The 56,093-nt window shown below is 60.5% G+C and carries 56 protein-coding genes and 1 pseudogene (1 of these 57 running past the window's edge); 22 read left to right on the top strand and 35 right to left on the bottom strand.

What is annotated here, in order from left to right; genetic code table 11:
* The 6 genes from ACF8K2_RS15770 to rpsB all read right to left on the bottom strand — a co-directional run.
* Positions 1-690: the 5' portion of a phosphatidate cytidylyltransferase gene (locus ACF8K2_RS15770; RefSeq protein ID WP_186555433.1), read on the bottom strand. It extends 126 nt beyond the left edge of the window; 690 of the gene's 816 nt are visible here — the first part of the coding sequence; it begins with the start codon at positions 688-690; its stop codon lies beyond the left edge, outside the window.
* Complete coding sequence (uppS, locus tag ACF8K2_RS15765; RefSeq protein ID WP_186555434.1) at positions 690-1,445, bottom strand: polyprenyl diphosphate synthase; 756 nt, start codon at positions 1,443-1,445, stop codon at positions 690-692. The genes ACF8K2_RS15770 and uppS overlap by 1 nt, the downstream gene beginning before the upstream one ends.
* Positions 1,446-1,461: 16 nt before the next feature.
* A complete protein-coding gene (frr, locus tag ACF8K2_RS15760) occupies positions 1,462-2,019 on the bottom strand; it encodes a ribosome recycling factor (RefSeq protein ID WP_186555435.1) in 558 nt (185 codons plus the stop codon).
* Positions 2,016-2,759 (bottom strand): UMP kinase, encoded by a 744-nt coding sequence (gene pyrH, locus ACF8K2_RS15755; RefSeq protein ID WP_084854362.1) that lies wholly within the window; start codon positions 2,757-2,759, stop codon positions 2,016-2,018. Before pyrH ends, frr begins: the two co-directional genes overlap by 4 nt.
* A gap of 181 nt (positions 2,760-2,940) precedes the next feature.
* A complete protein-coding gene (tsf, locus tag ACF8K2_RS15750; RefSeq protein ID WP_186555436.1) occupies positions 2,941-3,804 on the bottom strand; it encodes a translation elongation factor Ts in 864 nt (287 codons plus the stop codon).
* 186 nt (positions 3,805-3,990) lie between these two features.
* The gene (gene rpsB / locus ACF8K2_RS15745) at positions 3,991-4,728 is read right to left on the bottom strand and encodes a 30S ribosomal protein S2 (protein ID WP_186555437.1); all 738 of its coding nucleotides are present in this window, start codon (positions 4,726-4,728) and stop codon (positions 3,991-3,993) included.
* A gap of 346 nt (positions 4,729-5,074) precedes the next feature.
* Here rpsB and map point away from each other — a divergent pair, with 346 nt between their 5' ends.
* From map to dapC, 3 genes are read left to right on the top strand one after another with little or no spacing between them, the layout of a single operon-like run.
* Positions 5,075-5,857, top strand: coding sequence for a type I methionyl aminopeptidase (map, locus tag ACF8K2_RS15740; protein WP_186555438.1), 783 nt, complete (start codon positions 5,075-5,077; stop codon positions 5,855-5,857).
* Between the two features lie 21 nt (positions 5,858-5,878).
* Positions 5,879-8,581: a [protein-PII] uridylyltransferase gene (locus ACF8K2_RS15735; RefSeq protein WP_392465848.1), complete on the top strand. Its 2,703-nt coding sequence runs from the start codon at positions 5,879-5,881 to the stop codon at positions 8,579-8,581.
* Positions 8,582-8,603: 22 nt separating this feature from the next.
* Positions 8,604-9,800, top strand: a complete 1,197-nt coding sequence (gene dapC, locus ACF8K2_RS15730; protein ID WP_392465846.1) for a succinyldiaminopimelate transaminase — start codon at positions 8,604-8,606, stop codon at positions 9,798-9,800.
* Between the two features lie 42 nt (positions 9,801-9,842).
* On the opposite strand, the gene ACF8K2_RS15725 is transcribed toward dapC, so the two are convergent.
* The gene (locus ACF8K2_RS15725; protein ID WP_392465845.1) at positions 9,843-11,489 is read right to left on the bottom strand and encodes a Na+/H+ antiporter; all 1,647 of its coding nucleotides are present in this window, start codon (positions 11,487-11,489) and stop codon (positions 9,843-9,845) included.
* Between the two features lie 277 nt (positions 11,490-11,766).
* Here ACF8K2_RS15725 and ACF8K2_RS15720 point away from each other — a divergent pair, with 277 nt between their 5' ends.
* From ACF8K2_RS15720 to ACF8K2_RS15705, 4 genes are all read left to right on the top strand, one after another.
* Positions 11,767-12,114, top strand: coding sequence for an ArsC family reductase (locus ACF8K2_RS15720; protein ID WP_186555442.1), 348 nt, complete (start codon positions 11,767-11,769; stop codon positions 12,112-12,114).
* 40 nt (positions 12,115-12,154) lie between these two features.
* Positions 12,155-13,189, top strand: coding sequence for a 2,3,4,5-tetrahydropyridine-2,6-dicarboxylate N-succinyltransferase (gene dapD, locus ACF8K2_RS15715; protein ID WP_392465842.1), 1,035 nt, complete (start codon positions 12,155-12,157; stop codon positions 13,187-13,189).
* 79 nt (positions 13,190-13,268) lie between these two features.
* Positions 13,269-14,474, top strand: coding sequence for a cysteine desulfurase (locus ACF8K2_RS15710; RefSeq protein ID WP_392465840.1), 1,206 nt, complete (start codon positions 13,269-13,271; stop codon positions 14,472-14,474).
* Positions 14,471-14,881: a SufE family protein gene (locus ACF8K2_RS15705; RefSeq protein WP_392465837.1), complete on the top strand. Its 411-nt coding sequence runs from the start codon at positions 14,471-14,473 to the stop codon at positions 14,879-14,881. Before ACF8K2_RS15710 ends, ACF8K2_RS15705 begins: the two co-directional genes overlap by 4 nt.
* A 67-nt stretch (positions 14,882-14,948) precedes the next feature.
* Here ACF8K2_RS15705 and ACF8K2_RS15700 read toward each other — a convergent pair whose 3' ends face one another.
* Complete coding sequence (locus ACF8K2_RS15700; RefSeq protein ID WP_264236090.1) at positions 14,949-15,731, bottom strand: class I SAM-dependent methyltransferase; 783 nt, start codon at positions 15,729-15,731, stop codon at positions 14,949-14,951.
* Positions 15,732-15,825: 94 nt separating this feature from the next.
* On the opposite strand from ACF8K2_RS15700, the gene ACF8K2_RS15695 reads away from it, so the two are divergent.
* Positions 15,826-16,446 carry an energy transducer TonB gene (locus ACF8K2_RS15695; protein ID WP_392465835.1) on the top strand — a complete coding sequence of 207 codons (621 nt, stop codon included), beginning with the start codon at positions 15,826-15,828 and terminating at the stop codon, positions 16,444-16,446.
* A 2-nt stretch (positions 16,447-16,448) separates the two neighbouring features.
* Here ACF8K2_RS15695 and ACF8K2_RS15690 read toward each other — a convergent pair whose 3' ends face one another.
* The 7 genes from ACF8K2_RS15690 to ppc form a co-directional block, all read right to left on the bottom strand.
* Positions 16,449-17,138: an extensin family protein gene (locus tag ACF8K2_RS15690; RefSeq protein WP_392465833.1), complete on the bottom strand. Its 690-nt coding sequence runs from the start codon at positions 17,136-17,138 to the stop codon at positions 16,449-16,451.
* Positions 17,139-17,144: 6 nt separating this feature from the next.
* Positions 17,145-17,975, bottom strand: coding sequence for an oxaloacetate decarboxylase (locus ACF8K2_RS15685; RefSeq protein WP_392465832.1), 831 nt, complete (start codon positions 17,973-17,975; stop codon positions 17,145-17,147).
* Positions 17,976-18,004: 29 nt separating this feature from the next.
* Positions 18,005-18,874, bottom strand: coding sequence for a DUF72 domain-containing protein (locus tag ACF8K2_RS15680; RefSeq protein WP_392465830.1), 870 nt, complete (start codon positions 18,872-18,874; stop codon positions 18,005-18,007).
* A 3-nt stretch (positions 18,875-18,877) separates the two neighbouring features.
* Positions 18,878-19,165: a hypothetical protein gene (locus tag ACF8K2_RS15675; RefSeq protein WP_186555451.1), complete on the bottom strand. Its 288-nt coding sequence runs from the start codon at positions 19,163-19,165 to the stop codon at positions 18,878-18,880.
* A gap of 130 nt (positions 19,166-19,295) precedes the next feature.
* Complete coding sequence (gene tsaB, locus ACF8K2_RS15670; protein WP_392465828.1) at positions 19,296-19,970, bottom strand: tRNA (adenosine(37)-N6)-threonylcarbamoyltransferase complex dimerization subunit type 1 TsaB; 675 nt, start codon at positions 19,968-19,970, stop codon at positions 19,296-19,298.
* An 88-nt stretch (positions 19,971-20,058) separates the two neighbouring features.
* Positions 20,059-20,709 (bottom strand): adenylate kinase, encoded by a 651-nt coding sequence (gene adk, locus ACF8K2_RS15665; protein ID WP_186555453.1) that lies wholly within the window; start codon positions 20,707-20,709, stop codon positions 20,059-20,061.
* A gap of 258 nt (positions 20,710-20,967) precedes the next feature.
* A complete protein-coding gene (gene ppc / locus ACF8K2_RS15660) occupies positions 20,968-23,595 on the bottom strand; it encodes a phosphoenolpyruvate carboxylase (protein WP_392465826.1) in 2,628 nt (875 codons plus the stop codon).
* Between the two features lie 289 nt (positions 23,596-23,884).
* Here ppc and ACF8K2_RS15655 point away from each other — a divergent pair, with 289 nt between their 5' ends.
* Entirely contained in the window at positions 23,885-24,184 is a 300-nt protein-coding gene (locus tag ACF8K2_RS15655) for a hypothetical protein (protein WP_392465823.1), read from the top strand.
* A gap of 95 nt (positions 24,185-24,279) precedes the next feature.
* Entirely contained in the window at positions 24,280-24,591 is a 312-nt protein-coding gene (locus ACF8K2_RS15650; protein ID WP_392465821.1) for a hypothetical protein, read from the top strand.
* Positions 24,592-24,834: 243 nt separating this feature from the next.
* On the opposite strand, the gene ACF8K2_RS15645 is transcribed toward ACF8K2_RS15650, so the two are convergent.
* From ACF8K2_RS15645 to ACF8K2_RS15630, 4 genes are read right to left on the bottom strand one after another with little or no spacing between them, the layout of a single operon-like run.
* On the bottom strand, positions 24,835-25,779 hold the full coding sequence (locus ACF8K2_RS15645; protein WP_392465819.1) for a hypothetical protein: 945 nt from the start codon (positions 25,777-25,779) through the stop codon (positions 24,835-24,837).
* Positions 25,779-27,536 carry a hypothetical protein gene (locus ACF8K2_RS15640; RefSeq protein ID WP_392465817.1) on the bottom strand — a complete coding sequence of 586 codons (1,758 nt, stop codon included), beginning with the start codon at positions 27,534-27,536 and terminating at the stop codon, positions 25,779-25,781. The genes ACF8K2_RS15645 and ACF8K2_RS15640 overlap by 1 nt, the downstream gene beginning before the upstream one ends.
* The gene (locus ACF8K2_RS15635) at positions 27,536-28,777 is read right to left on the bottom strand and encodes a metallophosphoesterase family protein (RefSeq protein ID WP_392465815.1); all 1,242 of its coding nucleotides are present in this window, start codon (positions 28,775-28,777) and stop codon (positions 27,536-27,538) included. Before ACF8K2_RS15635 ends, ACF8K2_RS15640 begins: the two co-directional genes overlap by 1 nt.
* Positions 28,774-29,586 carry a DNA adenine methylase gene (locus ACF8K2_RS15630; protein WP_392465814.1) on the bottom strand — a complete coding sequence of 271 codons (813 nt, stop codon included), beginning with the start codon at positions 29,584-29,586 and terminating at the stop codon, positions 28,774-28,776. Before ACF8K2_RS15630 ends, ACF8K2_RS15635 begins: the two co-directional genes overlap by 4 nt.
* 177 nt (positions 29,587-29,763) lie before the next feature.
* On the opposite strand from ACF8K2_RS15630, the pseudogene ACF8K2_RS15625 reads away from it, so the two are divergent.
* The 5 genes and pseudogenes from ACF8K2_RS15625 to ACF8K2_RS15605 all read left to right on the top strand — a co-directional run.
* Positions 29,764-29,862: pseudogene (locus tag ACF8K2_RS15625) on the top strand (pilin assembly protein); the annotation flags it as partial.
* A gap of 285 nt (positions 29,863-30,147) precedes the next feature.
* Complete coding sequence (locus ACF8K2_RS15620; RefSeq protein ID WP_186555456.1) at positions 30,148-30,561, top strand: DUF4398 domain-containing protein; 414 nt, start codon at positions 30,148-30,150, stop codon at positions 30,559-30,561.
* Between the two features lie 50 nt (positions 30,562-30,611).
* A complete protein-coding gene (locus ACF8K2_RS15615; RefSeq protein WP_186555457.1) occupies positions 30,612-31,400 on the top strand; it encodes an OmpA family protein in 789 nt (262 codons plus the stop codon).
* A gap of 137 nt (positions 31,401-31,537) precedes the next feature.
* Positions 31,538-31,822: a type II toxin-antitoxin system Phd/YefM family antitoxin gene (locus ACF8K2_RS15610; protein ID WP_392465810.1), complete on the top strand. Its 285-nt coding sequence runs from the start codon at positions 31,538-31,540 to the stop codon at positions 31,820-31,822.
* Positions 31,776-32,093, top strand: coding sequence for a type II toxin-antitoxin system RelE/ParE family toxin (locus tag ACF8K2_RS15605; protein ID WP_392465807.1), 318 nt, complete (start codon positions 31,776-31,778; stop codon positions 32,091-32,093). Before ACF8K2_RS15610 ends, ACF8K2_RS15605 begins: the two co-directional genes overlap by 47 nt.
* 17 nt (positions 32,094-32,110) lie before the next feature.
* Here the strand turns inward: ACF8K2_RS15605 and ACF8K2_RS15600 are convergent, their stop codons facing one another.
* From ACF8K2_RS15600 to ACF8K2_RS15530, 15 genes are all read right to left on the bottom strand, one after another.
* Positions 32,111-32,437: a hypothetical protein gene (locus ACF8K2_RS15600; RefSeq protein ID WP_186555458.1), complete on the bottom strand. Its 327-nt coding sequence runs from the start codon at positions 32,435-32,437 to the stop codon at positions 32,111-32,113.
* Positions 32,434-33,357 (bottom strand): alpha/beta hydrolase, encoded by a 924-nt coding sequence (locus tag ACF8K2_RS15595; RefSeq protein WP_392465805.1) that lies wholly within the window; start codon positions 33,355-33,357, stop codon positions 32,434-32,436. The genes ACF8K2_RS15600 and ACF8K2_RS15595 overlap by 4 nt, the downstream gene beginning before the upstream one ends.
* Positions 33,329-34,606 (bottom strand): flavohemoglobin expression-modulating QEGLA motif protein, encoded by a 1,278-nt coding sequence (locus ACF8K2_RS15590; RefSeq protein ID WP_186555460.1) that lies wholly within the window; start codon positions 34,604-34,606, stop codon positions 33,329-33,331. Before ACF8K2_RS15590 ends, ACF8K2_RS15595 begins: the two co-directional genes overlap by 29 nt.
* Positions 34,607-34,628: 22 nt before the next feature.
* Positions 34,629-35,180: a hypothetical protein gene (locus tag ACF8K2_RS15585; RefSeq protein ID WP_186555461.1), complete on the bottom strand. Its 552-nt coding sequence runs from the start codon at positions 35,178-35,180 to the stop codon at positions 34,629-34,631.
* 29 nt (positions 35,181-35,209) lie between these two features.
* Positions 35,210-35,926 (bottom strand): TetR/AcrR family transcriptional regulator, encoded by a 717-nt coding sequence (locus ACF8K2_RS15580; protein WP_186555462.1) that lies wholly within the window; start codon positions 35,924-35,926, stop codon positions 35,210-35,212.
* A gap of 186 nt (positions 35,927-36,112) precedes the next feature.
* The gene (gene lysS, locus ACF8K2_RS15575) at positions 36,113-37,615 is read right to left on the bottom strand and encodes a lysine--tRNA ligase (protein WP_186555463.1); all 1,503 of its coding nucleotides are present in this window, start codon (positions 37,613-37,615) and stop codon (positions 36,113-36,115) included.
* 91 nt (positions 37,616-37,706) lie between these two features.
* Positions 37,707-38,802, bottom strand: a protein-coding gene (gene prfB, locus ACF8K2_RS15570; protein WP_368973152.1) for a peptide chain release factor 2 whose coding sequence is annotated in 2 segments (ribosomal slippage) — positions 37,707-38,729 and positions 38,731-38,802 — 1,095 coding nt in all. Because the reading frame shifts where the segments join, the coding sequence is not laid out codon by codon here.
* 147 nt (positions 38,803-38,949) lie between these two features.
* The gene (gene wspR, locus ACF8K2_RS15565; RefSeq protein ID WP_186555465.1) at positions 38,950-39,954 is read right to left on the bottom strand and encodes a Wsp signal transduction system regulator diguanylate cyclase WspR; all 1,005 of its coding nucleotides are present in this window, start codon (positions 39,952-39,954) and stop codon (positions 38,950-38,952) included.
* A gap of 51 nt (positions 39,955-40,005) precedes the next feature.
* Positions 40,006-41,019: a chemotaxis response regulator protein-glutamate methylesterase gene (locus ACF8K2_RS15560; protein WP_392465798.1), complete on the bottom strand. Its 1,014-nt coding sequence runs from the start codon at positions 41,017-41,019 to the stop codon at positions 40,006-40,008.
* On the bottom strand, positions 41,016-43,313 hold the full coding sequence (locus ACF8K2_RS15555) for a hybrid sensor histidine kinase/response regulator (RefSeq protein ID WP_392465796.1): 2,298 nt from the start codon (positions 43,311-43,313) through the stop codon (positions 41,016-41,018). The genes ACF8K2_RS15560 and ACF8K2_RS15555 overlap by 4 nt, the downstream gene beginning before the upstream one ends.
* On the bottom strand, positions 43,310-43,975 hold the full coding sequence (locus ACF8K2_RS15550) for a chemotaxis protein CheW (RefSeq protein ID WP_186555468.1): 666 nt from the start codon (positions 43,973-43,975) through the stop codon (positions 43,310-43,312). Before ACF8K2_RS15550 ends, ACF8K2_RS15555 begins: the two co-directional genes overlap by 4 nt.
* Complete coding sequence (locus ACF8K2_RS15545; protein WP_186555469.1) at positions 43,972-45,222, bottom strand: protein-glutamate O-methyltransferase CheR; 1,251 nt, start codon at positions 45,220-45,222, stop codon at positions 43,972-43,974. The genes ACF8K2_RS15550 and ACF8K2_RS15545 overlap by 4 nt, the downstream gene beginning before the upstream one ends.
* Positions 45,219-45,740 carry a chemotaxis protein CheW gene (locus ACF8K2_RS15540; RefSeq protein ID WP_392465790.1) on the bottom strand — a complete coding sequence of 174 codons (522 nt, stop codon included), beginning with the start codon at positions 45,738-45,740 and terminating at the stop codon, positions 45,219-45,221. Before ACF8K2_RS15540 ends, ACF8K2_RS15545 begins: the two co-directional genes overlap by 4 nt.
* A gap of 5 nt (positions 45,741-45,745) precedes the next feature.
* The gene (locus ACF8K2_RS15535; RefSeq protein ID WP_186555471.1) at positions 45,746-47,368 is read right to left on the bottom strand and encodes a methyl-accepting chemotaxis protein; all 1,623 of its coding nucleotides are present in this window, start codon (positions 47,366-47,368) and stop codon (positions 45,746-45,748) included.
* A gap of 129 nt (positions 47,369-47,497) precedes the next feature.
* Positions 47,498-48,193: a tellurite resistance TerB family protein gene (locus ACF8K2_RS15530; protein WP_392465786.1), complete on the bottom strand. Its 696-nt coding sequence runs from the start codon at positions 48,191-48,193 to the stop codon at positions 47,498-47,500.
* Positions 48,194-48,416: 223 nt separating this feature from the next.
* On the opposite strand from ACF8K2_RS15530, the gene ydcS reads away from it, so the two are divergent.
* From ydcS to ACF8K2_RS15495, 7 genes are all read left to right on the top strand, one after another.
* Positions 48,417-49,568, top strand: a complete 1,152-nt coding sequence (gene ydcS, locus ACF8K2_RS15525) for a putative ABC transporter substrate-binding protein YdcS (RefSeq protein ID WP_392465783.1) — start codon at positions 48,417-48,419, stop codon at positions 49,566-49,568.
* A gap of 92 nt (positions 49,569-49,660) precedes the next feature.
* Positions 49,661-50,701, top strand: coding sequence for an ABC transporter ATP-binding protein (locus tag ACF8K2_RS15520; protein ID WP_392465781.1), 1,041 nt, complete (start codon positions 49,661-49,663; stop codon positions 50,699-50,701).
* A 1-nt stretch (position 50,702) separates the two neighbouring features.
* Complete coding sequence (locus ACF8K2_RS15515; RefSeq protein ID WP_264236066.1) at positions 50,703-51,641, top strand: ABC transporter permease; 939 nt, start codon at positions 50,703-50,705, stop codon at positions 51,639-51,641.
* Complete coding sequence (locus ACF8K2_RS15510) at positions 51,631-52,437, top strand: ABC transporter permease (protein ID WP_392465777.1); 807 nt, start codon at positions 51,631-51,633, stop codon at positions 52,435-52,437. Before ACF8K2_RS15515 ends, ACF8K2_RS15510 begins: the two co-directional genes overlap by 11 nt.
* A gap of 17 nt (positions 52,438-52,454) precedes the next feature.
* On the top strand, positions 52,455-53,879 hold the full coding sequence (locus ACF8K2_RS15505) for a gamma-aminobutyraldehyde dehydrogenase (RefSeq protein WP_392465773.1): 1,425 nt from the start codon (positions 52,455-52,457) through the stop codon (positions 53,877-53,879).
* 128 nt (positions 53,880-54,007) lie between these two features.
* Complete coding sequence (locus ACF8K2_RS15500) at positions 54,008-54,262, top strand: type II toxin-antitoxin system HicA family toxin (protein WP_392465884.1); 255 nt, start codon at positions 54,008-54,010, stop codon at positions 54,260-54,262.
* Positions 54,259-54,591, top strand: coding sequence for a type II toxin-antitoxin system HicB family antitoxin (locus ACF8K2_RS15495; protein WP_392465771.1), 333 nt, complete (start codon positions 54,259-54,261; stop codon positions 54,589-54,591). The genes ACF8K2_RS15500 and ACF8K2_RS15495 overlap by 4 nt, the downstream gene beginning before the upstream one ends.
* A gap of 36 nt (positions 54,592-54,627) precedes the next feature.
* Here ACF8K2_RS15495 and ACF8K2_RS15490 read toward each other — a convergent pair whose 3' ends face one another.
* The gene (locus tag ACF8K2_RS15490) at positions 54,628-55,734 is read right to left on the bottom strand and encodes an NADH:flavin oxidoreductase/NADH oxidase (protein WP_312152149.1); all 1,107 of its coding nucleotides are present in this window, start codon (positions 55,732-55,734) and stop codon (positions 54,628-54,630) included.
* Positions 55,735-56,093: the final 359 nt, after the last annotated feature.

The raw sequence follows: 56,093 nt of genomic DNA, 5'->3' as shown, positions 1-56,093 counted from the left end.
TTCGCGGCGCTTGAACATGCTTTCGGTGAGGTCGCCGACCACCGAGGCCATGACTACCACCACGGCGCCCAGCAAGCCCAGCAGCAGCTGGCCGATGCTCCACTCGCGCACCAGGCCGACACCCAGCGCAATCAGCAGGCTGACGGTGAGGCCACCATAGACGCCCTCCCAGCTCTTGCCTGGACTGACCTGCGGGGCCAGCTTGCGCTTGCCAAAGGCACGACCGGAGAAATACGCGCCGATATCGGCGGCCCAGACCAGCACCATGACCGACAGGATCAGGCCGTTCCCCAGCGGCCAGTGCTTGAGCAACACCAGCCCCTGCCAAGCCGGCAGCAACACCAGCAGACCAATCAACAGACGGCAAGCGGCACTGCTCCACAGCTCGCTGCTACGCGGATACGTCAGTACCAGCCAGGTGGCCAACCCCCACCAGATCACCGAAGCGCCGAGCACCCAGGGCGCCAGGTCCGGCATCAGGTACAGCAGCATCAGCGCCCCGGCAACCACTGCGGCGTAGGCAATGCGCAGCGGCTGGGCCATCAGCCCAGCCAAGCGTGCCCATTCCCAGGCGCCAAGCGTTACTACGAAGCCGATGAAGAGGGCGAAATCCCCGCCATTGAGCAGGAAGAAGCCACCCAGCGCGATCGGCAGCAGGATCAGCGCGGTAATGATGCGTTGTTTAAGCATTAAGCACGAGCTCCAGCCTCGACCTGCTCGCTGGTCTTACCAAAGCGGCGCTGGCGCGAAGCGAAATCGGCCAGGGCGGTACGCATGGCCTCGTGTTTGAAGTCCGGCCAGAACAGGTCGGAGAAGTACAGCTCGGCATAGGCCAGCTGCCACAGCAGGAAATTGCTGATGCGGTGCTCGCCACCGGTACGGATACACAAGTCAGGCAACGGCAGATCACCCGTCGACAGGCAGGTCTGCAACAAGCCCGGGGTGATGTCGTCCGGGCGCAGATGACCGGCCTGGACCTCACGAGCCAACCGCTGGGCGGCCTGGGCGATGTCCCACTGACCACCGTAGTTGGCGGCGACCTGGAGAATGAAGCGATTACTCCCCGCAGTCGCAGCCTCGGCCTCACGCATGGCTGCTTGCAGTTCCGGATGGAAGCGCGAGCGATCACCAATGATGCGCAGGCTGATGTTGTTCTCGTTGAGGCGCCGAGCTTCGCGGCGCAAGGCCGTGAAGAACAGCTCCATCAACGCGCCGACTTCTTCCGCCGGACGCTGCCAGTTTTCACTGGAGAAGGCGAACAGGGTCAGCACCTCGACCCCAGCCTCGGCACAGACCTCAATCACCGCACGCACGGCATCGACGCCTGCTTTGTGACCGGCAACGCCGGGCAGCAGACGCTTCTTCGCCCAGCGATTGTTGCCGTCCATGATGATCGCAACGTGGCGCGGCACCGAGGACGGTGCCGCTTGCTTGGTCTTATCCATGAAGAAAACCCTGGCCTCAGACGGCCATCAGGTCCTTCTCCTTGGCCTTCACGGCAACTTCGATCTCGGCCACGAACTTGTCGGTCAGCTTCTGGATGTCATCAGCGGCGCGACGCTCTTCGTCTTCGCTGATTTCCTTTTCCTTGACCAGGTCCTTGAGCTGGCTCAGGGCGTCACGACGGATGTTACGCACAGCGATACGACCGTCTTCTGCCGCATCACGCGCCTGCTTGGTGAAGCCCTTACGGGTTTCTTCGGTCAGCGGCGGCATGTTGATCAGCAGCAGTTCGCCAAGGTTGGTCGGGTTCAGGTTCAGACCTGCACTGGCAATCGCCTTGTCGACCGCGCCGAGCATGTTGCGCTCGAAAGCGACGACCTGCAGGGTGCGCGAATCCTTGACGGTGATGTTGGCCACTTGCTTGATAGGGGTGTCGGCGCCGTAGTAAGGCACCATCACACCTTCCAGAATGCTCGGGTGGGCGACACCGGTGCGGATACGGCTGAACGCGTGCTGGAGCGACTCCAGCGACTTGGTCATGCGTTCCTGAGCATCTTTCTTGATTTCGTTGATCATGCTTGGCCTTCCTCGATCAAAGTACCTTCAGCGCCACCCACCACGATGTTCAGCAGGGCGCCAGGTTTGTTCATGTTGAATACCCGCAATGGCATCTTGTGGTCGCGGCACAGGCAGATTGCGGTCAGGTCCATCACACCAAGCTTGCGATCCAAGACCTCATCATAGGTGAGGTGATCGAACTTCTCGGCATGCGGATCCTTGAATGGATCGGCAGTGTACACACCGTCGACCTTGGTCGCCTTCAGCACCACGTCAGCATCGATTTCGATGGCACGCAGGCAGGCTGCGGAGTCGGTGGTGAAGAACGGGTTGCCGGTACCGGCGGAGAAAATTACCACATCCCCGGAGTTGAGGTGGCGAATAGCTTTGCGACGATCGTAATGATCGGTGACGCCAACCATGGAAATGGCCGACATGACCAGGGCCGGGATGTTCGAACGCTCGAGGGCGTCGCGCATGGCCAGGGCGTTCATCACGGTGGCAAGCATGCCCATGTGGTCGCCAGTAACGCGATCCATGCCGGCTGCGCTGAGTGCTGCACCGCGGAACAGGTTGCCGCCACCGATGACCAGGCCTACCTGGACACCGATACCGACCAACTGGCCCACTTCCAGGGCCATACGATCCAATACTTTCGGGTCGATCCCGAACTCTTCCGAGCCCATCAGGGCCTCGCCGCTAAGTTTGAGCAAAATGCGTTTATAGCGAGGTTGGCGACCACTCACCTGCTGAGCCATTGCGAGTCTCTCCTGCGGCGTCTTTAAGAAAATTCTGCGCGGGCTGGATACAGCCTGCTAACTGTAGCGTGGCGCTGCTTCAGCGCCAGCGGAGCCAGGTCGGATAAACCCGGCACCGGTTTGACAAAGAGGCTGCGCGCGTGAGCGGGCAGCCTCTTTGGGGCGACAGACGGAGTCTGTCTTACTGCTTGGCAGCAGCCAGCTGAGCGGCAACTTCTTCAGCGAAGTTGTCAACTGGCTTCTCGATGCCTTCGCCGACTTTGAAGTAGGTGAAGGAAACGATTTCAGCACCGGCTTTCTTGGCCAGTTCGCCGACCTTGATCTCCGGGTTCATGACGAAGGCTTGCTCTTTGAGCGAGGCTTCGGCTTTGAACTTGGTGATACGACCGTTGATCATGTTCTCAACGATGTTCTCAGGCTTGCCAGCGATTTTGTCGGCGTTCAGCTGCAGGAAGACAGCCTTCTCGCGCTCGATGGCCTCGTCGGAGATTTCCGACGAATCCAGGAACTCTGGGTTCGACGCGGCAACGTGCATGGCGATTTCTTTGGCCAGCTGGACGTCGCCGCCCTTCAGGACCACTGCCACACCGATCTTGTTACCGTGCAGGTAGGTACCGACCACGTCGCCTTCGACGCGCACCAGGCGACGAATGTTGACGTTCTCACCAACCTTGGCAACCAGGGCTTCGCGAGCAGCTTCGCGGGAAGCGATCAGCGGCGCAGCGTCGGTCAGTTTCTCGGCAAAGGCTTGCTCAACGCTTTCAGCGACGAAGTTCTTGAAGTCGTCTTGCAGAGCCAGGAAGTCGGTCTGCGAGTTCACTTCCAGCAGGACTGCGGACTTGTCGTCAGCCTTGATGGCGATGGCGCCTTCAGCGGCAACGTTGCCAGCCTTTTTAGCTGCCTTGATGGCACCCGAGGCGCGCATGTCGTCGATGGCTTTTTCGATGTCGCCGCCGGCCTTGGTCAGGGCCTTTTTGCAATCCATCATGCCTTCGCCGGTACGCTCACGCAGTTCTTTTACCAGCGCTGCAGTAATCTCTGCCATTTCAAAATCCTCTTGGAAAGTTTTTCAACCATTCCACCCGCTCGTCACGGGCGTTCAATTCTGTAAATCCACTGCCATCTCGCCTGCGAAACACATGATGCGGCGCTAATGCTGACAGGAGGATTTCAGGTGGCAAAAAGGGGGCCAAGCCCCCTTTTCGCGTGCTAAGTAGACGCCAGGCGTCAATTACTCAGCAGCTGGTGCCGCCGCTTCTTCAGCGTAGACTTCGGTGCCGCCAGCAACGTTGTTGCGGCCGCGGATGACAGCGTCAGCCATCGAAGTCATGTACAGCTCGATGGCGCGGATGGCGTCGTCGTTGCCTGGGATGATGTAATCAACACCTTCCGGGCTGCTGTTGGTATCGACAACGCCGATAACCGGGATGCCCAGCTTGTTAGCTTCGGTGATCGCGATGCGCTCGTGATCAACGTCGATAACGAACAGAGCGTCAGGCAGACCGCCCATATCCTTGATACCACCCAGGCTGCGGTCCAGCTTCTCCAGATCGCGCGAACGCATCAGAGCTTCTTTCTTGGTCAGCTTGGTGAAGGTACCATCTTCGGCCTGGGTTTCCAGGTCACGCAGACGCTTGATCGAAGCGCGGATGGTTTTGTAGTTGGTCAGCATGCCGCCCAACCAGCGGTGATCAACGTATGGCGAACCGCAACGAGCTGCTTGCTCGGCGACCAGTTTGCCGGCGGAACGCTTGGTGCCGACGAACAGGATCTTGTTCTTGCCCTGGGCCAGGCGCTCTACGAACGACAGAGCGTCGTTGAACATTGGCAGGGTTTTTTCCAGGTTGATGATGTGGATCTTGTTACGCGCGCCGAAAATGTATTTACCCATTTTCGGGTTCCAGTAACGGGTCTGGTGACCGAAGTGCACACCGGCCTTCAGCATATCGCGCATGTTGACTTGGGACATGATAGTTCCTTGATAAGTCGGGTTGGGCCTCCACGTATCCCAATGACCAACCCACGAGGCCGAAGCGTTCGGGGCACCCAGGTCATCGTGTCGACACGTGTGTGGGTTTAAGCTTGCCGGGACCTCCCGGAAAGCGGCGCATTTTATACCACAGACCGCGCACGAACGGAACCCGAATACTGTCTCGTCCGTCAGCGGCTTTTGCAGCCAGCGGCCAATCGCGCCAAAATGCCTCCAATAGACCGCAGCAACAGCGCCTTTATCCCGACAGATCGACGCCCTGCTCTGCTAGAATCCGGCCTTTCCCGTTTGTTCGCGCCCCATGGGGCGCCGTAGAGAGCCTGTAATGACCGTTACCATCAAGACCGCAGAAGACATCGAGAAGATGCGCATCGCCGGCCGCCTGGCCGCTGAAGTGCTGGAAATGATCGAAGAACACGTCAAGCCCGGTGTCACCACCGAAGAGCTCGACCGCCTGTGCCATGACTATATCGTCAACGTCCAACAGGCCATCCCGGCGCCGCTCAACTACAAGGGTTACCCCAAGTCGATCTGCACCTCGATCAACCACGTGGTCTGCCATGGCATCCCCAATGACAAGCCCTTGAAGAACGGCGACACGTTGAACATCGACGTCACCGTGATCAAGGACGGCTACCACGGCGACACCAGCCGCATGTTCCATGTCGGTACGGTACCGGTTTGGGCCGAGCGCCTGTCGCAAGTCACCCAGGAATGCATGTACAAGGCCATCGAGCTGGTCAAGCCAGGCTGCCGCCTGGGCGACATCGGCGAAGTGATCCAGAAACACGCCGAGAAGAACGGTTTCTCGGTGGTCCGCGAGTTCTGCGGCCACGGCATCGGCAAGGTGTTCCACGAAGAGCCGCAGATCCTGCACTACGGCCGCGCCGGTACCGGCATGGAGCTCAAGGAAGGCATGACCTTCACCATCGAGCCGATGATCAACCAGGGCAAGGCTGACACCAAGGTGCTGGGCGACGGCTGGACCGCCATCACCAAGGACCGCAAGCTCTCGGCGCAGTGGGAGCACACCCTGGTGGTGACGGCTACCGGTTACGAAATCTTCACCCTGCGCAAAGACGACACCATCCCCCGTACGTCGGCCTAATACCTTCAGGAAAGCGACTCGATGCCCCAGGTGGATCCCGAGCTGTTCGACCGCGGCCAGTTCCAGGCGGAACTGGCGCTCAAGGCAAGCCCCATCGCGGCCTTCAAGAAGGCCATCCGCCTGGCCCGCGAGGTGCTCGACAAGCGCTTTCGCGAAGGCCGCGACATCCGCCGGCTGATCGAGGACCGCGCCTGGTTCGTCGACAACATCCTGCAGCAGGCCTGGAACCAGTTCGAATGGCAGGACCCTAGCGGCATCGCCCTGATCGCCGTGGGCGGTTACGGACGCGGCGAACTGCACCCGTTCTCCGACATCGACCTGCTGATCCTGCTCGATGGCGCCGAACACGAGCAGTACCGCGAAGCCATCGAAGGTTTTCTGACCCTGCTCTGGGACATCGGCCTGGAAGTCGGCCAGAGCGTACGCAGCGTCGAGGAATGCGCCGAGCAGGCCCGCGCCGACCTGACGGTGATCACCAACCTGATGGAAAGCCGCACCATTGCCGGACCCGAGCCCTTGCGCCAACGCATGCTCGAGGTGACCAGCACCGCCACCATGTGGCCGAGCAAAGAGTTTTTCCTGGCCAAGCGCGCCGAGCTCAAGGCCCGCCACCACAAGTACAACGACACCGAGTACAACCTGGAGCCCAACGTCAAAGGCTCACCCGGCGGCCTGCGCGATATCCAGACCGTGCTCTGGGTCGCCCGTCGCCAGTACGGCACGCTCAACCTGCACGCCCTGGCTGGCGAAGGTTTCCTGCTGGAGAGCGAGAACGAACTGCTCGCCTCCTCCCAGGCCTTCCTCTGGCGGGTGCGCTACGCCCTGCACATGCTCGCCGGGCGCGCCGAAGACCGCCTGCTGTTCGACCACCAGCGCAGCATCGCCGCGTTGCTTGGCTTCAGCGATGACAACCCCAAGCGCGCCATCGAGCAGTTCATGCAGCAGTACTACCGGGTGGTGATGAGCATCAGCCAGCTGTGCGACCTGATCATCCAGCACTTCGAGGAAGTCATCCTCGCTGACGACGACAGTGGCACCACCCAACCGCTCAACGCTCGCTTTCGCCTGCACGATGGTTATATAGAAGCGGTCAGCCCCAACGTGTTCAAACGCACGCCGTTCGCCATGCTGGAGATCTTCGTGCTGATGGCCCAGCACCCGGAGATCAAGGGCGTGCGCGCCGACACCGTGCGCCTGTTGCGCGAGCATCGCCATCTGATCGATGACAACTTCCGCAACGATATCCGTAATACCAGCCTGTTCATCGAGCTGTTCAAGTGCGAGATCGGTATCCACCGCAACCTGCGCCGGATGAACCGCTACGGCATCCTCGGCCGCTACTTGCCGGAGTTCGGCCTGATCGTCGGGCAGATGCAGCATGACCTGTTCCACATCTATACGGTCGATGCGCACACCCTCAACCTGATCAAGCACCTGCGCAAGCTGCAGTACACCCCGGTGTCGGAGAAATTCCCGCTGGCCAGCAAGCTCATGGGCCGCCTGCCCAAACCCGAGCTGATCTACCTGGCCGGGCTCTACCATGACATCGGCAAGGGTCGCCAGGGCGATCATTCCGAACTCGGCGCGGTCGACGCCCAAGCCTTTGGCGAGCGCCACCAGCTGCCAACCTGGGATACCCGGCTGATCGTCTGGCTGGTACAGAACCACCTGGTAATGTCGACCACTGCCCAGCGCAAGGACCTGTCCGACCCGCAAGTGATCAACGACTTCGCCCTGCACGTGGGCGACGAGACGCGCCTGGACTACCTGTATGTGCTAACCGTGGCCGACATCAACGCCACCAACCCCAGCCTGTGGAACTCCTGGCGCGCCAGCCTGCTGCGCCAGCTCTATACCGAGACCAAGCGCGCGCTGCGCCGTGGCCTGGAAAACCCGCTGGACCGCGAAGAGCAGATCCGCCAGACGCAGAGCGCCGCGCTCGACATCCTGATCCGCGAAGGCACCGACCCGGACGACGTCGAGCAACTGTGGTCGCAACTGGGCGATGACTACTTTCTCAAGCACACCGCCGCCGACGTGGCCTGGCACAGCGATGCGATCCTGCAGCAGCCAGCCGATGGCGGCCCGTTGGTTCTGATCAAGGAGACCACCCAGCGTGAATTCGAGGGTGGCACGCAGATCTTCATCTATGCACCCGACCAGCACGACTTCTTCGCCGTGACCGTGGCGGCGATGTCCCAGCTCAACCTGAACATCCATGATGCGCGGATCATCACCTCGAGCAGCCAGTTCACCCTCGATACCTACATTGTCCTGGACAACGACGGCGGCTCGATCGGCGATAACCCGCAGCGGGTCAAGCAGATCCGCGAGGGCCTGACCGAGGCCCTGCGCAACCCCGAAGACTACCCGACCATCATCCAGCGCCGGGTGCCGCGCCAGCTCAAGCACTTCACCTTTGCGCCGCAGGTGACCATCCACAACGATGCCCAGCGTCCGGTGACCATCCTCGAGATCATCGCCCCTGATCGCCCAGGCCTGCTGGCGCGGATCGGGCGGATTTTCCTGGAGTTCGACCTGTCGCTGCAAAACGCCAAGATCGCCACCCTCGGCGAGCGCGTGGAAGACGTGTTCTTCATTACCGACGCCGACAACCAGCCGCTGTCCGATCCACAGCTGTGCAGCCGCCTGCAGGAAGCGATCATCCAGCAGTTGCAAAAAGGCCAGGCCAGCGATGCCAGCCCTACCCGCGTGACCTTCTAACGATTGACGAGACCTTGCGCCGATGAACCATGCCTTGACCCAGCTTCAGCCCTACCCGTTCGAGAAACTCCGCGCCCTGCTGGGCAGCGTGCAGCCGGCGGCGGACAAACGTGCCATCGCCCTGTCGATCGGCGAGCCGAAGCACGAATCGCCGGCGTTCGTCGCCAAGGCCCTGGCCGACAACCTCGACAAGCTGGCGGTGTACCCCAGCACCCTCGGCCTGCCGGCGCTGCGCCAGGCGATTGGCCAGTGGTGCGAACAGCGCTTCGGCGTGCCAGCCGGCTGGCTGGATGCCGACCGCCATATCCTGCCGGTCAACGGCACCCGGGAGGCGCTGTTCGCCTTCACCCAGGCAGTGGTCAACCGCGCCGATGACGGCCTGGTGATCAGCCCCAACCCGTTCTACCAGATCTACGAAGGCGCAGCCCTGCTTGCCGGTGCCACCCCGCACTACCTTCCGTGCCTGGAAGACAACGGCTTCAATCCGGATTTCGACGCAGTGCCGGCAGAGGTATGGCAGCGCTGCCAGATCCTGTTCCTGTGCTCCCCAGGCAACCCCACTGGCGCCCTGGTGCCGATGGACACCCTGAAAAAGCTGATTGCCCTGGCCGATGAGCACGACTTCGTGATTGCCGCCGACGAGTGCTACAGCGAGCTGTACTTCGACGAAGACGCGCCACCACCGGGCCTGCTGAGCGCCTGCGCCGAGCTTGGCCGTAGCGATTTCAAACGCTGCGTGGTGTTCCACAGCCTGTCCAAGCGCTCCAACCTGCCGGGCCTGCGCTCGGGCTTCGTCGCCGGTGACGCCGAGATCATCAAGCCATTCCTGCTGTACCGCACCTACCACGGCTGCGCCATGCCGGTGCAAACCCAGCTGGCCAGCGTCGCCGCCTGGCAGGATGAAGCCCACGTACGCGCCAACCGCGACCAATACCGGGCCAAGTACGACGCGGTGCTGGATATCCTCCAACCGGTAATGGACGTTCAGCGTCCGGACGGCAGCTTCTACCTGTGGGCCAAGGTGCCGGGCTGTGATGCCGAGTTCACCCGCGACCTGTTCCAAGCACAGCACGTGACCGTGGTGCCGGGTTCGTACCTGTCGCGAGAGGTGGATGGGGTCAACCCAGGTGCAGGCCGAGTGCGCATGGCGCTGGTTGCGCCGTTGGCTGAGTGCATCGAGGCGGCTGAGCGGATTCGGGACTTCCTGAGCAAGCACTGACTTCAGCAGCGAGCAAGGGGCCGCTTTGCGGCCCCCTTCGCCCTATTTGACCTGCCCCAGGTTCGCCTCACTCATATCCAGCTCACCCAGCACCTGGCGCACCACCTCATCGCCTACCAGATGCTGACGGTGCAGGTTGTACAATTCCAGACGCTGCGCCCGTAGTGCTTTCACCCGCAGGCGACGCTCCAGCAGGTCCATCTGCTCAGCCAGCGCGCGCGCTTCGGCAGTGTCGTTGTAGCTGTCCAGCTCATCCCGATACTCAGCCATCAAACGTGCCTTGAGCTCGGTGGCCAAAGTCGCCTGCGCGGCGTCCTGCGGCGCATTGGCGTCGATCACCTCTTCTGCTTCCAAGGCATGAATGGCCGCCTCGGCCGTGCGCCGCCAGGCTTCTTGTACTTCTTGCTGCAAACGCTCGTCCGGGCTTTTGGTCACACCGCGCAACAGGATCGGCAACGCAATACAGGCGCCGATCAACGACAGCAGGATTACCCCCGCCGCAATGAAGATGAGCAGGTCTCGCTCTGGAAACGCCTGGCCCGCCCCCATCAGCAGCGGTACCGACATCACGCCCGCCAGGGTCACCGCGCCGCGCACGCCACCGATCGTCAGCAACCAACACGACCGAGCGGTGGGCATCAGCACCAGCTCAGGCTTGCCACGCCAGCGGCGTATCACGCCAATCGCACGCCAGATGCTCTGCACCCAGATGAAACGCAACAGGATCAGCGCGGCGAAGATCGCCAGTACGTCGAGGCAGCGATAGGCCAGGGTCGGCCAGATGGTCGCCTCATGGCTGACCACAGCCTTGATGATGTCCGGCAACTGCAGGCCCAGCAGCAAGAAGATCAGCCCATTGAAGGCGAACTCCAGCAGCGACCAGACGCTACGGTTGAGCAGACGTGTGCTGGTCTGGCGTGGCAGCAGATCGAGCCAGCTTTGCATCATCCCCGCCGCCACCGCCGAAAGAATGCCCGACACGCCCAGGCGCTCGGCCAGTACATAGGCAGCGAACGGCAGCAAAAGCATGAACACCACGTGGGTGGCAGGGTCATCCCAGCCACGGGCGATCATCCAGGCACGCAGGCGACCGATCAGCCAGCTCAGCGCAACCCCCACCGCGAGGCCTCCCAGCGCCACCAGCACGAATGTGAAACTGGCCTCGGCCAACGAGAAGGCACCGGTAATCGCCGCCACCAGGGCGAACTTGAAGGTCACCAGGCCCGTGGCATCGTTCATCAGCGCCTCGCCCTGAAGCATGTGCATCAACGGCGTAGGCAAACGGTCCTGAGTAATCGCCGAGACTGCCACGGCATCGGTAGGCGACAGCACGGCGGCCAAGGCGAAGGCCACCGGCAGCGGGATGCTCGGCAACAACCAGTGAATGAAGTAGCCAGCACCGACCACGGTGAACAGCACCAAGCCCACCGCTAGCGCAACCACCGGGCCACGTATACGCCACAGCTCACGCTTGGGGATGCGCCAGCCATCGGCGAACAGCAGCGGCGGCAAGAACAGGAACAAGAACAACTCCGGCTCCAGCGCCACATGCAGGCCCAGGCTCGGCCAGGCCAGCAGTGCCCCGGCCGCGATCTGCACCAGCGGCAGAGGCAGCGGGATCATCCGCCCCACCAGCTTTGACACGCTTACCAGCGTCAGCAGGATAAGAACTGTATAGGCTGACTGCATCAGCAAGCTTCCTGTGTAATTCGAAAAACCCTGGCGGGGCAAAACATCGCCATTGAAACAATATGTTAGCGGCGTGCAGTAATAATGCACCGCTGCACCATAGTCGCAGGCGAGCGGAGAATATGTAACACAATGCTACCCGACATCAGGTGACACGCTTCGCCCCTGCGCGCTCGGCAGCCAGCCGTGGCGCCAGGCTCGTCGATGTCGCATAATCGCCCTCACCTTTTCTTCACGGAGTATCGGGACGCCTACCCCAAGGCGCCCCAGGCATTCAATGGCTTACACTCTCTACGGCATCAAAGCCTGCGACACCATGAAAAAAGCCCGTACCTGGCTCGAAGAAAAAGCCATCGGCTATCAATTTCACGACTACAAGACTCAAGGCATCGACCGCGACAGCCTGAATCGCTGGTGCGACGAGCACGGCTGGGAAGTCATCCTCAACCGTGCCGGTACCACCTTCCGCAAGCTCGACGATGCCAGCAAAGCCAACCTCGACCAGGCCAAGGCCGTCGAATTGATGCTGGCCCAGCCGTCGATGATCAAGCGCCCGGTGCTTGACCTCGGCGAGCGTACCCTGGTCGGTTTCAAGCCTGACCTGTACGCCGCAGCGCTGGCCTGAGTCCGCTCCGCTTCCACCCTATTTCGCAAGAGGTAATCGCATGTCCACTACTCTGTTCAGCCTGGCCTTCGGTGTCGGCACCCAGAACCGCCAGGGCACCTGGCTGGAAGTCTTCTACGCGCAACCACTGATCAACCCGAGTGCCGAGCTGGTCGCTGCGGTCGCGCCGATCCTCGGCTATGAAGGCGGCAACCAAGCCATCGCCTTCAGCAACGCCCAGGCCGGCCAGCTGGCCGATGCCCTCAAGGCCGTCGATGCCACCCAATACGCCCTGCTGACCCGCCTGGCTGAAAGCCACAAGCCGCTGGTCGCGACCCTGCTGGCCGAAGACAGCGCGCTGACTTCGACCCCAGAGGCCTATCTCAAGCTGCACCTGCTCTCGCACCGCCTGGTCAAGCCGCACGGCCTGAGCCTGGCTGGCGTGTTCCCGCTGCTGCCAAACGTTGCCTGGACCAACCAGGGCGCCGTCGACCTGGCCGAGCTTGCCGAACTGCAACTCGAAGCGCGCCTGAAGGGCGAGCTGCTGGAAGTGTTCTCGGTCGACAAGTTCCCGAAAATGACCGACTACGTGGTCCCGGCCGGCGTACGTATCGCCGATACCGCCCGTGTGCGCCTGGGCGCCTACATCGGCGAAGGCACCACCATCATGCACGAAGGCTTCGTCAACTTTAACGCCGGCACCGAAGGCCCAGGCATGATCGAAGGCCGCGTGTCCGCTGGCGTATTCGTCGGCAAGGGCTCGGACCTGGGCGGCGGTTGCTCGACCATGGGCACCCTCTCCGGTGGTGGCAACATCGTGATCAAGGTCGGCGAAGGCTGCCTGATCGGCGCCAACGCCGGTATCGGCATCCCGCTGGGCGATCGCAACACCGTTGAAGCTGGCCTGTACATCACTGCTGGCACCAAGGTGAACCTGCTCGACGAGAACAACCAACTGGTCAAAGTGGTCAAGGCCCGCGACCTGGCCGGCCAGACCGACCTGCTGTTCCGCCGCAACTCGCTGAACGGCGCAGTGGAGTGCAAGACCCACAAGTCGGCCATCGAGCTGAACGAGGCGCTGCACGCGCACAACTGAGAACCTCGCGGGGTTTGAAGTGATAAGATCGGGTCTGGCGTTAGCGCCAGGCCCGTTTTTATTTCCAGGTCCCTCGATCATGTTTCAGCCCTCCCCGTGGCGTGCCGACTTTCCCGCCATCGCCGCTCTAGAACGCCAGCACCAGACCTATCTGGACAGCGCCGCCACCACGCAAAAGCCCCAGGCCCTGCTCGATGCCCTGAGCCATTACTACGGCCATGGCGCGGCCAACGTTCATCGTGCCCAGCACCTGCCCGGCGCGCTGGCCACCCAAGCCTTCGAGACCAGCCGCGACAAGGTCGCCGCCTGGCTCAATGCCGCCGATTCGCGGCAGATCATCTTCACCCATGGCGCCACTTCAGCGCTGAACTTGCTGGCCTATGGCCTGGAACATGGCTTCAACGAGGGCGACGAGATCGCCATCAGCGCCCTGGAGCACCACGCCAACCTGCTGCCGTGGCAGCAACTGGCGCGCCGGCGCAACTTGCGCCTGGTCATCCTGCCGCTGGATGAGCAGGGCCACATCGACCTCAATCAAGCGCTGCAACTGATCGGCCCGCGCACCCGCCTGCTGGCAGTCAGCCAACTGTCCAACGTACTGGGCACCTGGCAAGCACTGCCCGCCCTGCTCGCCCACGCCCGCGCACAAGGCGCATTGACCGTGGTCGACGGCGCGCAGGGCGTGGTGCATGGCCGCCACGATGTGCAGCAACTCGAATGCGACTTCTACGTGTTCTCCAGCCATAAACTGTACGGACCTGAAGGCGTAGGCGTCCTTTATGGGCGCCCGCAGGCCTTGGAACAGCTGCTTCATTGGCAGTTTGGCGGAGAGATGGTGCAACTGGCCGACTATCACGGCGCCAGTTTTCGCCCGGCGCCGCTGGGCTTCGAGGCGGGAACGCCGCCCATTGCCGGGGTCATTGGCCTGGGTGCGACCCTCGACTACCTGGCCAGCCTCGACCCACACGCCGTACAGGCCCATGAAACCAGCCTGCATCAGCACCTGCTACGTGGCCTGGCCGATCGTGATGGCGTGCGTATCCTCGGCATGCCGCAAAGCGCCCTGGTGAGCTTTGTCGTCGACGGTGTGCACAACGCCGATATCGCTCACCTGCTGACCGAGCAGGGCATTGCCGTACGCGCCGGGCATCATTGCGCGATGCCGCTGCTCAAGGGGTTGGGGCTGGAAGGGGCAATTCGGGTATCGCTAGGCGTGTACAACGACAGTGACGACTTGCAGCGCTTCTTCGACGCGCTGGATCAGGGCCTGGAGTTGTTGCGATGAGCCTGTCGAGCGAGGCCAGCCAAGCGCTGCAGGCATTCCAGCAGGCTCGGGGGTGGGAACAACGAGCGCGCCTGCTGATGCAGTGGGGCGACCGACTGGCGCCGCTGGACGAGCGCGAAAAGATCGAGGACAACCGTGTCCATGGCTGTGAGAGCCTGGTGTGGCTGGTCGCCAACCAGCAAGGCGGACAATGGCAGTTCAAGGCCGCTAGCGATGCACGCTTGCTGAGGGGGCTGCTGGCCTTGCTGCTGGTCCGGGTACAGGGGCTCGATAACGCCGAGCTGGCGCAGCTTGAGCTGGGGGCCTGGTTCACCGAGCTTGGCCTTGAGCGCCAACTGTCGCCCTCGCGCAGCAATGGCCTGCATGCGGTACTGCAACGCATGGCTCAGTTGGCATCCGCCGCCTGAAGGTGTCTGGGCAACCGCCGACAAGGGCTGCAAGGCAGCCCCAGTGGCGGAATCTGCAAACGCTGCGCTAAGCCTTCAAGGCCTTCTTCGGATAGATGTCATAGCGACTCGATTTGCCCTCAAGGCTATGACTGGGCTTGGGCCCGTCGATAATCGGCGCCTTACGCGGCCGCTTGACCACGACCCGGTGCGAAGCCAACGCCAAGGCTGCCTCGAGCAACGCCGGCGCATCCAGGTCGTCACCGACCAAAGGCCGGAACACGCGCATTTCCTTCTTCACCAAGGCACTCTTGTCGCGGTGCGGGAACATCGGATCCAGGTAGATCACCTGTGGCGCCTCGCCCTGCCAGGTGCGCATGCGCTCGATGGCGTTGCCCACCAACAAGCGCATCCGCTCAACGATTGGCCCTACCTCGACATCTCCACGGCCGCGCGCCAGGCCATCTTCGAGTAACGCGGCAATCAGCGGCTGGCGCTCGATCAAGGTCATCTGGCAGCCAAGGCTGGCTAGCACGAAAGCATCTTTACCCAGCCCGGCAGTTGCATCCAGCACCTGCGGCCGCACGCCCTGAGCGATACCGACCGCCTTGGCGATCATCTGCCCATTGCCACCCCCGAACAAGCGCCGGTGCGCCGCCTGGCCCTCGACGAAGTCGACGCGCACCGGACCCGGTGCCTGCGGCCCCAGCTGCTGGATCTGCAAGCCGTCCACACCTACCTGCACGGCAAACTCCGCCGCCTCGTCAGCCAATGGCAACCCCAGCCGCTCAGCCCATACCGCCGCCTGCGCCTGGTACTCGGGCGCCAGCGCCTCGACCCTGATGCCTGTACCCTGCTCTTGCTCTACCATCCGATCCCGCATCCAAAATAATTAATGAAACGCCGGCCACGGCCGATACACGCAGTATCCGCTATTCTGCCAGAGCACAACACGCGCGACTGCCATGTCAGATACCCTTCCCATCGGCTTGACCTACCTGTCGCCTGTCGGCAACTACGGTCGACTGAATACCCAAGCCCTCGGCGGCGTCAGCCACCTGTGGCAGGATTTCTTCGCCCAGGCGTTGGCCGACCAGCAAGGGCAAGAGACCGACGCCGTCAGTCAAGCGCTGGTGCAGTACGACAACGAAAGCGGAGAACCGATCGGGGGCGCCCGTGCCCTGGCGTTGATCGATGCCCAACGTGCTTGCAGCGTGCAAGACACCGAGGTCAAGCCACCCGAGCCGCTGTTCCTGCCCAAGGCCGAACTTGAAGCCAACCTGCTCGAGCCTGCCCCGGAACCGTTCAGCGCCGCCGAGTTGATCGAGCAACAACGCGATCTCGATCTGAGCAACAGCTGGCTGCGTCCGGTGGTCATGAGCCAGGGCCATGCGCAAGCTGAACCTGGCGCTGCGCCTTCGCCGCGCCCGCTGCACCTGCCGATCGCCGAATTTGAAATGGACCTGCTGGACCCGGCGCCAGAACCGTTCGATGAGCCGACCCTGGCCCAGCAGCAGAATGAGCTGGAGTTCGACATTCACTGGGCACGCCCTGTCGTGCTGAACAACGTGCGCGTCCACGCTTGAGCTCAGCGGCAGATCTGCCAGAGCCCCATGTCGAGATGAAAGTGGTTGTGGTGCGCCGCGTTGTAGTCAGGCCCTAATACCGTACTGAAACTCTCGCAGGCCGCTTGCCGCACCTGCCTGAGAAACTCCGCCTTCTGCCCCCCAGCCTGCCAGTGCTGCGCCAACACGATGCGCTGGCCATCCTTGAGCCGAAAGGCGCTGATATCCAAGGCATTGGCCGTGGCATGCTGGCTCAGCCGACCTTGCTTGCGGTTGTAGACGTTGCGACAGGCGAAGCTGCCAAGGTGCTCAACCTGCACCACCGGCTGGCCAAACACCCGCTGCGCTGCCGGTTGCAAGCCATGCGCCTCGAACAGGGCATAGGCCACCGCCAGCGGGCAGGTGGCGAGAAAACTACTGCTCAAGCGCGCCTGACCGGCCTCCACCCGCCACACGTTCTGCAGCGGACATTGCGCCGTCGCTGCGCTGTCGGCCTGGGCTCGGTAGCGCAAGACCGAGGTTTGCAGCGCCTGCTGGCATAAGGCGGGGTCTGTGCGCAGACGCGACAGTTTATAAGGCGTGAGCAGGTTCGGCGGCTGGCGCACATCCAGCGCCGCCCACGGATTCCATTGCGCGGGTGGACGCCAGCCCAGGTACCAGGCCTGGCCCGCTGCGAGCAGCAGCACCAACAGCAGCCAGCCAAGCCAGCGCATCAGGGCTCAGCGTCGGAACAGATCGTTGAGCTGGGCGAACGGCAGCGCCTGCTCGGCGTAGCTGAAGGTGCCCTGATCGCGAATCTCCAGCGCCGCCCGCTGCAACGCGCCGAGTGCCGCCCGGGCCAGCGATGAGCCGACGCTGATACGTCGCACCCCCAAGTCTTGCAGTTGGTTGACGCTCAGCGGCACACCCGCCAAACCCATCAATACATTCACAGGTTTCGGAGCCAGCGCCTGGACCACCGCACGCACCTCATCGACACTGCGCAGCCCTGGGGCATACAGCACATCAGCGCCGGCTTCGGCATACGCCTGCAGGCGCAGGATGGTGTCATCCAGGTCCATGCGCCCATGCAGCAGGTTCTCGGCGCGGGCACACAGGGTGAACGCAAATGGCAGGCTGCGCGCCGCCTGTACCGCTGCGCGCACGCGCTCCACGGCCAGGCCGAGGTCATAAATGGGCGCTTCGCGGCGACCGCTGGCGTCCTCGATCGAACCGCCGACCAAGCCCACTTCAGCGGCGCGCAGAATGGTCTGGGCGCAATCTTCCGGCAGGTCGCCGAAACCATTTTCCAAATCCGCAGCCACCGGCAATGGTGTGGCATCGACAATCGAGCGGGCATTGGCCAGGGTTTCGTCCAGGCTCAGCTCAGCCTCGGCATCCGGCCGCCCCAGGCTGAAGGCCAACCCCGCACTGGTCGTGGCCAGCGCCTCGAAGCCCAGGCTGGCCAGCAGCCGGGCGGAGCCAGCATCCCAGGGGTTGGCAATGACAAAGGCGCCATCACGCTCATGCAGCGCCTTGAAGGCCTCCGCTCGCAGGGTTTGCACATCCATGGTTACAGCTCCGGAAGGTTGAGAAGTGGTCAGAGTAACCCTAGTTGTTCGACCTCAGGGGCACGTGGCAATTCAGCTAAAGGCGCAAGCCCCGGCAAGCGCTTGCTCAGCCGTTGATGAAAACGCTGGGCCAAGGCCGCTGCCAGGCGGTTATCCGAGGTATGCAGGAAAATGTACGGGCTACGCCCCTGTTCGATCCACTCAGCGACCTTGCCCACCCACGGCGTGAGGAAGTGCTCGTTCGCCTCAAGCTGCGGATGGCCAATGAACCGCACCTGTGGGTGCTGACTGAAGGCCGCAGGCCGCGCTGGCACGTTGGGTTTCTTCGACTGGGCATGCAGCACTGCCGGCTCGCGCGAGGTGCAGCTGAACAGGGCCCGCGGATCCAGGCAGATGCGCTCCACCCCACGCCCATGCAACAGGCGGTTCAGCGCCCGCTCCTCATCGCCACGGGCAAAGAACCGCAGATTACGCACCTCGACCGCCACTGGTACGCCAATGTGGTCAAGAAAGTGCGCAAGCTCAGCCAGGCGAGCAGCGCCGAACACCGCTGGCAGTTGCAGCCAATAGGGCGAAACCCGTGGGCCAAGAGGTGCTAGCAGGCGAGTGAAGTCGATCGCCGATTGCAGTTGCTCACGCAGGTCACCGGCATGGCTGACATCCCGCGGAAATTTGGCGGTAAAGCGAAAGTGCGCAGGCATGACCTGAGCCCAGCGCTCTACCGTGGAAGGCGCGGGACGGGCATAAAAGGTGGTATTGCCTTCGACCGCGTTGAATACCTGGCTATACAGGCCTAGAAATTCAGTGGCGCGGGCGTCAGCGGGATACAGGTAATCGCGCCAGGCGTTTTCGCTCCAGGACGGACAACCGAGAAAGTAAGGCAGAGGCGATGGATTCATCCATCAAATGTACAGATCCAGCCCCAGCACTTCCATATCCCAATCGGTGAAGCCGGCAGTGGCCAAGTAGCTGGCCAGAGCGGTCGCGGTGCGTCGATCGCGCGCGCGCGGGAAGATCAGATCCTGCTGGCGAGCTGGCAGACCCGCGCCGCCCCTGCGCGTCCTGGCCTCTTGCGGGACTTCGCTGTCTTCGATCAGCTCGGCATCTTCGACAGACTCATCACGCACCTGCGCCTTGCGCGGTGCGCGCTTGATCGGGTAGGACTGGGAAGAGAAGCCGTCGATACGCATGGAATGAACACTCAGGATCAATGATGGCAATTTAGCAGCACCAGAGATCCATCGCTAATGCCATTGTGATAACTGGACCACAGTTCCCACGAAAGGTTTAGCGCGAATGTAAATAGCCGACGAACTGCGGTTAACGAGGCGCCTTGGGCGTGGCCACGTTATCGCGCAGATAGACTGGCTGAGCCTGGTCGGCGGCAATCGCCTCACCGCGTGCCCAAGCGTATCCGGCCAAGCTGAGGATATCCAAGGCGGTGGGCAGCAGGCTGGCATCACTGTCGCTCACCTGCGCAGCCAGACGCGGCGCGTAACCCCAGCCAGTCCCCGCACCGAACCAATCACCGCCTGCCTCTGGCAAGGCCACACGCTCTGGCGGCAAGACGGCTTCGCGACCGAGCAGGCGCATCTCACCTTCGTTGGCCTGGTAGCAGCCCCAGTAGATCTCATCCATCCGCGCATCGATGGCCGCCGCAACGTGCCGCGTGCCACGCTCGCGCAAGGCCCGTTGCGCCAAGGCGGCCAGGTTCGATACCGGCAGCACCGGGCGCTCCAAGGCGAAGGCCAGGCCCTGCACCACACCAATGGCGATGCGCACCCCGGTGAACGCACCTGGGCCACGACCAAAGGCGATGGCATCCAGATCGCTCAGCGCTACGCCCGATTCAGCCAGGATCTGCTTGATCATCGGCAACAGCTTCTGCGCGTGTTGGCGGGGGATCACCTCATGGTGGCTGGTCACCTTGCCGTCATGCAGCAGCGCAACGGAACAGGCTTCGGTGGCGGTATCCAGGGCCAGCAGGGTGGTCATCGAACGGGTTTCCAGGGGCAAAGAGAAAAGAGCGCCAGTATAAACGACAACGGCCCGCAAGCGGGCCGTTGTCATGCATAGGCGTGGATCAGCTCAAGGCCGCCAGGACCTTGGCGGTGATCGCCTCAACCGAGCCGACACCTTCGATGTGGCTGTACTTCGGCTTGCCAGCGTTGGCGGCCGAGAGCTTCTGGTAGAAGTCCACCAGCGGCTTGGTCTGGCTGTGGTAGACCGACAGGCGATGGCGCACGGTTTCTTCCTTGTCGTCATCACGCTGGATCAGCTCTTCGCCAGTGACATCGTCCTTGCCTTCCACTTTCGGCGGGTTGTACTGAATGTGGTAGGTGCGGCCCGAGGCCAGGTGCACGCGGCGACCGGCCATACGGCCAACGATTTCTTCGTCGTCCACGGCAATCTCGACCACAGCGTCGATATCGACACCGGCGGCAACCATGGCTTCAGCCTGAGGGATGGTCCGTGGGAAGCCGTCGAACAGGCAGCCCTTGGCGCAATCAGGCTGGGCGATACGCTCCTTGACCAGACTGATGATCAGGTCGTCGGAGACCAACTGACCGGCGTCCATGACTTTTTTCAGTTCCAGACCCAGTGGGGTGCCGGCCTTGACGGCAGCACGCAGCATGTCACCGGTGGAAATCTGTGGAATGCCGAACTTCTCGGTGATGAACTTTGCCTGAGTACCTTTACCGGCCCCGGGAGCTCCCAGCAGAATTACGCGCATCTTGTGCTCCTCATATTTTTTTATGCAAATCAATGGATTCGGCGTCAGGGCCAATTCCGGAAAATCGGGTATCGACCAGAAAATCGGTCAAAAGGCTGCTCAAGATACACAGCACCCGGCGACCAGACAAGCGTCCCAAAGTTGCAGCAAAGCGCCACTTGCGACCTGCCGCCGCAGGGGTTGCGCCCAGCGCAACCTCCCTCCTCGCCCCAGGCCTGACCCGGCACTGGGCCAGACCCGCGGCTGGCCAGGCGCCGCTTAACCGGTGTTGCGCAGGCCGGCGGCAATCCCCGCCACAGTGACCAGCAAGGCCTGCTCTAACGGGCTGTCCAGAGCGGCTTGGCGGCTGCGCGAGCGCGCCAGCAGCTCGGCCTGGAGCCGATGCAGCGGGTCCAGGTAGGTGTTGCGCAGGCTGATGAATTCCAGCGTCTCAGGGCTGTGCGCCAGTAGCACCTGCTGCCCGGTCAGGCTCAGCACCACCTGGCAGGACTGCGACAATAGGTCGCGCAGCTGCGCACCCAACGGGAGCAAGTCGGGTTGCACTAGACGTTGGTCGTAGGCCTCGGCGATTTGTGCATCGGCCTTGGCCAGGACCATTTCCAGCATGTCGATCCGGGTGCGGAAGAACGGCCACTGCTCACGCATCTGCGCCAACAGTTCGCTCTGGCCACGGGCCAAGGCATTGCTCAGCGCGGTTTCCCAGCCTAGCCAGGCTGGCAGCATCAGCCGGGTTTGCGTCCAGCCGAAGATCCACGGAATGGCCCGCAGGCTTTCAATGCCACCCGCGCGGCGTTTGGCCGGGCGACTGCCCAATGGCAGGCGGCCCAGCTCCTGTTCAGGGGTCGACTGGCGGAAGTACTCGACGAAGTCGGGGTTCTCCCGCACCACATCGCGGTAGGCCTTGACCCCATCGGCGGCAAGCTGGTCCATCACCTCGCGCCAGGCAGGTTCCGGCGGCGGCGGCGGTAACAGGGTCGCCTCGAGCACGGCCGCTAGATAAAGGTTGAGGTTTTGTTCGGCGATGCCCGGCAGGCCGAACTTGAAGCGAATCATCTCACCCTGTTCGGTCGTACGGAAACGGCCCGCCACCGAGCCCGGGGGTTGCGACAAGATGGCCGCGTGCGCCGGGCCGCCTCCACGGCCAACGGTGCCACCGCGGCCATGGAACAACAGCAGCTCGACCTGGTGCTCGCGACAGATGCGCACCAGGTTCTCCTGAGCGCGGTACTGGGCCCAGGCCGCCGCCGTGGTGCCAGCGTCCTTGGCCGAATCGGAGTAACCGATCATCACCTCCTGCGGCCCACGCAGCCCGGCGCGGTAACCCGGCAAACCGAGCAGGCGCTGCATCACCGGCCCCGCGTTATCGAGGTCGGCCAGGGTCTCGAACAACGGCACCACACGCATCGGCCGGGTCAGGCCGGCTTCTTTGAGCAGCAACTGCACCGCCAGTACATCAGACGCCGCGCCCGCCATGGAGATGACGTAAGAGCCGAGTGAGGCGGCAGGCGCCGCGGCGATTTCCCGGCAGGTGTTGAGCACCTCGGCAGTGTCTGCCTGGGGCTTGAAGTGAGCAGGCAACAACGGCCGACGGTTGTTCAGCTCGGCCTGGAGAAACTCGATACGCTGCTCTTCGTTCCAGTCGGCGTAGCGGCCAAGACCTAGGTAGTCGGTGATTTCCGACAGGGCATCACGATGACGGGCAGCATCCTGGCGCACATCCAGGCGCACCAGGAACAGGCCAAACGTCACTGCCCGACGCAGGCAGTCAAGCAGCGGGCCATCGGCGATCACGCCCATGCCGCACTCATGCAGCGAGTGGTAGCACAGCTGCAGTGGCTCGATCAGCTCACGTGTATCGACCAGCACCTCGGCACTGGCCGGCTGGCTGCTGGTCAGTGATGCATGCGCCCAGGCGCGCGTTGCACGCAGGCGATCTCGCAGTTGCTTGAGCAGGCTGCGATAGGGCTCGGCGCTGTCACCGACCCGCTCGCGCAGAGGGTCGCTGGCTTGCTGCATCGACAACTCTGCGGCCAGGTAATCGATATCGCGCAGGAACAAATCGGCGGCCATCCAGCGCGCCAGCAACAACACTTCGCGGGTCACGCTGGCGGTGACATTGGGGTTGCCGTCGCGATCGCCGCCCATCCACGAGGCAAAACGAATCGGCGCCGCCTCCAGCGGCAGGCGCAGGCCGGTGGCCTCGAACAGCGCCTTGTCGACCTTGCGCAAGTGGCTGGGGATCGCCTGCCACAGCGAGTGCTCGATCACCGCAAAACCCCACTTGGCCTCTTCCACTGGGGTGGGTCGAGTGCGGCGGATCTCTTCGGTGTGCCAGGCTTCGGCGATCAACCGGCGCAGGCGCTCGCGAATCTGCTGGCGCTCGGCAGGGGTCAAGTCGCGGTGATCTAGCGCAGCCAACTGAGCGGCGATGGCATCGTATTTCTGGATCAGGGTCCGCCGGGCAACTTCGGTGGGATGAGCGGTGAGCACCAACTGGATGTCCAGCTTGGCCAGCTGGCGGGCCAGGGCGTCATGGCTGTGTCCCGCTTGCTTGAGGCGCGCCAGCAACTCGGGCAGTACCCGCGCCTCGAAAGGCTCTGGCTGGCCGGCTTCGCGGCGGTGAATCAGCTGATACTGCTCAGCGATGTTGGCCAGGTTGAGGAACTGGTTGAAGGCGCGCGCCACCGGCAGCAGCTCTTCGTCGGCCAAATCATTCAGGGTCGAGCTCAGCTGCTCGGCGCCGCCACGCCGATCAGCCTTGGCGCTGTGGCGAATGTCCTCGATCTTCTGCACAAACGCATCGCCGTGCTGCTGGCGAATGGTTTCGCCGAGCAACTCCCCCAACAGATGGACATCTTCACGCAAGCGAACATCGATATCGGTCATCAGGCCCTCTCTGTGGCGCGGTTGCTCCGCGCTCCGCTCAGGAAACTGCACGTAGCCAAGAGTGCCCATAGCGACCCGCTCAAGGCAAGCCTGCGGCGGGGTTAGCAACTAAAGTGAATGCAGGGCAGTCCACTAACTGCCCCTTTTGAGGCTTCACCATCGTAGGGGGCTGCTGCGCAGCCCATCGCCGGCAAGCCAGCTCCTACACAAACAGCGCAGACCTTGTAGGAGTTGGCTCGCCGGCGATGAGCCGCAGCGGCCCTGAAAACGACGTCCATACGAGGTCACCATGAAAATCCGCGAACTCGCCCAGCACTGGGAACAGAACGCCGCCGGCAGCTTGAGCCCCACCAGCCATGTGTTGCATCTGGACCTTGAGTCCGAAGCACGACTGGCCGCGCTGATCGACATGTACCCCAAACGCACCGCCGAAGAACTGCTCGGCGAACTGGTCGCCTGCGCCCTTGAAGAGCTGGAGGCCAGCTTCCCCTATGTCCAGGGCCGGCAGGTGATTGCCACCGATGAAGAGGGCGATCCGCTGTACGAGGAAAGCGAGCACGCAATAGGAAAAATACGAAAACCGGCCTAGGCCAAGTACTCCTTGGGTTTGCGGGGCCCAACCCGAATCATAAGCCGCTATGCCGATCTGATTTTGGAATCACTGCATATATAAAGAGGTGAACCATGGAAACCTTCAAAAAAATGCTCAGCCTGTGGGAAAGCAAATCGCAGGAAGCCGCTGACCGAGTGGAGTACACCCTGAGCCTCAGAAAGCATGATCTGGTAAAAATTAAGGCTTTCGCAGAGGCATATGGACTTGATGAAGCCACTATCACTGAGGGTCTTTTGCAGTCTGCTATAAAGGAAGCAGAGCGAGCTATTCCCTATGTGAAGGGATCACAGGTCATAAGGATCGAAGAGGGTGAAGAGGTGTATGCAGATGTTGGTAAGACACCTGCGTTTGTTGCTGCTGAAAAAGTGTTATCAAAAAAGTAGGTGAGGGGTTTCCGCGAAAAATCCACCTCTCAAGAAACCACTTTTTCTGGCCGCATGAGAGGTCAGTAGTCGCTTACGGCTTATGCCTTAGCATGACTCACTTTACAAGACTCTCAAGCCATCCAAACCAAACAGCGGCCAGCCGATAACAACCATTAAATACGAGACAAATAAAACTAACTTGAACACACAAGCAAACAATCACTAAAAGACTTCGCTACAGACACCGTGAAAAGCTAGCAATCATACCACCCTAAATATACGACTCATCACCAAATCCGTAGTAGCAGTAATCGATTGAAGTATCGGACCTGTACTAGCATGCAAACAAGTTACACCTTGGTAATTCATCGCCGCAAGTATTGCCGCTAGGGCATGGGGCTTAGGGCCAAACGGCACAAGCACTGTAGTAGCAGAATTCTTATAAGGAAAGAAAACCTCCCGCATACTGTCGTAAGTTTGCTTAACACTAGCCAACGGCGAATAGATCACGCTTTTGACAGACTGATCAATAAAATCTGAATTTATTGAAGAGGTTCGTTTAGCATACTCCTCCAAAGCCCCCGGACGAGCGACCAACGCGAACGTCACATCTGGCTCAATCATTTGATGGATGCATACAGGAGCTCCTGAATCAAACCCAAGTCCAAATATTGCCACTGTTTTCTTATTATAAGTAGCTACGGCTTCACACCCCGGAAGCACTATTGGTTCTCTAAGCTGCCTAGGTCTATCACTGTAAACATGTTCGCCCACAGAATAAATAAAGTCAAAAACCAGCTCTATCTCCGCACTGTAATTTTTAAAGAAATTCAGAATCTCCGCCGTCCACAACTTCGGCATTGAAGAATAGTCAACCAAGATAGTTGCGGACTCTTTCCCGACAGACATCAGCTGTTCAATTGACTGCCTGAGATTTTCGACGACCACGTGAGCTTGACCATAGGAAACTTCAATCAGTCTCCCCGACACCTTTTGAAAGAAATTTTCATTCCTCTCTCGGACACCTCTAACATCTAGCTTCTCATCAGAAAAATCAAAAACAAGCATATCCCCCATCAGGGTCCGCTCTATGACAGATGCTAAATATGTACAACGTTCTTCATAGCCGCAGCAAAAAATCGAAACGTCATATGCACTGGCACATACATCACCAAAAGAAATGTCCTCAACATACAACTGAGTCATCAAATCAACTCCATTTGCTGGGTAGGTAAGCCACTCGCAGAGTCACCATTAAGTATTGAGCTAAGCGAGACAGACTTACCTCGCCTAGGCAGCAGCAAAAAGTGGGGACTCAGCATATAGGACAGTCTAAAAGTACCACTTTTGACAGGCAGTTCATCAAGCTGATTTTTTTCTATGAGTGGTCTAATCAAGCCTAAACCTACTGCCTCACTAACCACAGACCAAACTTCTGGATCATCAACATTATATCTAAATGACAAAATCAAATCAGTAGACAGAGGGCGATGATGCAAACAATCTTTAAAGTACTTCCCAATTATGGAAAGAGTCTTATGTATGCCATCACCCTGCCCCGGCTCACTTATAATTCTTCGATATTCGTTATTCGAGAAATGGCGTAGAAGCCGATCTTGAATTGAATAGGGTACCTGCTTAACTCCCTCACTATCGGAGCTCGCCAAATAGAGCGAATTAAGAATACTAATAAATCTTCGCGGATTACCATCCGAGCATCGAATAACCATTTCAACGCCAGCATATATTTGCGAGCTAGCATTGCCTTTTAACTTAGATACTGCTTCACGGAGCAATAAAGCCCCTTTTAACTTCCTACCAATTTCATCATCAAATTTAGAGCTAGAGGATAGTGACCTAGCACGCTCAACAGTGGACTCATTTCCATATTTTTCTATGAGCTCTACAATCTCCGACCTATCAATAGACTTATCGGAAAGCACATAAGAATTACCAAGTAACTCTTCTAAACTGACACCTTCTTGATCCCAGCGACTGCCTTTCAAACGTCGCTCAAACAGATCAGTACAAAACTTCTTCAAAGCCTCATACTCAGCCTCACCTTTTTTCGGAAGCTGAACATTATCAAGATATATATACTTAAAATCATCCCCCCTAACGAGAGGCACGGCAGTATTTGTATCTAGCGTATAATGCTTGTACGGCATCGTTGTGATTTTAAAAACCAAACCATCAGCATACGTTCTCATGTGAGAGTTCAATATACGCTGATACTCCATACTTAAGTACTCTGCTTCATCGAGACACAGAGCCCATATTGCAGACCTCGGAAATTCGATAAATCTCTTTAGTATTGCAATTGAACGCATTAGCGGCTGAAACAATCCAACATCAAACTCAACCCCAATGTTGCTACCTTCTTTCCCTTCGTTGACCCTCAACTTTTCTTCGTCGAGCAGCTTCCTGTACTCAACATCAGCGAGACTATCCCTAATTTTCCGAATCGAATTTGATTCCGCGTTTGAAAACCACGCTTGAGATATTTCAAGAGAAATATCTCGCTCACCTATAATTCGTTCGAATTCCTCTTCGAAATATGTATTCAGACAACTCTCGACAGTAGAAAGGAATGCTGAGCAGCAAGCAACATTTAAACGCCACTGAAAATGCTTCTCTCGCCCCTCTTCACTCAGCCAAGGTTTACTCTTCAACCCGCCAACCCAAGACAATCTCATAGGCACGTAAGTACCTATAAAACCTTTGTTACTTATCAACTCTTGGGCTGAGTCATGACTTAGCTTAGAAAGATACTCATGAGATAACATTTTAACAATAGCAGTTTTACCAGACCCTCTCGCACCAATTAGAATATGGTTTTTCGGGGAAATTAGTCGAGCGAAATCTTCAGTCCAAACAAACTGATAAGGCAAATCTTCCGGAGTGCTGTTTCTAGCATTATCATTCTCAAACGGATTCTGAGCCTTTTGGCTGGAAATTTTCATCAAATCTTATCCTTAACCAAAATCAGTTTATCAAAAGATTTCTGCTCACCTTGGTAAACCATCAAAACACCAGCTTTTTGGGATGCTTTTTCTAGCTGATTATTTAGAAGCACATTAGGAAAATACCGAAGAGACTCGTTTTTCTCAACAAGATCTGACCATCTTGCCATATGAGAACTCTCGAAAACCTCACCCAATATACCTTCTAAAATCTTACTCAATTTTTTAGGACTTTCATAAGCCCCAAATTGATTATGGCTATCAAAATCGATAGTGCCACTTTCAATCCAGTTATGAGCAAGCAAGTGAGCCCAAGACTTTACATGCCCTCTGGCCCAACCGTTGTCGCCACATCTATCTTGAAAATCTACGAGGTGGAAAAAATTACCTACACCTCCAAAATACCTATCATCAAGTCTAGAGCTAAAGCTACCAGCACATAGAATCCATATAGGGTGCCCTTCGGAGTTTATTTCAAGATCAAACCGAGGAACATGTTTATGACCATGCACCACAAAATCAACTTCATGTTTCGAGAGCACATGCAGCAATCCATCGGCATTAATCATGCAACTTTTGTCAGCAGCCCTAAACGTTTTGTCTTGATATTGCTTTGGATGATGATGAAGAATAAAAATATTAACCTTGGACCGATCGACATACTTAGCTAGAAGTTCATCAATGGCGGCTATCTGCTCATTCTTAATTTCTCCACGATGTGGATTCTCATCTGGGCCATCGTAAACAGCACTATTTAACGCAAAGATATTGATATCATCGAAAGGCCACACGACAACATAAGGGGATACATCAAAGCGGCCAATCCCCCCACCTTGATTGTCAGAAAACAACAGCCCACCCTTGAGGAAATTCAGGTATTTCGCCTTCACCAAATGATCGAAGTCCTCTCCTCCTGACTGGAGAGCAGCCCAATTTATATCGTGATTGCCCGGACAGAAGAGGATTTTTTCTCTGCTAACCTTTAAGGAGCGAGCTATCTTCTCGATAAGCTCAGAAGCCAGAGCAAACTCCTGCTCTTTAGCTCGATTGCTTATATCACCGGAAACCAGCAGATAGTCTGCTCCGATACCTTCCTTGACAACAAAATCATTGAACTCTTGGAGATAATTATCAACTGAGGCATTTTCAGTTCTGTCGGGTGAAAAATCTTTACCCTTCGCCATATCACCAATATGCAAATCACTTATAACTGCGACTTTCATAGAACGGAGCTGACTCATTGCTCCCCCGGCATAGTTGGACGATTTGAAATTAGCAGCTCGCCAACCATTTTTCTATGCTGGTGAAAACCTGCTACATGTCGTTTAACAGACAGATGCTCTACAGACCACTCACACGGAATTGCACTCACAAGAGTATCGCTCTCGCAATAGGACAATACAAAAGGAACGCCCCTATCATTGGCAGAGACAAGAGCTGCTACTAATCGGTCCACATCCCCATAATCAAATGAATTAGGTCCATACTCTCCTCGCTTTCTACTGTCTGGCTTAGAATACGGCGGATCTAAGTAAACAAAATCATCTGCACCAGCCCGACCAACCACACTTTCAAAATCTTCAGCAAAAAAATCGACGTCTCTTAGGCATTCGGCATATGCCTCAAGATCTGACAAACTAGGAATCGAACCCGTTTTTACACCCATAGGTACATTAAATCTTCCTTGAAGGTTTGTTCTATACACTCCATTAAAGCATAGCTTATTTAAGTATATAAACCGACCTGCCCTTTGAAAATCCTCTAGATCTTTTTCCTCAAGGCCTCTAACCCGCTTGTATTCGTCTTGACTGACTTCGAGACTGCTTAGAAACTCATAAACTTTCGAAGGTGATGTCTTGACCATCGAGTAAGCATGAATTAACTCAGCGTTCATATCTGACAATACAGCTTTCTGAGGCAACGTATCAAAAAATAAACATGCGGAGCCACAGAACGGTTCAAAATATCGTGAGTATTGAGGCGGTAGATATTTTTTTATTTGTGGCAGTAGCTTCTTTTTACTACCCGCCCATCGAAATAGAGGCCGCATCTGAATCACACACTTGAAAATAAATTAACGAAATGATAACAGTAAAATTGCCCTCCGTTCATAGGCAAAAAATATCAATCAATCACAAATAATTACAAAAGGTAATCTTAAGCAGGCTTCTAATAGCCAAAAACTATCAATCGTATACCTCTGATAATTCGCATTGTGGGAAATCGACCTATATCCGAAGACATCGGCCCGACCCCGCGCTTCCTAGCCCTGTCACGGCGCCACTTGCATGAGCTGAGCAACACCGCTGAAGAGCCCGGCAACTGACGCTTTGCTTGCGCACCACACGGCTGTGCGCTGCCGTGCGGGCGCAAGCTTGCCCGCCATTCGCGACCAATACCCCCGCCCACCACGCTGACTGATCAGTCAGAAAAATACTTGCCAAGCCTAGGTATTTTTTTCTGAACTAATGGAAAAACGCTCCGGTCCGACCAAATAGCCATCACGCTAAAACCCTGCACACAGTTGGCTGTGCACAGTTCAGCTGAAATGCGCGCACTGTCAGGGAATAGGCGATGGACTGCTACGGACATTGTTATCAGGAGTGATCCAATGGAGCTGACCAACATGAAGACCCGCACTTCGCCAACCTCATCCACTCACTTGCGCGGGCTCAAGCTGGCCGCGCTGGCCCTGGGCAGCAGCCTGGTACTGGCCGGTTGCGCGGGCAAGCCGCCAAGTGAGCAATATGCCGTGACTCAATCGGCGGTGAACTCCGCTGTCAGTGCCGGTGGCACCGAGTTCGCAGCCGTGGAAATGAAGGCCGCGCAGGACAAGTTCAAGCAAGCCGAAATCGCCATGCACGACAAGAAGTACGACGAAGCCAAGCTGCTCGCCGAACAGGCCGAGTGGGACGCGCGTGTCGCCGAGCGCAAGGCGCAAGCGGCCAAGGCCCAGAAGGCCGTGCAGGACTCCCGCCAAGGCGTCCAGGACTTGCGTGAGGAAGGTCTGCGCAGCGCCGAATGAGCCTGCCCAGCGTTCCTTGAGCCTTCGTAACTGATCAAAGGATGAACATTATGCGCAACTACGTCATGATCCCCGCCCTGCTGGCCCTGAGCGTTGGCCTTGCCGCCTGCTCGCATGATCCGAACGCCAACCTGGAATCGGCCCGCACCAACTTCTCGGCGCTGCAAAGCGACCCGCAGTCGAGCAAACTGGCCGCCCTGGAAACCAAGGACGCCCAGGACTGGCTGAACAAAGCCGACAAAGCCTACATGGACCGCGAGAACGACAAGAAGGTCGACCAACTGGCCTACCTGACCAACCAACGGGTTGAAGTGGCCAAGCAGACGATTGCCCTGCGTGCCGCCGAAGGCGAGCTGAAAAACGCCTCTGCCCAGCGCGCCCAGGCTCGCCTGGATGCCCGCGATGCACAGATCAAAAAGCTGCAGGACAGCCTCAACGCCAAGCAGACCGACCGCGGCACCCTGGTGACCTTCGGCGACGTGCTGTTCGACTTCAACAAAGCCGAGCTCAAGAGCAGCGCCCTGCCCAACGTGACCAAGCTGGCCCAGTTCCTTCAGGAGAATCCTGAGCGCAAGGTGATCGTCGAGGGCTACACCGACAGCGTCGGTTCGGCCAACTACAACCAGACCCTGTCTGAGCGCCGCGCCGCAGCCGTACGCATGGCCTTGGTACGTGCTGGCGTCGACCCAGCGCGCATCGTTGCCCAGGGGTATGGCAAGGAGTACCCGGTAGCGGAGAACTCCAGCAACTCAGGCCGCGCGCAGAACCGTCGGGTGGAGGTGACCATCTCCAACGACAACCAGCCAGTGGCACCGCGTACCGTGAGCCAAGCGCAGTAAGGTCTACCGCTTGAACGAAAAACCCCGCTCAGGCGGGGTTTTTTCATGCCCGCTGCCCGAAAAAGGCACCTGTAAGAACACCTTTAAAAGCACTATACTCCTAGCGACCTCTATCCCTATTACGGGTTGATACAACTATGACCTACGCAGTCCTCGCGAATCTGGCAGCATCCATCACCGATTTGAAGAAAGACCCAATGGGCACTATCCGTGAGGGGGCAGGCGAAACCGTGGTGATCCTCAACAGGAATGAACCTGCCTTCTATGCGGTTCCACCCGAACGCTACGAGGCCATGATGGAGTTGATCGACGATCTGCAACTGGCCGAGGTCGTGCGCAAACGACGTGGTGGGCCCACCGTCAGAGTGGATATCGATGAGCTCATCGCACAAGTCGAAGACAGCAAGACCCTATGCCCTTGAGTTCGACTTAAGAGCGCAAAGAGAATTTCGCAAGCTAGATCCGCAATTACAGCTGCAATTCGCCAAGAAACTCAAGGAGCGATTGGAGCAGCCAAAGGTGGAAAGCGACAAGCTGACTGGCATGGCTGACTGCTACAAGATCAAATTGCGTTCAGCTGGCTACCGATTGGTCTATCAGATTGTCGATGATCGCTTGGTGGTCATTGTGATTGCCGTGGGCAAACGGGAGCGAAACGCAGTCTACGCAATCGCCAAATCTCGCCTGCCCTGATACTTCGAAGGCCTGTGTCACTGAACCTGCTGCGGCGTCTCTTCGCCCATGCAGCGCACCGCACGCTTGCGGTTGTCCACCAGCACGCCAGTCAGGCCTTTTTGCTGGGTATCGAACAACACCAGTACACCATCCACGCATTGCGCCACCTGCGGCGCTGCGTCCAACGACACCTTGTAATCCTCGCCGGGCACGGTCTTGAGCATGGTGTAGTCCTGCAACAGCAGGGCATCCTCAGGCTTGGCGAAATGCAGGTAGCCGTAATACCACAGAGCCCCAACCGTCACGATGATGCTGCCGACACCGGTCAGGATCAGCGGGATGGCGTTGCGTTCTTCACTCATTGCTGGTTCTTCTCGTCAGGGTAGTTGGGCACTTCGGCCAAGCGACGCAGGCCGTTGAAATGGCTGGGGTCGTCCATGAAGCGCAGCATTACCTGGCGCCAGGTCGGGTCGGCGAAGGTCTGCACATGGCCGCCTCGGGTCAGTTGCAGCACCCGCGGTGGTGGAGCGTGCTGATACAGGCGGATGCCGTTGTCCATCGGCACCAGGTTGTCATCGATGCTGTGGAAGAACAGTTTCGGCGGGCTCTGCACGTGCTCGATGGAGCGAATCGCACTGTCACCGTCCGGCACCAGCCAGGACAGCGGCACCTGTAACGGCCAGGTCAGCCACGAGGTGCTCAGGGCGAAGCGGCCGACCGCGCGGTAACTGGCCGGCACCCCATCGAACACCAGGGCACTGAAGCGCTGTTGCTGCTCGGGATGCGCCGCCAGGTAATGAATGGCCATGGCGCCGCCCAGGCTCTGGCCCAGCAGCACCAGCGGCTTGCCGCGCATTTCAGGGGCCTGCTCCAACCAGGACATGGCCGCCGCGATGTCCTGGTAGACCTCGGGCAGGCTCGGCTTGCCCTGGGACAATCCATAGCCGCGGTAATCGATCATCAGCACCTGATAACCCTGCTCCGGCAGCCAGTAGCTGCCACCTAAATGCCCGGGCAGGTTGCCGCCATTGCCATGCAGGTGCAGTACCGTTCCCTTGACCTCGACCCCTGCCTTGGCCGGCAACCACCAGCCATGCAGGCGCACGCCATCGGCGGTGGTCAGGGTCACATCGCGATAGGCCAACTTGGCCCGCTCCGGGGTGAACGGCTGGCCGGGCTCTGGATAGAACAGCAGGCTGCTGCAACCGCTCAGGGCCAACAGCAGCCAGCCGAGGAGCAGGCCGCGCCTGGCCTCAGAGAATGTTCGCGTAGTCGGCTTCAATGCGATCCAGGCTCAGGTGGTTGAGGAAGTTGGAGAAGCACATCCAGGCCGACAGCGCGTTGAGGTCGCGGAACTGCTCAGGCAGGTACTTGGGCGGCTCGACCAGGCCTTCCTCGACCAGTTGGCGCAGGGTGCGCATGTCTTCCAAGGTGGTCTTGCCGCAGAATAGCAACGGAATCTGCTCGAGCTTGCCCTTCTTCACGGCCAACTGAATGTAGTTGTAAACCATGATGAAACCCTTGAGGTAGGACAAGTCCTTGGTGAATGGCAGGCCATTTGGCACCGAGCCGCGAAATACCCGGCTGGCATTGCTGTAGCTCTGGCCGATCTCGAAGCCCTGGCCGCGGAAGAACTCATAGACCTGCATGAAGTCTGCGCCCTCCTCGACCATGTGGATGGCGCGGGTGCGGTTGGTCAACTTGCGCAGGCGGCTGGGATAGGAGGCAAAGGCAATCACCTCCATGAGGATCGCCAGGCCTTCCTGGGTCACCGTCGACGAGGGCGGACCCTTGGCCAGGAAGGTGCAGATCGGCTGGTTCAAGCCATTGAGCGTGGTGCCGACGTGCACCAGCCCCTCGTGGACCTCCAGCGCGCGCACGTCGCGGCTGTTGAACATGGCATCGGCGCGCACCTTGATGTAGTCGGCGCCGGCCGCAGCGTCAGCGACGATGCCGTCAGACTCGAACACACGAATGGTGCTTTCGGCCTCACCGAAGACCTTGTTCAGGCGGCGCTGGAGAATATCCACCGCCTCCTTGGCAGTCAGGTTCTTCGGCTCGTCTTTTAGATCGCCCCGGCCATCGATGTTGTTCAGGTAGTCCGAGAGCATCAGGCCCAGGTCAGCCAGGGTCGGGTCGCCGGCATGGAAGGCATCGGAAGCGGCGCCATACAGCTCCTGGGAGATCAAGCCGAAGTCTTCGGTGCCGCGCGCTTCGAGCATGCGCACGACCATGCGGTACTCCTTGCACATGCGCCGCATGATCTGCCCGACCGGGTTGAACTGGCCGAGCTGACGGGTGATATCCCGTTCGATGTTCTGGAACTCTGCTTTCAGTGCAGCAGAATCGAACGACAGCGGCCGCGACTGGTAATAGGCTCGGTCCACCGCCGGTGGCTCCTTGCCCTTGGTCTTGAGAAAGCCCTGGCGGATGCTGTCATCCCACTTCACGGCATCGAGCACGCGAATTGGGGTTTGCGCGGCGACAATACGGTCGGACAACGCACGGATAGTCTGCTGGTACTCGTCCACACCGAATTCCTTGTATCGGCTATTACTTGCCAGCGCGCTGGAAGCGCGCCACTTCGACGAACAGATCGGAGTTGGCCGGATCGTCCAGGTAGGCCAGGACGCGCTCGGTCGGGCTGTCGATCAGCACGCCGGGGCCATTGTCTTCCGGCACTTCGGTACTACGCCCGGTCAGTTCCTTTTTCTGTACAGCCTGCTGTACCTGATCGACATCGAGGTTGTAGATCACCAGGTCCTTGCCGTCCTGGCTGACCTCGAAACCGCCAATCAGGAAATTGCCCCCCAGCCGCTTGGGAACACCGGCTGAGAGATACCAGCGGTTGCCGTGGCGGGCAACGGTGAAGGCGTACTCCTCAGCCGGCTTGCCTTGTGCGCGCGCCACCGCCTTGTAGGTGTTGCCCCCGGCGCGACTGATCGCCAGTTTCAGCGGCTGGCCCCAGGCATCTTTGCTGCTCCAATTGCCCAGCAGGGCCTTGGGCGCCGCCTGATTAGCCGGAAGCGGATCACCGAAGGTCACCAGACAACCGCCCAGCAGCAGGAATGACAACGTCAACAACACCACACGCCAGGCTTTCATCAGGTTCTCCTTGAAAAGTCGGTCGCTACCTAGGCCGAGGCCAGCACCAGGTGCAAGTACCGGGTAAGGATAGCGAGCATCTGCCCATCGGCTTGCGCATTCGCATCCATGAGCAGGCCCTGATATTCCATCTGCTCGATAATCGCCGTCAACATCTGGGCGTCCTGTTCCGGCTGACGCGAGCCGACCACCTGGAGCATCTGCCGCGCGCCATGCAGAAGAATCTGCTCATGGGCGCGGACCAAGTCAGCCAAACGCGGGCACAACAGCGCCTCTTGGCGAAAAGCCTGCTCGGCCATGAGGAAGTCACGCCGGTTATGCAGTTGGCGACTGACGTAATCGGCGGTCATGCGCGCCACTTCGTCGACCAGCCGCGCGCGTGATTGCGCGCTGCCATCACCCTGCGCCAGCAGCTGGCGCAACACCACTTCGGTGTTGGACCACAGCTTGGCCATGTAGGCGGCGCTGCGCTCGACGTACTGGGCGAAGGTGTCGGTGAGCAGGTCTTCGATGTCCTTGAAGTAATAGGTAGTGGCCGACAGCGGCACCCCAGCCTCGGCTGCCACCGCGCGGTGACGCACGCCGCGCACGCCATCACGCACGACGATGCGCATGGCCGCGTCGAGAATCAACTGGCGGCGCTGCTCGCTGCCCTGGCGGCTAGTCTTGCGCCCTTGGTACTGCACGCTCTCGGCGACAGCGCTGGCCACGCCGGCCGCGCCTTGTTGGGCGTTTGCTGGTGTCACAGTGGGTACCTCTTAAAGTTGAATGTTGTCTGTGCCGTCTCTATCGCGGGGCAAGCCCGCTCCCACGTAATCAACATCAGCAGCGAACTACGTGGGAGCGGGCTTGACCCGCGATAGAGACGGCACAGGCACGCTAAGACTCAAGGCAAGAAAAAGCCGCCTAATAAGGCGGCTCGTTCAGATCACTCAGGCCTGCGGACGCATGTGCGGGAACAGGATCACATCGCGAATCGACGGTGAGTTGGTCAGCAGCATCACCAAACGGTCGATGCCGATACCTTCACCCGCGGTCGGCGGCATGCCGTACTCCAGCGCACGCACGAAGTCGGCGTCGTAGTGCATGGCTTCGTCGTCACCAGCGTCTTTCTCAGCCACCTGGGCCAGGAAGCGCTCGGCCTGGTCTTCGGCATCGTTGAGCTCGGAGTAGGCATTGGCGATCTCGCGGCCACCGATGAATAGCTCGAAGCGGTCGGTCACGGCTGGGTTTTCGTCGTTGCGACGGGCCAGCGGCGAGACCTCGAACGGGTATTCAGTGATGAAGTGCGGCTGCTCCAGCTTGTGCTCGACCAGCTCTTCGAAAATCATCACCTGCAGCTTGCCCAGGCCTTCGTGGCCAAGCACCTTCGCGCCGGCTTTCTTGGCGATGGCGCGGGCCTTGTCGACGTCCTGGAGGTCGGCGGCGGTGAGCTCTGGGTTGTACTTGAGGATCGAGTCGAACACCGACAGGCGCACGAACGGCTCGCCGAAGTGGAACACCTTGTCGCCGTACGGCACGTCGGTGGTCCCCAGCACCAGCTGCGCCAGCTCGCGGAACAGCTCTTCGGTGAGGTCCATGTTGTCGTTGTAGTCGGCGTAGGCCTGGTAGAACTCGAGCATGGTGAACTCGGGGTTGTGCCGGGTCGAAACGCCTTCGTTACGGAAGTTGCGGTTGATCTCGAAGACCTTCTCGAAGCCACCGACAACCAGGCGCTTGAGGTACAGCTCAGGCGCGATGCGCAGGAACATGGCCATGTCCAGCGCATTGTGATGGGTCTCGAACGGCTTGGCCGCAGCACCACCAGGGATAGTCTGCAGCATCGGCGTTTCGACTTCGAGGAAGTCGCGCTCGATGAGGAACTTGCGGATGTGCGAGATCACCTGCGAACGCACACGGAAGGTGTGGCGGGTTTCTTCGTTGACCATCAGGTCGACGTAGCGCTGGCGATAGCGCTGCTCGGTGTCGGTCAGGCCGTGGTGCTTGTCCGGCAGCGGGCGCAGCGACTTGGTCAACAGGCGCACGTTGGTCATTTCGACGTACAGGTCGCCCTTGCCGGAACGGGCCAGGGTGCCTTCGGCGGCGATGATGTCGCCCAGGTCCCAGGTTTTCACGGCAGCCAGGGTTTCTTCAGGCAGGGTCTTGCGGTTGACGTAGACCTGGATACGCCCGGTCATGTCCTGGATAACCATGAACGAGCCACGGTTGAGCATGATGCGACCGGCGACCTTGACCGGGATCGCTGCAGCTTCCAGCTCTTCCTTGGTCTTGTCGACGTATTGCTTCTGCAGGTCATTGCAGTAGCTGTCGCGGCGGAAGTCGTTGGGGAAGGCCTGACCCTTCGCACGTTCTGCGGCAAGTTTTTCCTTGCGCAGGGCGATCAGGGTGTTTTCTTCCTGTTGCAGGTCTTGCGCTTCGGTCTTCAGATCGCTCATGTCGTCATTCTTTCCATCAGGTATTCATTGCCCTTTTCGGGCAGGGCGCGCGATGCCGGCAGGCGGCCGGGCATCGCGGCGGTGGTGTGGCTTACAGCCCCTGCTTCAGGCTCGCTTCCAGGTACTGGTCGATGTCGCCGTCGAGGACCTTGTTGCAGTCGCTGCGCTCGACGCCGGTACGCAGGTCCTTGATACGCGAGTCATCGAGTACATAGGAGCGGATCTGGTGGCCCCAGCCGATGTCCGACTTGCTGTCTTCCAGCGCCTGCGAGGCGGCATTGCGCTTTTGCATCTCCAGCTCGTACAACTTGGCCCGCAGCATTTTCATGGCGGTGTCCTTGTTGGCGTGCTGGGAACGTTCGTTCTGACAGGCCACCACAGTGTTGGTCGGCACGTGGGTGATACGCACCGCCGAGTCGGTGGTGTTCACGTGCTGACCGCCGGCACCGGAGGAGCGGTAGGTGTCGATACGCAGATCGGACGGGTTGATCTCGATCTCGACCTTGTCATCGATCTCAGGCGAGACGAACACCGCCGAGAACGAGGTGTGCCGACGGGCGCCGGAGTCGAACGGGCTCTTGCGCACCAGACGGTGAACGCCGATTTCGGTGCGCAGCCAGCCGAAGGCGTACTCGCCCTTGATATGCACGGTGGCACCTTTGATGCCGGCGACTTCGCCTTCGGACAGCTCGATGATGGTGGCGTCGAAACCGCGCTTGTCGGCCCAGCGCAGGTACATGCGCAGGAGGATGTTGGCCCAGTCCTGCGCTTCGGTACCGCCGGAGCCTGCCTGGATGTCCAGGTAGGCGTTGTTCATGTCCATCTCACCGCTGAACATGCGACGGAACTCAAGCTGGGCCAGGCTTTCTTCCAGGCCTTGCAGCTCGGTCACGACGTCGCTCACGGCGCCTTCGTCATTTTCCTCGACGGCCATGTCGAGCAGGTCCTGGCAGTCGGCCAGGCCGTTGGACATCTTGTCCAGGGTCTCGACCACCTGCGCCAGCATGGCACGCTCGCGGCCCAGGGCCTGGGCGTACTCGGGCTTGTTCCAGACGGCCGGGTCTTCCAGCTCGCGGTTGACTTCGATCAGGCGATCAGCTTTGTGATCGTAGTCAAAGATACCCCCGAATAGACTGGGAACGCTCGGTGAGGTCCTTGATGGTGTTCAGGATCGGTTGGATTTCCATGGGCAGGCTACTCGCGCGAATTCGGTGAAAAGCCGGTGAGTATAAACGAGTCTGTCCCATGGCGGCAGACCCGCCGGGCGGTGGGTTTGGCTTGCGTGCCGGTTTTTTCCAGCCCAGGTTGCACGTGCTGGCCCAATCGTGGGGCAATCAGGCGATGCCGACCTGATTGCGCCCACTGTTCTTGGCCAGATACAAGCCCTTGTCCGCCGCCGAGATCAACTGCCGGCAATGACTGCCAATGCTCGGGGTCAGGGTCGCCAGGCCGATGCTGACAGTCAGGCGCGCGTCAGTTTCAGGGGCGCAATGGGGAATATTCAGGCCATGCACGGTCTGACGCAGCTTCTCGGCAATCAGCCGCGCGCCGCCTGGGGAAGTATTGGGTAGCACCAGGGCGAACTCCTCGCCGCCATAGCGCGCCGGCAGATCGGTCGGTCGCGAGCACGAGCCACGAATAGCCTCGGCCACCTGGCGCAGAGCTTCGTCTCCGGCCAAATGGCCGAAACTGTCGTTGTAGAGCTTGAAGTAGTCGACGTCGATCATCAGCAGCGATATCTGCTGCTGCTCGCGCATCGCCCGACGCCACTCAAGCTCCAGGTATTCGTCGAAATGGCGGCGGTTGGACAGCCCGGTCAGGCCATCGGAGTTCATCAGCCGCTGCAGCATCAAATTGGTGTCGAGCAGTTGTTGCTGGCTGACGCGCAGGGCCCGATAGGCCTCGTCGCGCTGCAACAGGGTCAGGTACGAGCGCGAGTGATAGCGAATCCGCGCCACCAACTCGATGGTATCGGGCAGCTTGACCAGGTAATCGTTGGCGCCGGCGGCGAATGCTGCACTCTTGACCAGGGGATCTTCCTTGGTCGACAGGACGATGATTGGAATGTCCTGGGTGGCCGGGTTATTACGGTACTCGCGCACCAGGGTCAGGCCATCCAGGCCCGGCATGATCAGGTCCTGGAGAATCACCGTCGGCTTGATGCGCATCGCTTGGGCCACAGCCTGATGCGGGTCGGCGCAGAAGTGAAAGTCGATGTTCTCTTCATGGGCCAGGCCACGGCGTACCGCTTCACCGATCATCGCCTGATCGTCGACCAGCAGGACCATCGCCGAATTCTCGTTGCTGGTCGTGAAACCTTCGATCGGTAGATCATTCATGCCTATTCACCAGGTCACTGCCGGCCAGGCGGCGTGGTTCAATACATATCGTCATTTCGAAAAAATTTCCATCAGTCGCCCGGCAATCCGCTCCAGAGGTCGGATCTCTACCGCAGCGTCGATCGCCGCAGCCGCCTTGGGCATGCCGTACACCGCGCTGCTCTGCTGGTCCTGGGCGATGGTGAGAAAACCTTGCTGGCGCATCATTTTAAGGCCTTGGGCACCGTCGCGGCCCATGCCGGTGAGCAGCACGCCGACGGCATCGCCACTCCAGTAACGGGCCACACTTTCAAAGAACACATCGATCGAAGGCCGGTAGATTTCGTCCACTGGGTCGGCAGTGTAGGCCAACTGGCCGCCCTTCATCAGGCGGATATGGTGATTGGTGCCGGCCAACAGCACCTGCCCAGGCTGTGGCGGTTCGCCCTCGCGAGCCAGGCGCACCACCAGCCCGGAGGCGCTGCTGAGCCATTCGGCCATGCCTGCGGCGAACACCTGATCGACATGCTGGACCAGCACGATCGCCGCGGGGAAGTTCTTCGGCAGGCCCTTGAGCAATATCTCCAGGGCAGCCGGGCCACCCGCCGACGAGCCGATCGCAACCAGCCCCAGCCGTTGGGACGCCTCGCGCAGCGGCGCGGCGACCGGCCGTGGCGTACTGGCCCGTTGTTGGCCGATCAGCCAGCCAATATTGAGAATCTTGCGTAATAGTGGCGCGGCCGCCTCGCGGGCATCGCCTGCGCCCAAGGCCGGGGTGTCGACCACATCCAGGGCGCCGTGGCCCATGGCTTCGAACACCCGGTGTACGTTCTGCTTGCGATCGACCGTGACGATGACAATGGCACACGGCGTTTCGGCCATGATCCGTCGAGTCGCCTCGACCCCGTCCATCACCGGCATGATCAGGTCCATCAGAATCAGGTCTGGGGTCTGCTCGGCGCAGCGCTGCACGGCTTCTGCGCCATTGGCCGCGACCCAGATCACCTGATGCGCGGGCTCAAAGGCCAATGCCCGGCGCAAGGCCTCTACGGCCATGGGCATGTCGTTGACGATGGCGATCTTCATCCCTGTGCACCTCCGATCAACTCGACCACTGCGTCCAGCAGAGCATCGTCATGGAAACTGGCCTTTGCCAAATAGTAGTCGGCCCCGGCATCCAGTCCACGCCGGCGATCTTCTTCGCGGTCCTTGTAGGACACCACCATGACCGGCAGCGATTGCAGGCGCTGGTCGCGGCGTACCAGGGTCACCAGCTCGATGCCATCCATGCGCGGCATGTCGATGTCGGTGATCAACAGGTCGAAGTCCTCCCCGCGCAGCGCGTTCCAGCCGTCCATGCCATCGACAGCAACGGCCACGTCATAACCGCGATTACCCAGCAGCTTGCGTTGCAGCTCACGCACGGTCAGCGAGTCGTCGACCACCAGCACGCGCTTGCGGGCCGCCCCTTTGAGCGGCTGGCCGCCACGCTCGATACGTTCCAGACGGCCCGTGGTGAGCAGCTTTTCCACCGAGCGCAGCAGATCCTCGACATCGACGATCAGCACCACCGAGCCGTCGTCGAGCAAGGCGCCAGCGGAAATGTCCTGGATCTTGCCCAGGCGCGGGTCGAGCGGCATCACTACCAGCACCCGTTCACCGATCAGCCGCTCCACTGCCACGCCATACAGCTGGTCACGCTCGCGGATCACCACCACGCGGATGCTGCCCTGCTCACCCTGCCCTGCCGGGCGGTTGAGCAACTGACTGGCCGCAACCAGGCCAATATGGCGCTGTTCGTGCCAGAAGTGCTGTCGGCCTTCGATCTGCACAATGGCTTCGCTGGGCACATCCAGGGTACGTTCGATATGCGCCAGCGGGAACGCATAGGCCTCGCCGCCGACCTCGACCACCAGGCTGCGTACCACCGACAGGGTCAGCGGCACTTCGAGGTGGAAACAGCAACCTTGCCCAGCGACCTGGGTCAGTTCGATCGAGCCACGCAGCTCGCGAACCATGTGCTGCACAGCGTCCAGGCCGACCCCGCGCCCGGAGACTTCGGTGACCTTGTCGCGCAGGCTGAAACCGGGCAGGAACAGGAAGGTCAGCAGTTCGGCCTCGCTCATCTGCGCCACCGTCTCGACCGGCGACAGGGCGCGCTCGACGATACTCTGGCGCAAGCGCTCCAGGTCGATACCTGCGCCGTCGTCGCTGATTTCAACAATCAACAACCCGGCCTGGTGCGAGGCGCGCAAGCGAATCACACCGTCGCCCGGCTTGCCGGCCAGCAGGCGCCGTTCTGGCAACTCGATACCGTGGTCGACGGCGTTACGCAGCAGGTGGGTCAGCGGGGCTTCGAGTTTTTCCAGCACGTCGCGGTCGACCTGGGTCTTCTCGCCTTCGATCTGCAACTGCACCTGCTTGCCCAGCGAACGACCAAGGTCACGGACCATGCGGCTCTGCCCGGCCAGCACATCGGCGAAGGGGCGCATGCGGCAGGCCAGCGCCGTGTCGTACAGGTTCTGCGCACGCTGGCTGGCCTGCCAGCCGAACTCATCCAGCTCGGCGGCCTGCTGCTGCAGGATCTGCTGGGTCTCGCCCAGCAGGCGCTGGGTTTGTGCCAAGGCGTCGAGCACTTCCGGGCTCTGGCCACTGCCTTCGAGCTCGGCCTTCAAGCCATCGAGGGCGCGCATACCCTGGCCATGCATGCGCTTGAGGCGCTGCAGGCTGGCTAAATAAGGTTTCAGACGCTGAGTTTCCACCAGCGATTTGCTCGACAGGTCGAGCAGGCTGTTCAATCGATCGGCGGTGACCCGCAGTACCCGCTCGCTGCCTTCGCTAGCGCGCTTGCCGGCTCTACGCGCAGTGGCGTCATCGCCTAGCGGTTCGGCGGCGAGCACGGCTGGCTCGATGGGCGGCGACGGTGCAGCAACCGGCTCGGCAGGCGTAGGCGCAGGCGCAACGGGTGCACTGACGTGGGTAAGCGCCGCGTTTGGATCGAGCAACATCGCCATTTGCACCAGGAAACCCGGCACCGCCGCCTCACCGGCAGGATCGCCGGGCGTGGCGATGTGCAATAGCAGGTCGGTGCCTTTGAGCAGCGCGTCGATGTGCTCCGGGCGTAGGCGCAGGCGGCCTTCCTGGGCGGCCACCAGGCAATCTTCCATGACGTGGGCAACGCTGACTCCGGCATCGATCCCTACGATCCGCGCAGCGCCCTTGAGCGAATGGGCAGCGCGCATGCAGGCTTCGAGTTGATCGGCCTGGGTTGGATTGCGCTCCAGCGCCATCAGGCCGGCACTGAGCACCTGAGTCTGGGCCTCGGCCTCCAGGGCGAACAGTTCGAGCAGCGAAGCGTCGCGCATTTGCTCAGGGGTCATGACAGGCTCCGCTTCACGGCAGACAGTAGATGTTGCGCATCCAGCACCCTGACACTGCGCCCGCGCCACTGCAGCACCGCAGCGGTGAAGTGAGCGGCATCCTGGCCGTCGTTGAGGTGCTCGACATCCAGGCGATGGATGCCATCGATCTCGTCCACCGGCACCACTACCGAACCGCCTTCGGCAGCCAGGATCAGCATGCGAGGCATGACTCGGCCACTGCGCTCCTGGGCCGGCAGCACTTCGATGCCCAGCAGATCGGCCAGCGACAGACACGGCACTAGCGCACCGCGCACGTTGGCCACGCCTTGCAAAACACGCGAGCGCTGGTGCGGCAGGGAGTGGACCGGCTGCAGTGGCGCGATTTCCGCCAGGCACGCCGTGGCCAGGGCCAGCCATTCTTCACCCAGGCGGAACAGCAGCAGTGAGCGGCCGAGGTTCTCCACCACTGGCGCGGCGCTATCAACCTGCTCGTCTTGCATCAAGGCATAGCGGTCGAGCAGACGGGTGGCGGCCGAGGCGTAGACCTCGCAGTTACGGCAATGGATATGCCGCTCCAGCAACGGGCATTGCTTGGTGCCGTGCACGCCAATGCGATTCCAGCAATCGTCGATCTGCTCGTCGTCCTGGCGGACCAGCGGCATATGGCTGGCAAAACTCATCGTTCAGACTCCCGTCCGACCCGGGCGGCTCGCTCTTGCAGGCGGCGAGCGCCCGCAATATCCCCTTGCGAGGCCAGCAAGGCCGCCAGATGGATCAACGCCTCAGGGTGCTGCGGCTCAAGGTACAAGGCCTTGCGGTAATGGATCAGCGCATCCTGGCTGTTGCCCTCGGTGTCGCTGAGCAAACCCAGCCAGTAATAGACCTGCGCGGTCGGCGCAAATAGCTGCAAGTAGCGCGCACAGTTGGCGCGGGCCTGCTCGCTGTCGCCAGCGTTGGCCTGACGGGCGATGGCCGCCAGTAAATCATCCTTGTCTTGCGCAGGCTGCGCAGCGCTGGGCGCAGCTACCGAACGCAACGGCCGTGGCGCAGGTGCAGGCGCTCGCGGGGCAGCTAACGGCGCCGGCTGCGCGCGGGTAACCGGCAGCGGTTTGCTCACCGCCAGCGCTGCACTTTCCTGCTGGCGAACATAGGCGAACGACTGGGCGATACCCACGGGTCGCATGCCCAGCCGCGCCAGCAAACTGCCTTCAGCGGGGCCGATAAACAAGACGCCCTGGGCATGAGTCAATTGCTTGAGCACCTCAAACACCCGACGCTGGGTCGGCACATCGAAATAGATCAGCAAGTTGCGGCAAAACACGAAATCGTACTGCCCCTCGCGGCGCTTGAGCTGCGGATCGAGCACATTGCCCACCTGCAAGCGAACCTGCTGACATACCCGCTCATCCAGCTGATGGCCCTCGTCACGCTCAGTGAAGTGCCGTTGGCGAAAAGCCAGGTCACTGCCGCGGAACGAGTTTCGTCCGTAGACAGCCTGCTGCGCCTTGGCCACCGAGATGGGGCTGATATCGAGGCCGTCAATGCCAAACGCCGACGGGCTCATGCCGCTGTCGAGCAGCGCCATGGAAATCGAGTAAGGCTCTTCACCGGTCGAACACGGCAGGCTGAGGATGCGCAGCGGCCTGGCTCCGGCCAGTTCAGCCAGGCGCTTATGCGCCAGGCCGACCAACGCCGCGAACGACTCCGGATAGCGGAAAAACCAGGTTTCCGGAACGATCACCGCCTCGATCAGGGCTTGCTGCTCCTCTGCCGACTGCTGCAAGCGGACCCAGTAATCGTCCAGACCGTTTGCCGCCAAGGCCGCGCAGCGCTGGCGCAAGGCGCGCTCGACCATCGGCGCGCCAACCGACTCGACATCCAGGCCAATGCGCTCCTGCAAGAACCGGAAAAACCGCTGCTCGATCATGCCAGCACCTGCCCTGACTGCTCAGGAAACAACAGCCGACGCACGTCATCGGACAACAGGTCATCCAGCTGGATGCGCTGTAACAAGCCTTGGGCGTCCTGGCGCACCGGGCCCAGGTAAGGCGCATCGGCGTTGTCCAGGCCATAGGGGCGGAACTCGTCGGGCTGACAACGCAAGGTATCGGTGGCCTGCTCCAGGATCAGGCCAAGGCGCAGGTCAGGACGCCGGGCATCAGCCCGATAATGCACCACTACCAGCCGCGTGCTGGTGCGCAGCGGCGCAGGCGTGGCAAAGCTCAGGGCCGAGAGGTCGATCACCGGGATCAGCGCGCCTCTATGGGTGAGGATGCCCGCGACCCAGGCCGGCGCCTGGGCAATCGGCTTGAGCGCACGACGCGGCAGCACTTCGACCACCTCGCGCACATCGAGGGCAAAGCGTTGGTCCTGTATGCGAAACAACAGGTACAGGTCGCCCTTGGCGCTGGCGGCCTGTTCCTCGCGGGGGTGCAAGTCGTTCATGCTCGTTAGACTTTGAAGCGCGACACACCGCCACGCAGCCCGGCGGCCACCTGGCTCAACTCATCGATGGCAAAGCTGGCCTGGCGCAACGACTCGACAGTCTGCGTGCTGGCATCGCTGAGCTGGGCCAGGGCTTGGTTGATCTGCTCGGCACCCGTCGCCTGGGCCTGCATGCCGTCATTGACCATCAGCACCCGCGGTGCAAGGGCCTGCACCTGGTGAATGATCTGGCTGAGCTGCTCACCGACCTGCTGCACCTCGAACATGCCGCGGCGTACTTCTTCGGAGAACTTATCCATGCCCATGACCCCGGCCGAGACCGACGACTGGATCTCACGCACCATCTGCTCGATGTCATAGGTGGCTACGGCGGTTTGATCGGCCAGGCGGCGCACTTCGGTGGCGACCACGGCGAAACCACGGCCGTACTCACCGGCTTTTTCCGCCTCGATGGCGGCATTGAGCGACAGCAGGTTGGTCTGGTCGGCGACCTTGACGATGGTCACCACCACCTGGTTGATATTGCTGGCCTTCTCGTTGAGGATCGCCAGTTTTGCATTGACCAGGTCGGCAGCGCCCATCACCTGATGCATGGTTTCTTCCATCCGCGCCAGGCCTTGCTGGCCGGAGCCAGCCAGGCTCGACGCCTGGTCGGCGGCCGAAGTGACTTCGGTCATGGTGCGTACCAGGTCACGCGAGGTCGCGGCGATTTCCCGGGACGTGGCGCCGATTTCGGTCGTGGTAGCGGCGGTCTCGGTGGCGGTAGCTTGCTGCTGCTTGGAGGTGGCGGCGATTTCAGTGACCGAAGTAGTCACCTGCACCGACGAACGCTGGGCCTGCGACACCAGGTTGGCCAGCGCCTCGGCCATTTCATTGAAGCCACTCTCGATGGCGCCGAATTCGTCCTTGCGGTCCAGGCTCAGACGCATGCTCAGGTCGCCGGAACGCAGCTTGTCGAGGGCGTGGACGATACGTTGCATCGGGGCGGTGATGGCGCGCATCAGCAGCAGGCCGCAGATCCCGGCGGCAATGATTGCCAGCACCAGCGAAACGATCATGCTGCCCTTGGCGGTGGCCACGGCGCTGACGATTTCGTTGGTGGCAGCGTCGGCCGACTCGCGATTGCGCTCGATCACCCCGTTGAGGTGTTTGCGCCCAGTCACCCACGCTGGCGTCAGGACTTCAGCGATCAGGCGTTCGGCTTCGGCGTAGTTTTTCTGCCGGTAGGTTTCCAGTACCTGGTCGACGGACTTGATGTAGTCCTGCTCCAGGCGCACGAACTCATTGAAGCTGGCCTGGTCATCATCTGTGCGAATGGTCGATTGGTAACTGGCCATGTGTTGCTTGAGGCGGTCATCGAAGCTCTTGAACAGCTCCAGATCCGCCGAGGTCACTTCGCGGTGATCGGAGAGGCCGACCAACTGCTGGCTGGTGACATAGCTGTCGACCCAGGCACTGCGGATCATCGAGCTGTAGTAGACCCCAGGAATGCTGTCGGACCCTACCGCTTCTTCGCTGGTCGAGATCGCCACCAAGCGTGAGTAGGCGGCCACGATCATCAGCAACATGATGGCGATGATCACGGCGAAACTTGCCAGGATCCGTTGGCGCAAGGTCCAGTTCTTCACATTCAGCCCTCAAGAATTCAGTGCGAGCGGGGAAAAATCGCCGAAGTATAGCCCAGGCGGGTTTGCCGTTCGCAGCTCAATTGCAGAGGATTGGGGCTGACATGCCCGCAACAATGGCCAAATGCCTAGCTATTGACCAGCAGCAAGCCTGACCTGGTTCTCCAGCTCCTGGCGCAAAGCCGGATCCAGGCGCAGCTGACGAGCCAGTTCGTCCAGGTAGGCGCGCTCCATGAAGTTTTCCTGGTCGACCATCATCACGCTGGCCAAGTACATCTCGGCGGCCATTTCCGGGGTTTGCGCAGCGCGCGCCACTTCGGCCGGATCCAGCGGTTTGTTCAGCTCGGCATGCAGCCAGTGTTGCAGCTCACGATCGCTATCGAGGCGGGTGAATTCGCCCTCGATCAGCTCGCGCTCGCGCTCGTCGATATGGCCGTCGGACTTGGCCGCTGCCACCAGTGCACGCAGCACCGCCTGGCTATGTTGCTCGACCTCGGCAGGCGGCAGCCGATCGAGCGTTTGTGGCTCGTGACGTTGGCCGGCGGCCTGGTTGGCCTGCCAGTTGCCATAGGCCTTGTAGGCCAACACGCCAAGCGCGGCCAGGCCACCGTAGGTGAGGACTTTGCCGCCATATTTGCGCGCACTCTTGTTGCCCAGCAGCAGGCCCATGGCGCTGCCCGCCAGCGCGCCCCCGCCAGCGCCGGACAGCAGACTGCCAAGGCCGCCAGCGCCCAAACCTGGCTTGCTGGAGGTGCCTTTGCCTGCTTGCTTGGCGAGCAGTTCCTGGCCGGACTTGAGCAGTTGATCGAGCAAACCCCGGGTGTTCATTCGCGAGTCTCCACGGTGCGAAAGGTAACGCCCAGAGTAAGGCTTGCCTGGCCGTTCGCCACGGGGGGATTTGCTTCCGGATGTTGCATACCCCGGCAAAAACACAACTAGACTCGACATCGCCTATCCGCTGCACCGGCGATAACCGCACTACGCTTATAACGATCGCTTCACTGCTTTCTTGATGACTGCCCGCCCCTACATCCGAACAAGAGGGAACACCATGTCAGTGCACAAGACCGCATTGCTCAGCGCCCTGAGCAGCGCCCTGCTGGCCAGCGCCAGCCTGCAGGCGGCCGAGCCGCTCAAGGCTGTAGGTGCCGGTGAAGGACAACTCGATATCATTGCCTGGCCCGGCTACATCGAGCGTGGTGAAAGCGACAAAGCCTACGACTGGGTCACAGGTTTCGAGAAGGACACCGGCTGCAAGGTCAGCGTCAAGACGGCGGCCACCTCCGATGAGATGGTCAGCCTGATGACTAAAGGTGGCTACGACCTGGTCACCGCCTCCGGCGATGCTTCGCTGCGGCTGATCGCCGGCAAACGCGTGCAGCCGATCAATACCGCGCTGATCCCTAACTGGAAGAATCTGGACCCACGCTTGCAGAACGGCGGCTGGTACGTGGTCGACCAGCAGGTCTATGGCACGCCCTACCAGTGGGGGCCGAACGTGCTGCTGTACAACACCAACGTGTTCAAACAGCCACCGACCAGCTGGGCCGTGGTGTTCGAGCCGCAAGCGTTGCCCGATGGTAAGCCGAACAAAGGCCGGGTGCAGGCCTACGATGGGCCGATTTACATTGCCGACGCCGCCCTGTACCTGAAATCGACCCAGCCCGCGCTGGGCATCCAGGACCCCTACGAGCTGAACGAAAGCCAATACCAGGCGGTACTCGATCTGCTACGCAAGCAACAACCGCTGGTGCACCGCTATTGGCACGATGCAACGGTGCAGATGAGCGACGTAAAGAACGAAGGCGTGGCCGCATCCAGCTCCTGGGGCTACATGGTCAACAGCCTGAAAGCCGATAACCAGCCGGTGGCCTCGACCATTCCCAAGGAAGGCGCCACTGGTTGGGCCGACACCACCATGCTGCACAGCCAGGCCAAGCACCCCAACTGCGCCTACAAATGGATGGATTGGTCACTGCAACCCAAGGTGCAGGGCGACGTGGCGGCCTGGTTCGGCTCGCTGCCGGCAGTACCGGCTGCCTGTACCGGCAGTGAACTGCTCGGCGCCGAAGGCTGCAAGACCAATGGTTTCGACAACTTCGACAAGATTGCCTTCTGGAAGACCCCGCAGGCTGCCGGCGGCAAATTTGTCCCCTATAGCCGCTGGACCCAGGACTACATCGCGATCATGGGTGGCCGCTAGCGCGCCGCAGCGTTTGCGTTACCAGCGATCCTTGTAGGCGCGGGCTTCCCAGCGCCTACCAGGATCGCGTGCTGATGACGTCAGGAGTCGCCATGCCACTAGCCGTCCAGTTCACCCAGGTCTCGCGAACCTTCGCTGAGGTCAAGGCCGTCGACCAGGTCAGCATCGACATCGAAGACGGCGAGTTTTTCTCCATGCTCGGCCCCTCAGGCTCGGGCAAGACCACTTGCCTGCGCCTGATCGCCGGCTTCGAGCAGCCCAGTAGCGGCTCGATCCGCATTCATGGCATCGAAGCCGCGGGCGTGCCGCCCTATCAGCGTGATGTCAACACCGTGTTCCAGGACTATGCGCTGTTCCCGCACATGAACGTGCGCGACAACGTCGCTTATGGCCTGAAGGTCAAAGGCGTCGGTAAACAGCAACGCCACGCTCGCGCCGACGAAGCCCTGGCGATGGTGGCCCTGGAGGGCTACGGCCAACGCAAGCCCGCGCAGTTGTCTGGCGGCCAGCGCCAGCGCGTTGCCCTCGCTCGCGCGCTGGTCAATCGCCCGCGGGTACTGCTGCTCGATGAACCGCTAGGCGCTCTGGATCTGAAGTTGCGCGAACAAATGCAGGGCGAGCTGAAGAAGCTACAGCGCCAACTGGGCATTACCTTCATATTCGTCACCCACGACCAGACCGAAGCGCTGTCGATGTCCGATCGGGTCGCGGTGTTCAACCACGGGCGCATCGAACAGGTGGATAGCCCACGCAACCTGTACATGAAACCGGCGACCACCTTCGTTGCCGAGTTCGTCGGCACCTCCAACGTGCTGCGCGGCGCGCTGGCCGAGCAGCTAAACGGCAGCCCGACGCCCTTCTCCATCCGCCCTGAACACATTCGCCTGGATGAGCTGAGCGCCGCCAGCCATGAGGTGCAGGTCAGCGGACTGCTGCACGATATCCAGTACCAAGGCAGCGCCACTCGCTACGAAGTGCAACTGGACAACGGCCAACTTCTGGCGGTGAGCCAGGCCAATGACCAGTGGCAGCAGCATCCACAGATCTGGCAGACCGGGCAGCGGGTACAGGCCCGTTGGCCACGGGAGGCGATGACGGCCCTCAAGGAAACCGTCATCGTCGAGGGCCAGTAGCATGAACCTGGCGCTGGACAAGCAGCATCCACATGCCCTTCGGCGCTTGTCCGATGTGCTGTATCGACGGCCCAACCTGTATCTGTTGCTGCTGTTGACCCCGCCTCTGCTGTGGTTCGGCGCCGTCTACCTGGGCTCATTGCTCAACCTGCTCTGGCAAGGTTTCTACACCTTCGACGACTTCACCATGGCGGTGACGCCGGATCTGACCCTGGCCAACTTCGCCGCGCTGTTCAACCCGGCCAACCTCGACATCATCCTGCGCACCCTGGGCATGGCCGTGGCGGTGTCGCTGGCCAGCGCCGTGCTGGCCTTCCCCATCGCCTACTACATGGCGCGCTACACCAGCGGCAAGACCAAGGCGTTTTTCTACATCGCGGTGATGATGCCGATGTGGGCCAGCTACATCGTCAAGACTTATGCCTGGACCCTGTTGCTGGCCAAGGGCGGAGTGGCCCAATGGTTTGTCCAGCAGCTGCATCTGGATGGCCTGCTGCAGCTGGTGTTGAGCGTGCCTGGGGTGGGCGGCAGCACCCTGTCGACGTCACACCTAGGCCGCTTCATGGTGTTCGTGTACATCTGGCTGCCATTCATGATCCTGCCGATCCAGGCCTCGCTCGAGCGCCTGCCGCCATCCTTGCTACAGGCCTCGGCGGATCTGGGCGCCAAGCCGCGACAAACCTTTACCCAAGTGATCCTGCCGCTGTCGGTGCCCGGGATTGCCGCAGGCTCGATCTTTACCTTCTCACTGACCCTGGGCGACTTCATCGTGCCGCAACTGATCGGCCCGCCGGGCTATTTCATTGGCAGCATGGTCTACGCCCAGCAAGGCGCCATCGGCAACATGCCGATGGCCGCCGCCTTCACCCTGGTGCCGATCGTGCTGATCGCGATCTACCTGGCTCTGGTCAAACGCCTGGGGGCCTTCGATGCACTCTGAAAAAGCCTCGCCGAGCCTGCGCCTGGCGGCGTGGGGTGGATTGCTGTTCCTGCATTTTCCGATCCTGATCATCCTGCTCTACGCCTTCAATACCGAAGATTCAGCGTTCAGCTTCCCGCCACGCGGCTTCACCTTGAAGTGGTTCGCCGTGGCATTCTCGCGCCCGGATGTGCTCGAGGCGATCAAGCTGTCGGTGCAAGTGGCTTGTCTGGCGACAGTCATCGCCCTGGTGCTCGGCACCCTGGCCTCGGCGGCACTGTACAAACGCAACTTCTTTGGCAAAGAAAGCATTTCGCTGCTGCTGATCCTGCCCATCGCCCTGCCCGGGATCATCACCGGTATCGCGCTGCTCTCGGCGTTCAAGAGCCTGGGCATCGAGCCGGGCATCTTCACCATCGTGGTGGGCCACGCGACCTTCTGCGTGGTGATCGTCTACAACAACGTCATCGCCCGCCTGCGGCGCACCTCGCAGAACCTGATCGAAGCGTCGATGGACCTGGGCGCCGACGGCTGGCAGACCTTTCGCTACATCATCCTGCCCAACCTCGGCTCGGCGCTGTTGGCCGGCGGCATGCTGGCGTTTGCCTTGTCATTCGACGAAATCATCGTCACCACCTTTACCGCCGGCCACGAACGCACCCTGCCGATCTGGCTGCTCAACCAACTCAGCCGCCCGCGTGATGTGCCGGTGACAAACGTGGTCGCCATGCTGGTGATGCTGGTGACCATGCTGCCGATCCTCGGCGCCTATTACCTGACCCGCGGCGGCGAAAGCGTTGCAGGCAGCGGCAAATGACCTTGGAGGACTCATCCATGCAAACCCACATGCTGATCAACGGCCGCCTGGTAGCGGGCGAAGGCCCGACCTGGACCGTGCTCGACCCGGCCACCGGCAGCGCACTGGCGCAGATCAACGAGGCCACCGAGGCCCAGGTCGACAGCGCCGTGCGCGCCGCTGACAAAGCCTTCAGCGACTGGTCGCAGACCAGCCCCAAGGACCGCTCCCTGGCGCTGCTGGCCCTGGCCGATACCATTGAGCAACATGGCGAGGAGCTTGCCGGTCTTGAATCGCAGAACTGTGGCAAGCCGCTCGCCGCCGCGCTGAATGATGAAATCCCGGCGATCGTCGACGTGTTCCGCTTCTTTGCTGGCGCCGCCCGCTGCCTGGGCGGCTCGGCCGCAGGCGAATACCTGCCCGGGCATACCTCGATGGTGCGCCGCGACCCACTCGGCGTGGTCGCCTCGATCGCGCCGTGGAACTACCCGCTGATGATGCTGGCCTGGAAGATCGCCCCGGCCTTGGCCGCCGGCAACAGCGTGGTGCTCAAACCCTCCGAGCTCACCCCGTTGACCGCCCTGCGCCTTGGCGAGCTGGCCCAGGACATCCTGCCCGCAGGGGTGCTGAACATTCTTTTCGGCCGTGGCCAGACCGTGGGCACACCACTGGTCACCCACCCCAGGGTGCGGATGGTTTCGCTGACCGGGTCTATTCCCACCGGCGCGCACATCATCAGCGCTACTGCCGATAGCGTAAAACGCATGCACATGGAACTGGGCGGCAAGGCCCCGGTGATCGTCTTCGATGACGCCGACCTGGACGCGGCCATCGAAGGCATTCGCACCTTTGGCTTCTATAACGCCGGGCAAGATTGCACTGCCGCGTGCCGGCTGTATGTGCAGGAGGGCATTTATGAGCGCTTCGTCGAACAACTCGGCCAAGCGGTGGCGAGCATCAAGCCAGGCTTGCAGAAAGACGCCGACACCGAGCTTGGCCCACTGATCAGCGCGTTGCACCGCGACAAAGTGGCCGGCATCGTCCAACGCGCCATTGCCCAGCCGCACATCCGCCTGGTCACCGGCGGCAAATCGCTGCCTGGGGATGGCTTCTTCTTCGAGCCCACGGTGCTGGCCGATGCCCAGCAGGATGACGAGATCGTGCGCCAGGAAGTGTTCGGCCCGGTGGTCTCGGTCACCCGCTTCAGCGATGAGGCCCAGGCGCTGGCGTGGGCCAACGACTCCGAGTACGGCCTGGCGTCTTCAGTCTGGACCCGCGACAGCGGCCGCGCCCACCGCTTTGCGGCGCGCTTGCAGTATGGCTGCACCTGGGTCAATACCCACTTCATGCTCGTCAGCGAAATGCCCCATGGCGGGCAGAAGCATTCTGGGTATGGCAAGGACATGTCGATGTATGGGCTGGAGGACTACACCTGCGTGCGGCATGTGATGATCAAGCATTAGCCGCAGAGCTGCGCCGACTGAGCCCCTTAAATCAGTCGGCCAACTTTGGGATCTCTCCTACGATCGCAGATGCTCTTACCTACTCCCAGCTAATTGAGCTCAGGCGTCTGGTATCATAATCTGATACCATTAATAATCATCAGCGAACCACCCTGGAAGCAGTCTTCCAAAAGCCAGTTCCCAGAACTCTGGAATGGGTGCGCCTGGAATCACTTCTGGTATCGCTTGGCGCGAAAGTCATTGAAGGTAGGGGATCTCGAGTTCGCTTCGAACTCAACGACGCAGTGGCAACCTTTCACCGCCCTCATCCCGATAAACACGCCAAGCCCTACCAATTGCGAGGCGCCCGCCAGTTCCTTGAGCAGGCAGGAGTAATAACATGAATGTCATGACCTACCGCGGCTACGCCGCTCGCATCGAATACAGCGACGAAGACCAACTACTGATCGGACATGTCGCCGGCATACGCGATGTGATCGGCTTCCATGGCGAATCGATCAGTGAACTACGCCATGCATTCGAAGAAGCCGTGGACGATTATCTTGAGACCTGTGAACGATTGGGTCGCGAACCTCAGAAGGCTTACTCCGGCAAGCTCAGCCTTCGTCTGGAGCCCGCCCTTCACGCCAGCGTGGCAGCTAAGGCCGAGCTGGCGGAAAAGAGCATCAATCAGTGGGTAAGCGATATCCTCAGCCGAGCAGCGTATAGCTGAAACTCGATGCGATGACACAGGCACTGCGCAGCGTTGCTAATCCCTTAGATCCGACTCATGGATCGGATTCGCCCGGCTGGTCGCACGCTGATATTGCGCAGGCCAAGTCGCCTTGTTGCCACCCAGATCGTCATCGGCATGCAGCGGCCAGTATGGATCGCGCAACAGTTCACGGGCCAGGAAGATCACGTCAGCCTGGCCGGTGCGCAGGATGTGCTCGGCCTGGGCGGGTTCGGTGATCATGCCGACGGTGCCAGTGGCGATTTCCGACTCTTTGCGCACGCGCTCGGCGAAGCGGGTTTGGTAGCCGGGGCCGGTAGGGATCTCGGCGTTGACCGAGGTACCGCCTGAAGAAACGTCGATCAGGTCGACCCCGATCACCCGCAGTCGGCGCGCCAGCTCCACGGTTTCGTCGGGGTTCCAACCGTCTTCCACCCAATCGGTGGCCGAAACCCGGACGAACAGCGGCAGCTCTTGCGGCCATACCTTGCGTACGGCTTCGGTGACTTGCAGGGTCAGGCGGATGCGGTTTTCAAAGCAACTGCCGTACTCATCACGGCGCTGATTACTCAGCGGTGAAAGGAATTGATGCAGCAGATAGCCATGGGCGGCGTGGATCTCTACGACCTTGAAGCCCGCAGCCAGGGCGCGCTCGGCCGATTTGACGAAGGCAGCGACGACATCCTGGATCTCGTCCGTGCTCAACTCCCGTGGTGAGGTGTGTTCCGGGTCGAAGGCAATTTTTGACGGGCCAACAGGCTGCCAGCCGCCGTCTTCGGGTTTTACGCTGCCATGTTTGCCGAGCCAGGGTCGGTGGGTGCTGGCCTTACGGCCGGCGTGGGCCAGCTGGATACCTGGGACCGAACCTTGGGCGGTGATAAACCGAGTGATCCGCTGTAGGGGCTGGATTTGCACGTCATCCCAGAGGCCGAGGTCTTCAGCGGTTATGCGGCCATCGGCGGTGACCGCTACCGCTTCGGTGATCACCAGGCCGGCCCCGCCTACCGCGCGACTGCCCAAGTGGACCAGGTGCCAGTCGTTGGCCAGGCCGTCAGCGGCGGAATACTGGCACATGGGCGAGACAGCGATGCGGTTGGGCAGCGTTAGCTGGCGCAGGGTGTAAGGCTCAAGCAGCAGGCTCATGAGGGCACCTCCCAAGGACTCCAAATGGTTGACCGGCCCGGACACTCATGCGCGTCCTTGGCCCGATACCGGTTTCTTTGAGCCTAGACTAGATTCACTTGGGGTATGGGGTGGGAGGTTGGATTGTGGGCTTGGGCTTGGGCTTGGGCTTGGGTTTTGGCTTTTAGAGGTTTGAGCATATCCATTGGCGTGGGTGGCGCTGAATCACCTTTCCGCCCTTACGGCGGGTCACTTTTGGTCGTGGCCAAAAGTAACCAAAAGCCGTGCGCTCCACCATCAGTCCCGCCCGTGGCGGGATCCCCTCGCTTCGGTGCCTTCCGGGCCCGCGCGACCTACGATTTGCTACGCAAATCTACATC

Source organism: Pseudomonas sp. xss_2, assembly GCF_043104195.1.
Lineage (GTDB): Bacteria > Pseudomonadota > Gammaproteobacteria > Pseudomonadales > Pseudomonadaceae > Aquipseudomonas > Aquipseudomonas urmiensis.
This window is presented reverse-complemented; position numbering and strand designations above follow the sequence as displayed.

Bases quoted from the DNA above. Each gene is read 5' to 3' on its own strand.
- uppS (WP_186555434.1), bottom strand. From the start codon at position 1,445: ATGGATAAGACCAAGCAAGCGGCACCGTCCTCGGTGCCGCGCCACGTT.
- frr (WP_186555435.1), bottom strand. From the start codon at position 2,019: ATGATCAACGAAATCAAGAAAGATGCTCAGGAACGCATGACCAAGTCG.
- pyrH (WP_084854362.1), bottom strand. From the start codon at position 2,759: ATGGCTCAGCAGGTGAGTGGTCGCCAACCTCGCTATAAACGCATTTTG.
- tsf (WP_186555436.1), bottom strand. From the start codon at position 3,804: ATGGCAGAGATTACTGCAGCGCTGGTAAAAGAACTGCGTGAGCGTACC.
- rpsB (WP_186555437.1), bottom strand. From the start codon at position 4,728: ATGTCCCAAGTCAACATGCGCGATATGCTGAAGGCCGGTGTGCACTTC.
- map (WP_186555438.1), top strand. From the start codon at position 5,075: ATGACCGTTACCATCAAGACCGCAGAAGACATCGAGAAGATGCGCATC.
- ACF8K2_RS15735 (WP_392465848.1), top strand. From the start codon at position 5,879: ATGCCCCAGGTGGATCCCGAGCTGTTCGACCGCGGCCAGTTCCAGGCG.
- dapC (WP_392465846.1), top strand. From the start codon at position 8,604: ATGAACCATGCCTTGACCCAGCTTCAGCCCTACCCGTTCGAGAAACTC.
- ACF8K2_RS15725 (WP_392465845.1), bottom strand. From the start codon at position 11,489: ATGCAGTCAGCCTATACAGTTCTTATCCTGCTGACGCTGGTAAGCGTG.
- ACF8K2_RS15720 (WP_186555442.1), top strand. From the start codon at position 11,767: ATGGCTTACACTCTCTACGGCATCAAAGCCTGCGACACCATGAAAAAA.
- dapD (WP_392465842.1), top strand. From the start codon at position 12,155: ATGTCCACTACTCTGTTCAGCCTGGCCTTCGGTGTCGGCACCCAGAAC.
- ACF8K2_RS15710 (WP_392465840.1), top strand. From the start codon at position 13,269: ATGTTTCAGCCCTCCCCGTGGCGTGCCGACTTTCCCGCCATCGCCGCT.
- ACF8K2_RS15705 (WP_392465837.1), top strand. From the start codon at position 14,471: ATGAGCCTGTCGAGCGAGGCCAGCCAAGCGCTGCAGGCATTCCAGCAG.
- ACF8K2_RS15700 (WP_264236090.1), bottom strand. From the start codon at position 15,731: ATGGTAGAGCAAGAGCAGGGTACAGGCATCAGGGTCGAGGCGCTGGCG.
- ACF8K2_RS15695 (WP_392465835.1), top strand. From the start codon at position 15,826: ATGTCAGATACCCTTCCCATCGGCTTGACCTACCTGTCGCCTGTCGGC.
- ACF8K2_RS15690 (WP_392465833.1), bottom strand. From the start codon at position 17,138: ATGCGCTGGCTTGGCTGGCTGCTGTTGGTGCTGCTGCTCGCAGCGGGC.
- ACF8K2_RS15685 (WP_392465832.1), bottom strand. From the start codon at position 17,975: ATGGATGTGCAAACCCTGCGAGCGGAGGCCTTCAAGGCGCTGCATGAG.
- ACF8K2_RS15680 (WP_392465830.1), bottom strand. From the start codon at position 18,874: ATGAATCCATCGCCTCTGCCTTACTTTCTCGGTTGTCCGTCCTGGAGC.
- ACF8K2_RS15675 (WP_186555451.1), bottom strand. From the start codon at position 19,165: ATGCGTATCGACGGCTTCTCTTCCCAGTCCTACCCGATCAAGCGCGCA.
- tsaB (WP_392465828.1), bottom strand. From the start codon at position 19,970: ATGACCACCCTGCTGGCCCTGGATACCGCCACCGAAGCCTGTTCCGTT.
- adk (WP_186555453.1), bottom strand. From the start codon at position 20,709: ATGCGCGTAATTCTGCTGGGAGCTCCCGGGGCCGGTAAAGGTACTCAG.
- ppc (WP_392465826.1), bottom strand. From the start codon at position 23,595: ATGACCGATATCGATGTTCGCTTGCGTGAAGATGTCCATCTGTTGGGG.
- ACF8K2_RS15655 (WP_392465823.1), top strand. From the start codon at position 23,885: ATGAAAATCCGCGAACTCGCCCAGCACTGGGAACAGAACGCCGCCGGC.
- ACF8K2_RS15650 (WP_392465821.1), top strand. From the start codon at position 24,280: ATGGAAACCTTCAAAAAAATGCTCAGCCTGTGGGAAAGCAAATCGCAG.
- ACF8K2_RS15645 (WP_392465819.1), bottom strand. From the start codon at position 25,779: ATGACTCAGTTGTATGTTGAGGACATTTCTTTTGGTGATGTATGTGCC.
- ACF8K2_RS15640 (WP_392465817.1), bottom strand. From the start codon at position 27,536: ATGAAAATTTCCAGCCAAAAGGCTCAGAATCCGTTTGAGAATGATAAT.
- ACF8K2_RS15635 (WP_392465815.1), bottom strand. From the start codon at position 28,777: ATGAGTCAGCTCCGTTCTATGAAAGTCGCAGTTATAAGTGATTTGCAT.
- ACF8K2_RS15630 (WP_392465814.1), bottom strand. From the start codon at position 29,586: ATGCGGCCTCTATTTCGATGGGCGGGTAGTAAAAAGAAGCTACTGCCA.
- ACF8K2_RS15620 (WP_186555456.1), top strand. From the start codon at position 30,148: ATGGAGCTGACCAACATGAAGACCCGCACTTCGCCAACCTCATCCACT.
- ACF8K2_RS15615 (WP_186555457.1), top strand. From the start codon at position 30,612: ATGCGCAACTACGTCATGATCCCCGCCCTGCTGGCCCTGAGCGTTGGC.
- ACF8K2_RS15610 (WP_392465810.1), top strand. From the start codon at position 31,538: ATGACCTACGCAGTCCTCGCGAATCTGGCAGCATCCATCACCGATTTG.
- ACF8K2_RS15605 (WP_392465807.1), top strand. From the start codon at position 31,776: ATGAGCTCATCGCACAAGTCGAAGACAGCAAGACCCTATGCCCTTGAG.
- ACF8K2_RS15600 (WP_186555458.1), bottom strand. From the start codon at position 32,437: ATGAGTGAAGAACGCAACGCCATCCCGCTGATCCTGACCGGTGTCGGC.
- ACF8K2_RS15585 (WP_186555461.1), bottom strand. From the start codon at position 35,180: ATGAAAGCCTGGCGTGTGGTGTTGTTGACGTTGTCATTCCTGCTGCTG.
- lysS (WP_186555463.1), bottom strand. From the start codon at position 37,615: ATGAGCGATCTGAAGACCGAAGCGCAAGACCTGCAACAGGAAGAAAAC.
- wspR (WP_186555465.1), bottom strand. From the start codon at position 39,954: ATGAATGATCTACCGATCGAAGGTTTCACGACCAGCAACGAGAATTCG.
- ACF8K2_RS15560 (WP_392465798.1), bottom strand. From the start codon at position 41,019: ATGAAGATCGCCATCGTCAACGACATGCCCATGGCCGTAGAGGCCTTG.
- ACF8K2_RS15555 (WP_392465796.1), bottom strand. From the start codon at position 43,313: ATGACCCCTGAGCAAATGCGCGACGCTTCGCTGCTCGAACTGTTCGCC.
- ACF8K2_RS15550 (WP_186555468.1), bottom strand. From the start codon at position 43,975: ATGAGTTTTGCCAGCCATATGCCGCTGGTCCGCCAGGACGACGAGCAG.
- ACF8K2_RS15545 (WP_186555469.1), bottom strand. From the start codon at position 45,222: ATGATCGAGCAGCGGTTTTTCCGGTTCTTGCAGGAGCGCATTGGCCTG.
- ACF8K2_RS15540 (WP_392465790.1), bottom strand. From the start codon at position 45,740: ATGAACGACTTGCACCCCCGCGAGGAACAGGCCGCCAGCGCCAAGGGC.
- ACF8K2_RS15530 (WP_392465786.1), bottom strand. From the start codon at position 48,193: ATGAACACCCGGGGTTTGCTCGATCAACTGCTCAAGTCCGGCCAGGAA.
- ydcS (WP_392465783.1), top strand. From the start codon at position 48,417: ATGTCAGTGCACAAGACCGCATTGCTCAGCGCCCTGAGCAGCGCCCTG.
- ACF8K2_RS15520 (WP_392465781.1), top strand. From the start codon at position 49,661: ATGCCACTAGCCGTCCAGTTCACCCAGGTCTCGCGAACCTTCGCTGAG.
- ACF8K2_RS15515 (WP_264236066.1), top strand. From the start codon at position 50,703: ATGAACCTGGCGCTGGACAAGCAGCATCCACATGCCCTTCGGCGCTTG.
- ACF8K2_RS15510 (WP_392465777.1), top strand. From the start codon at position 51,631: ATGCACTCTGAAAAAGCCTCGCCGAGCCTGCGCCTGGCGGCGTGGGGT.
- ACF8K2_RS15505 (WP_392465773.1), top strand. From the start codon at position 52,455: ATGCAAACCCACATGCTGATCAACGGCCGCCTGGTAGCGGGCGAAGGC.
- ACF8K2_RS15495 (WP_392465771.1), top strand. From the start codon at position 54,259: ATGAATGTCATGACCTACCGCGGCTACGCCGCTCGCATCGAATACAGC.
- ACF8K2_RS15490 (WP_312152149.1), bottom strand. From the start codon at position 55,734: ATGAGCCTGCTGCTTGAGCCTTACACCCTGCGCCAGCTAACGCTGCCC.